54 protein-coding genes and 1 pseudogene (2 of these 55 only partly in view) are annotated in these 55,564 nt (G+C 73.4%); 32 read left to right on the top strand and 23 right to left on the bottom strand.

Going from position 1 to position 55,564, the window contains the following annotated elements; genetic code table 11:
* Positions 1–320: the 3' portion of a VOC family protein gene (locus AB0K07_RS27470; RefSeq protein WP_363759330.1), read on the top strand. 76 nt of this gene lie to the left of the window's left edge; the window shows 320 of its 396 coding nt (coding positions 77–396); its start codon lies off the left edge, out of view; the stop codon is at positions 318–320.
* 105 nt (positions 321–425) lie between these two features.
* Here AB0K07_RS27470 and AB0K07_RS27475 read toward each other — a convergent pair whose 3' ends face one another.
* Positions 426–992: a dihydrofolate reductase family protein gene (locus tag AB0K07_RS27475; protein ID WP_363759333.1), complete on the bottom strand. Its 567-nt coding sequence runs from the start codon at positions 990–992 to the stop codon at positions 426–428.
* Between the two features lie 128 nt (positions 993–1,120).
* Between AB0K07_RS27475 and AB0K07_RS27480 the strand changes: the two genes are divergently transcribed.
* Together AB0K07_RS27480 and AB0K07_RS27485 are read left to right on the top strand one after the other, a co-directional pair.
* A complete protein-coding gene (locus AB0K07_RS27480; RefSeq protein WP_363759336.1) occupies positions 1,121–1,564 on the top strand; it encodes a DUF5990 family protein in 444 nt (147 codons plus the stop codon).
* A 229-nt stretch (positions 1,565–1,793) separates the two neighbouring features.
* A complete protein-coding gene (locus tag AB0K07_RS27485; RefSeq protein WP_363759339.1) occupies positions 1,794–3,368 on the top strand; it encodes an IPT/TIG domain-containing protein in 1,575 nt (524 codons plus the stop codon).
* Between the two features lie 110 nt (positions 3,369–3,478).
* Here the strand turns inward: AB0K07_RS27485 and AB0K07_RS27490 are convergent, their stop codons facing one another.
* Positions 3,479–3,853 (bottom strand): VOC family protein, encoded by a 375-nt coding sequence (locus tag AB0K07_RS27490; RefSeq protein ID WP_363759342.1) that lies wholly within the window; start codon positions 3,851–3,853, stop codon positions 3,479–3,481.
* Positions 3,854–4,113: 260 nt separating this feature from the next.
* On the opposite strand from AB0K07_RS27490, the gene AB0K07_RS27495 reads away from it, so the two are divergent.
* Positions 4,114–4,617, top strand: a complete 504-nt coding sequence (locus AB0K07_RS27495) for a hypothetical protein (RefSeq protein WP_363759345.1) — start codon at positions 4,114–4,116, stop codon at positions 4,615–4,617.
* Between the two features lie 77 nt (positions 4,618–4,694).
* On the opposite strand, the gene AB0K07_RS27500 is transcribed toward AB0K07_RS27495, so the two are convergent.
* From AB0K07_RS27500 to AB0K07_RS27515, 4 genes are all read right to left on the bottom strand, one after another.
* Positions 4,695–5,750, bottom strand: coding sequence for a glycoside hydrolase family 43 protein (locus AB0K07_RS27500; protein ID WP_363759348.1), 1,056 nt, complete (start codon positions 5,748–5,750; stop codon positions 4,695–4,697).
* 72 nt (positions 5,751–5,822) lie between these two features.
* Positions 5,823–8,966: a GH92 family glycosyl hydrolase gene (locus AB0K07_RS27505; protein WP_363759351.1), complete on the bottom strand. Its 3,144-nt coding sequence runs from the start codon at positions 8,964–8,966 to the stop codon at positions 5,823–5,825.
* A 143-nt stretch (positions 8,967–9,109) separates the two neighbouring features.
* Positions 9,110–10,318 carry a sialidase family protein gene (locus AB0K07_RS27510; protein WP_363759354.1) on the bottom strand — a complete coding sequence of 403 codons (1,209 nt, stop codon included), beginning with the start codon at positions 10,316–10,318 and terminating at the stop codon, positions 9,110–9,112.
* Positions 10,305–10,820 carry a sigma-70 family RNA polymerase sigma factor gene (locus AB0K07_RS27515; protein ID WP_363759357.1) on the bottom strand — a complete coding sequence of 172 codons (516 nt, stop codon included), beginning with the start codon at positions 10,818–10,820 and terminating at the stop codon, positions 10,305–10,307. Before AB0K07_RS27515 ends, AB0K07_RS27510 begins: the two co-directional genes overlap by 14 nt.
* Before the next feature lie 291 nt (positions 10,821–11,111).
* Here AB0K07_RS27515 and AB0K07_RS27520 point away from each other — a divergent pair, with 291 nt between their 5' ends.
* On the top strand, positions 11,112–11,453 hold the full coding sequence (locus tag AB0K07_RS27520; RefSeq protein WP_363759360.1) for a hypothetical protein: 342 nt from the start codon (positions 11,112–11,114) through the stop codon (positions 11,451–11,453).
* Positions 11,454–11,585: 132 nt separating this feature from the next.
* Entirely contained in the window at positions 11,586–11,972 is a 387-nt protein-coding gene (locus tag AB0K07_RS27525; protein WP_363759363.1) for a DUF2267 domain-containing protein, read from the top strand.
* A gap of 35 nt (positions 11,973–12,007) precedes the next feature.
* Here the strand turns inward: AB0K07_RS27525 and AB0K07_RS27530 are convergent, their stop codons facing one another.
* Together AB0K07_RS27530 and AB0K07_RS27535 are read right to left on the bottom strand one after the other, a co-directional pair.
* Positions 12,008–13,801 (bottom strand): hypothetical protein, encoded by a 1,794-nt coding sequence (locus AB0K07_RS27530; RefSeq protein WP_363759366.1) that lies wholly within the window; start codon positions 13,799–13,801, stop codon positions 12,008–12,010.
* Positions 13,802–14,006: 205 nt separating this feature from the next.
* Positions 14,007–14,930 carry an LD-carboxypeptidase gene (locus AB0K07_RS27535; protein WP_363759532.1) on the bottom strand — a complete coding sequence of 308 codons (924 nt, stop codon included), beginning with the start codon at positions 14,928–14,930 and terminating at the stop codon, positions 14,007–14,009.
* Between the two features lie 282 nt (positions 14,931–15,212).
* On the opposite strand from AB0K07_RS27535, the gene AB0K07_RS27540 reads away from it, so the two are divergent.
* Entirely contained in the window at positions 15,213–15,785 is a 573-nt protein-coding gene (locus tag AB0K07_RS27540) for a GNAT family protein (RefSeq protein WP_363759368.1), read from the top strand.
* A 7-nt stretch (positions 15,786–15,792) separates the two neighbouring features.
* On the opposite strand, the gene AB0K07_RS27545 is transcribed toward AB0K07_RS27540, so the two are convergent.
* A complete protein-coding gene (locus tag AB0K07_RS27545; protein ID WP_363759371.1) occupies positions 15,793–17,271 on the bottom strand; it encodes a glutamate--cysteine ligase in 1,479 nt (492 codons plus the stop codon).
* 183 nt (positions 17,272–17,454) lie between these two features.
* Here AB0K07_RS27545 and AB0K07_RS27550 point away from each other — a divergent pair, with 183 nt between their 5' ends.
* Positions 17,455–17,793 (top strand): DUF3817 domain-containing protein, encoded by a 339-nt coding sequence (locus AB0K07_RS27550; protein WP_363759535.1) that lies wholly within the window; start codon positions 17,455–17,457, stop codon positions 17,791–17,793.
* A gap of 35 nt (positions 17,794–17,828) precedes the next feature.
* Here the strand turns inward: AB0K07_RS27550 and AB0K07_RS27555 are convergent, their stop codons facing one another.
* Entirely contained in the window at positions 17,829–18,689 is an 861-nt protein-coding gene (locus AB0K07_RS27555; RefSeq protein ID WP_363759374.1) for an alpha/beta hydrolase, read from the bottom strand.
* Between the two features lie 50 nt (positions 18,690–18,739).
* On the bottom strand, positions 18,740–19,288 hold the full coding sequence (locus AB0K07_RS27560) for a hypothetical protein (RefSeq protein ID WP_363759538.1): 549 nt from the start codon (positions 19,286–19,288) through the stop codon (positions 18,740–18,742).
* Positions 19,289–19,430: 142 nt separating this feature from the next.
* Between AB0K07_RS27560 and AB0K07_RS27565 the strand changes: the two genes are divergently transcribed.
* The 3 genes from AB0K07_RS27565 to AB0K07_RS27575 are packed head-to-tail and all read left to right on the top strand — an operon-like array spanning position 19,431 to position 23,437.
* A complete protein-coding gene (locus AB0K07_RS27565) occupies positions 19,431–20,555 on the top strand; it encodes a Vms1/Ankzf1 family peptidyl-tRNA hydrolase (protein WP_363759377.1) in 1,125 nt (374 codons plus the stop codon).
* Complete coding sequence (locus AB0K07_RS27570; protein ID WP_363759380.1) at positions 20,548–22,302, top strand: thiamine pyrophosphate-binding protein; 1,755 nt, start codon at positions 20,548–20,550, stop codon at positions 22,300–22,302. Before AB0K07_RS27565 ends, AB0K07_RS27570 begins: the two co-directional genes overlap by 8 nt.
* Before the next feature lie 49 nt (positions 22,303–22,351).
* Positions 22,352–23,437: an iron-containing redox enzyme family protein gene (locus AB0K07_RS27575; protein WP_363759383.1), complete on the top strand. Its 1,086-nt coding sequence runs from the start codon at positions 22,352–22,354 to the stop codon at positions 23,435–23,437.
* Between the two features lie 11 nt (positions 23,438–23,448).
* Here the strand turns inward: AB0K07_RS27575 and AB0K07_RS27580 are convergent, their stop codons facing one another.
* On the bottom strand, positions 23,449–23,679 hold the full coding sequence (locus tag AB0K07_RS27580; RefSeq protein ID WP_363759386.1) for a CDGSH iron-sulfur domain-containing protein: 231 nt from the start codon (positions 23,677–23,679) through the stop codon (positions 23,449–23,451).
* Between the two features lie 244 nt (positions 23,680–23,923).
* On the opposite strand from AB0K07_RS27580, the gene AB0K07_RS27585 reads away from it, so the two are divergent.
* A complete protein-coding gene (locus AB0K07_RS27585; RefSeq protein ID WP_363759389.1) occupies positions 23,924–25,336 on the top strand; it encodes a hypothetical protein in 1,413 nt (470 codons plus the stop codon).
* A gap of 223 nt (positions 25,337–25,559) precedes the next feature.
* On the top strand, positions 25,560–26,702 hold the full coding sequence (locus tag AB0K07_RS27590) for a SigB/SigF/SigG family RNA polymerase sigma factor (RefSeq protein ID WP_363759392.1): 1,143 nt from the start codon (positions 25,560–25,562) through the stop codon (positions 26,700–26,702).
* 67 nt (positions 26,703–26,769) lie between these two features.
* Here the strand turns inward: AB0K07_RS27590 and ctaD are convergent, their stop codons facing one another.
* From ctaD to AB0K07_RS27615, 5 genes are all read right to left on the bottom strand, one after another.
* Complete coding sequence (ctaD, locus tag AB0K07_RS27595; protein ID WP_363759395.1) at positions 26,770–28,761, bottom strand: cytochrome c oxidase subunit I; 1,992 nt, start codon at positions 28,759–28,761, stop codon at positions 26,770–26,772.
* Between the two features lie 125 nt (positions 28,762–28,886).
* Positions 28,887–29,615, bottom strand: a complete 729-nt coding sequence (locus AB0K07_RS27600) for an ATP-binding protein (protein ID WP_363759398.1) — start codon at positions 29,613–29,615, stop codon at positions 28,887–28,889.
* A gap of 109 nt (positions 29,616–29,724) precedes the next feature.
* Positions 29,725–30,183 carry a DUF4383 domain-containing protein gene (locus AB0K07_RS27605; RefSeq protein ID WP_363759401.1) on the bottom strand — a complete coding sequence of 153 codons (459 nt, stop codon included), beginning with the start codon at positions 30,181–30,183 and terminating at the stop codon, positions 29,725–29,727.
* A gap of 78 nt (positions 30,184–30,261) precedes the next feature.
* A complete protein-coding gene (locus AB0K07_RS27610; RefSeq protein WP_363759404.1) occupies positions 30,262–31,419 on the bottom strand; it encodes a glycosyltransferase in 1,158 nt (385 codons plus the stop codon).
* 49 nt (positions 31,420–31,468) lie between these two features.
* Positions 31,469–32,452: a glucosyl-3-phosphoglycerate synthase gene (locus tag AB0K07_RS27615; RefSeq protein ID WP_363759541.1), complete on the bottom strand. Its 984-nt coding sequence runs from the start codon at positions 32,450–32,452 to the stop codon at positions 31,469–31,471.
* A 230-nt stretch (positions 32,453–32,682) separates the two neighbouring features.
* On the opposite strand from AB0K07_RS27615, the gene AB0K07_RS27620 reads away from it, so the two are divergent.
* From AB0K07_RS27620 to AB0K07_RS27650, 7 genes are all read left to right on the top strand, one after another.
* Positions 32,683–33,693: a Gfo/Idh/MocA family oxidoreductase gene (locus tag AB0K07_RS27620; protein ID WP_363759407.1), complete on the top strand. Its 1,011-nt coding sequence runs from the start codon at positions 32,683–32,685 to the stop codon at positions 33,691–33,693.
* Entirely contained in the window at positions 33,686–34,774 is a 1,089-nt protein-coding gene (locus AB0K07_RS27625) for a zinc-binding alcohol dehydrogenase (protein ID WP_363759409.1), read from the top strand. The genes AB0K07_RS27620 and AB0K07_RS27625 overlap by 8 nt, the downstream gene beginning before the upstream one ends.
* Positions 34,775–34,826: 52 nt before the next feature.
* A complete protein-coding gene (locus AB0K07_RS27630) occupies positions 34,827–36,578 on the top strand; it encodes an ABC transporter ATP-binding protein (RefSeq protein WP_363759412.1) in 1,752 nt (583 codons plus the stop codon).
* Between the two features lie 86 nt (positions 36,579–36,664).
* Entirely contained in the window at positions 36,665–38,956 is a 2,292-nt protein-coding gene (gene secA2 / locus AB0K07_RS27635; RefSeq protein WP_363759415.1) for an accessory Sec system translocase SecA2, read from the top strand.
* A 190-nt stretch (positions 38,957–39,146) separates the two neighbouring features.
* Entirely contained in the window at positions 39,147–39,887 is a 741-nt protein-coding gene (locus AB0K07_RS27640) for a GAF and ANTAR domain-containing protein (RefSeq protein WP_363759418.1), read from the top strand.
* Between the two features lie 116 nt (positions 39,888–40,003).
* On the top strand, positions 40,004–40,507 hold the full coding sequence (locus tag AB0K07_RS27645; protein WP_363759421.1) for a DUF2231 domain-containing protein: 504 nt from the start codon (positions 40,004–40,006) through the stop codon (positions 40,505–40,507).
* Positions 40,508–40,773: 266 nt separating this feature from the next.
* Positions 40,774–41,532, top strand: coding sequence for a class I SAM-dependent methyltransferase (locus AB0K07_RS27650; RefSeq protein ID WP_363759424.1), 759 nt, complete (start codon positions 40,774–40,776; stop codon positions 41,530–41,532).
* Positions 41,533–41,632: 100 nt separating this feature from the next.
* Here the strand turns inward: AB0K07_RS27650 and AB0K07_RS27655 are convergent, their stop codons facing one another.
* The gene (locus AB0K07_RS27655) at positions 41,633–42,583 is read right to left on the bottom strand and encodes a DUF3500 domain-containing protein (RefSeq protein WP_363759427.1); all 951 of its coding nucleotides are present in this window, start codon (positions 42,581–42,583) and stop codon (positions 41,633–41,635) included.
* Between the two features lie 32 nt (positions 42,584–42,615).
* Positions 42,616–43,008 (bottom strand): ankyrin repeat domain-containing protein, encoded by a 393-nt coding sequence (locus tag AB0K07_RS27660; protein WP_363759430.1) that lies wholly within the window; start codon positions 43,006–43,008, stop codon positions 42,616–42,618.
* 61 nt (positions 43,009–43,069) lie between these two features.
* On the opposite strand from AB0K07_RS27660, the gene AB0K07_RS27665 reads away from it, so the two are divergent.
* From AB0K07_RS27665 to AB0K07_RS27710, 10 genes are all read left to right on the top strand, one after another.
* Positions 43,070–43,447 carry a signal peptidase I gene (locus AB0K07_RS27665; protein WP_363759433.1) on the top strand — a complete coding sequence of 126 codons (378 nt, stop codon included), beginning with the start codon at positions 43,070–43,072 and terminating at the stop codon, positions 43,445–43,447.
* 110 nt (positions 43,448–43,557) lie between these two features.
* A complete protein-coding gene (locus AB0K07_RS27670) occupies positions 43,558–44,013 on the top strand; it encodes a cysteine dioxygenase family protein (RefSeq protein ID WP_363759436.1) in 456 nt (151 codons plus the stop codon).
* 47 nt (positions 44,014–44,060) lie between these two features.
* The gene (locus AB0K07_RS27675) at positions 44,061–44,549 is read left to right on the top strand and encodes a rhodanese-like domain-containing protein (protein ID WP_363759439.1); all 489 of its coding nucleotides are present in this window, start codon (positions 44,061–44,063) and stop codon (positions 44,547–44,549) included.
* Between the two features lie 51 nt (positions 44,550–44,600).
* The gene (locus AB0K07_RS27680) at positions 44,601–45,158 is read left to right on the top strand and encodes a winged helix-turn-helix domain-containing protein (RefSeq protein ID WP_363759442.1); all 558 of its coding nucleotides are present in this window, start codon (positions 44,601–44,603) and stop codon (positions 45,156–45,158) included.
* Positions 45,159–45,419: 261 nt separating this feature from the next.
* On the top strand, positions 45,420–46,025 hold the full coding sequence (locus AB0K07_RS27685) for a winged helix-turn-helix domain-containing protein (RefSeq protein ID WP_363759445.1): 606 nt from the start codon (positions 45,420–45,422) through the stop codon (positions 46,023–46,025).
* A gap of 41 nt (positions 46,026–46,066) precedes the next feature.
* On the top strand, positions 46,067–46,723 hold the full coding sequence (locus AB0K07_RS27690; protein WP_363759448.1) for a uridine kinase: 657 nt from the start codon (positions 46,067–46,069) through the stop codon (positions 46,721–46,723).
* Positions 46,724–46,886: 163 nt separating this feature from the next.
* Positions 46,887–47,285 (top strand): TraR/DksA C4-type zinc finger protein, encoded by a 399-nt coding sequence (locus tag AB0K07_RS27695; RefSeq protein WP_203178243.1) that lies wholly within the window; start codon positions 46,887–46,889, stop codon positions 47,283–47,285.
* Between the two features lie 48 nt (positions 47,286–47,333).
* The gene (locus AB0K07_RS27700) at positions 47,334–48,206 is read left to right on the top strand and encodes a DUF72 domain-containing protein (protein ID WP_363759451.1); all 873 of its coding nucleotides are present in this window, start codon (positions 47,334–47,336) and stop codon (positions 48,204–48,206) included.
* A gap of 119 nt (positions 48,207–48,325) precedes the next feature.
* Complete coding sequence (locus AB0K07_RS27705; protein WP_363759454.1) at positions 48,326–48,511, top strand: hypothetical protein; 186 nt, start codon at positions 48,326–48,328, stop codon at positions 48,509–48,511.
* Entirely contained in the window at positions 48,504–48,932 is a 429-nt protein-coding gene (locus tag AB0K07_RS27710; RefSeq protein ID WP_363759457.1) for a DUF2267 domain-containing protein, read from the top strand. The genes AB0K07_RS27705 and AB0K07_RS27710 overlap by 8 nt, the downstream gene beginning before the upstream one ends.
* A 35-nt stretch (positions 48,933–48,967) precedes the next feature.
* Here the strand turns inward: AB0K07_RS27710 and AB0K07_RS27715 are convergent, their stop codons facing one another.
* Positions 48,968–49,756, bottom strand: a complete 789-nt coding sequence (locus AB0K07_RS27715; protein ID WP_363759460.1) for a DUF72 domain-containing protein — start codon at positions 49,754–49,756, stop codon at positions 48,968–48,970.
* Positions 49,757–49,914: 158 nt separating this feature from the next.
* Between AB0K07_RS27715 and AB0K07_RS27720 the strand changes: the two genes are divergently transcribed.
* Together AB0K07_RS27720 and AB0K07_RS27725 are read left to right on the top strand one after the other, a co-directional pair.
* Positions 49,915–50,220 carry a hypothetical protein gene (locus tag AB0K07_RS27720; protein ID WP_089021158.1) on the top strand — a complete coding sequence of 102 codons (306 nt, stop codon included), beginning with the start codon at positions 49,915–49,917 and terminating at the stop codon, positions 50,218–50,220.
* A gap of 10 nt (positions 50,221–50,230) precedes the next feature.
* Positions 50,231–51,502: pseudogene (locus AB0K07_RS27725) on the top strand (cupin domain-containing protein); the annotation flags it as partial.
* Positions 51,503–51,511: 9 nt separating this feature from the next.
* On the opposite strand, the gene AB0K07_RS27730 reads toward AB0K07_RS27725, so the two are convergent.
* The 3 genes in view from AB0K07_RS27730 to AB0K07_RS27740 are tightly spaced (each overlapping or abutting the next) and all read right to left on the bottom strand, a layout consistent with a single transcriptional unit that may run on beyond the window.
* On the bottom strand, positions 51,512–52,177 hold the full coding sequence (locus tag AB0K07_RS27730; protein ID WP_363759463.1) for a hypothetical protein: 666 nt from the start codon (positions 52,175–52,177) through the stop codon (positions 51,512–51,514).
* Positions 52,174–54,849: an FtsK/SpoIIIE domain-containing protein gene (locus AB0K07_RS27735; RefSeq protein ID WP_363759466.1), complete on the bottom strand. Its 2,676-nt coding sequence runs from the start codon at positions 54,847–54,849 to the stop codon at positions 52,174–52,176. The genes AB0K07_RS27730 and AB0K07_RS27735 overlap by 4 nt, the downstream gene beginning before the upstream one ends.
* Positions 54,842–55,564 carry the 3' portion of a hypothetical protein gene (locus AB0K07_RS27740; protein ID WP_363759469.1) on the bottom strand. Its footprint extends 288 nt past the window's final position, so 723 of the gene's 1,011 nt are visible here — the last part of the coding sequence; its start codon lies beyond the right edge, outside the window — the gene reads right to left on this strand; its stop codon occupies positions 54,842–54,844. The genes AB0K07_RS27735 and AB0K07_RS27740 overlap by 8 nt, the downstream gene beginning before the upstream one ends.

A 55,564-nucleotide genomic window follows, 5' to 3' on the forward strand; every position in this document is an offset into this window, starting at 1 on the left:
TGGGCTTCACGGTGATCGACCGGAGCGAGGGCAAGGTCGAGATCGGCTCCTGGGTGCCGACCGTCGAGGAAGTTCGGGCCCGCCAGATGCCGCCCACCCTGCTGTTCGTCCAGGTGCCCGAGGAGAAGGCCGGAAAGAACCGGCTTCACCTCGACGTCAGCCCCATCGACGGCAGCACCGACGACGAGGTGACCAGACTGCTCGGCCTCGGCGCCACCAGGACGGATGTGGGCCAGGGCGCGGGCCGGAACTGGGTGGTCATGGCAGACCCCGAGGGCAACGAGTTCTGCGTCCTGCGCACCCTGGCACCGCAGAACTAGGCCGCGAGCGGGCTGCGGGCGGGCGCCGCAGAAGCGTACGTACAGCATAAGTCGGGCATGCGTTCCGAAAGCGGCACTCCGCGGCTCGTGCCGCTGGCCGCTCGGTCAGCGGTGCCGGCGGTACCGCAGCTCGACGATCCCACCGCTGGAGGCGGGGCTGGAGACCAGGTCGAGCTGGTAGGACCTGGGGACTCCGTCGAACAGCCGGGTGCCTTCGCCGGCGACATAGGGGAACAGGCTCACCCGCAACTCGTCGATCAGGTCCAACCGCATGAGCGACCGCCAGAGGCGGACGCCGCCCCAGACCAGGATGTGACCGTCTCCGCCCAGCCGGAGCTTGTCGATCTCCTCTGCCGTGTCACCAGCGGCGATGGTGGTGTTGGCCCAGTCGACCGTCCTCAGTGTCCGGGAGAAGACGACCTTGCGCCCGGCGTTCAGGATGTCGGCGAAAGGATGGTCGGTGGCCGTCGTTGTCATGGCTTCGGCCATGCCCTCGTAGGCGGTGCGGCCCATGACGTGCGCGTACGAGCTGCGGAGAAAGTCGAGGTGCGCCGGGTCGTCGGGCTCACGATTCTCGGGCAGGTCGAAGCAGAACTTCCAGAACTCGGTGCCCTCGTCGGCCAGCAGGCCGTCGAGCGAGTAGTTGAACACCGTCGCTACCAGCTTCCGCATCATCAAACTCCTTGGTCTCGGGTGGTCCAACAGATGGACGACACGGCCGCCCCAAACTCATCGCCGGCGCGGCCTCGGGGTTGACGCCCCCGGTCCGACGGTGAGGTCAAGAAACTAGAGTGGGTGGGATGCGGATCCGGATCGACGGCAGCGACCTCCCGGGGCGGCGCGCCGGTGCGGAAGCGGACGCGCTGCGGCTCGGCAACGTGCACGTCGGGGTCCAGCGCAAGGCCGAGGTGGTCGATCAGGTGCCGGCCGACGCGGCGACGGCGACATGGCGCTTCGAGGTGTCCAGCCGGGAGATCGACGGCGTGCTGGACGTCGGCGGGCCGTGGGTACACGGACGCCCCGGAGCACGGTTCCTGTATCTGAGCTGGGGCGCGGTGACCGAGGACGGCTTCGCGATGTTCCGACGGGCGAAGTTGATGTTCACGGACATCCCGACCGAGTTGCTGCGCGCCGCACACGAGGGCAGCGGGACTCTGGTCGGCCGGGTCGGGTTGACCGACGCCACCGGCGGCCCGCTCTGCGCTCGGGTCCACCCTCCCGCCGTCGCCTGGACGGTGGAGTGATACGACCGTTGTCGATCCTACGGCGGCTGCCCAGGCGGGACGACTTGCGGCGACGTTGGTGACGAACTGTAGTCATTCATGCACTTTCGGTGGTTCCCCCCATAGCGCGCCGCTCTCTTTCTCGTTTCGCCTTTGAGTGGCGTGGATCCAGGTTCCGCGCACCGGCACCTGCTTGAGCTGAACGGGGAAAGCGATGGGATCTGTCCGGCGACGACTGTCGGTGGCATTGGTGGGGTTACTGGCGGCTGGCGCGGCCGGTCTGGGGCTGGCGCCGCCGGCGCTCGCGGCCCCGGGCGACGCCGCTGCGCGGGGCGCGGTCCTCGACCTGGTCGGAGACCCCGGCGACGAGTCGGTTCAGGCCCAGGGGACCTTCGGAAGCGTGACCGCCCCACCCGGTGGCGGTACGGACGACGAGACGTCGGTGGACATCACCCTCTCCGATCCGGAGAACGTGGTCGCCACCGGCACGGTCGCGGAGGTCACCGCCACCCGCGGGCCGACCACGTCGTCCGCCTCGTCCCAGCTCGCCAACTTCACGCTGAGTGTCCTCGGCGTCGAGGTGCTGGACGTCTCCGAGTTGGGGGTGACCGTCCAGTGCAGCGCCGGCAACACCGGCGCCGGAGCCACCGGCGAGGATATCGCGGTCTTCGGTACGCAGATCAGCGTCCGTGACACGGCCCAGGAGTTCACCGCGAACGTCACCGTCACCGGTCTGACCAACGCCACTTTGCGCGCCGTCGTCGACCGTCAGCTCACCGGAACGCCGAACAGCTCGGTCGGAATCAACGTGCGCGCGCTGCTCTCCGTCTCCGGGCTCGATGGCGCTGAACCGGTGCAGTTCTCACTCGGGCAGGTGATCCTCGCGGAGGCCTCTTGCCAGAGCCCGCCGGCGGTGCCGCCGACGGCGTCGGCGATCTCGCCGAATTCCGGCCCGCAAGCGGGTGGTCAGCCGGTGACGATCACCGGCACCGGCTTCGTGCCGAATGCCACGGGCGTGACGTTCGACGGAGTGGCGGCCACCAACGTGGTCGTGGCCGCCGACGGGACGTCGTTGACGGCCGTGACGCCGCCGGGGACGGTGGGCCCGGCGGCGGTGGTGGTCACCACAGCTGGCGGCTCGGCCCCCGCGTTGCCGTACACCTATCTGGCCGACGGCACCGGCGCCGAGGTAACTGGTCTGACGCCGGGCGAGGGGCCGGCCGCCGGCGGTACGACGGTGACGATCACGGGCTCCGGGTTCACCGGGGCGACCGGGGTGACCTTCGCCGGGGTGGCTGGCACCGGCTTCACCGTCAACCCGGCCGGCACCACGATCACGGTGGTGACCCCGCCGAACCCGGCGGGTCCGGCGACCGTCGAGTTGGTCTTCCCGGCCGGTACCGCGAACGCCGGCACGTTCACGTACGGCGCGGTCGCGGTGGCGCCGAGGATCGAGTCGCTCTTCCCGAACCGGGGCAGCACCGCGGGCGGCACCGTCGTGGCCGTCCGGGGCAGCGGGTTCGTCCCGGGCCAGACCACGGTCGGCATCTGCGGACGGACGATCGCCGCGGGTGAGGTCACCGTCGCGGCGGACGGCCGCTCGTTGACGTTCCGCACGCCGCCGTGCGCGGCGGGCAAGGCCGAGGTCCGGCTGGTCACCCCGGGTGGTACGTCGAACGAGGCCGCGTTCCACTACGAGGCAAGCCTGCCGGTCACCGGCGCCTCGCTCGGCCTGCCCGTCGCGGCCGGCCTCACCATGCTGCTCGCCGGTGCGGTGCTGCTGCTGGTGACCCGCAACCGCAGGCAGAACGTCTGGCAGGCCTGACCCGGCCGTGCCCCGGCGCCGATGCCGGGGCACGGCCCGAGCCGGTCCGGGTGGCGACGAGTCTCGACGAGGCACTCCCCGCCCGGACCGGCCCCGGCACCCAGGCCTGGCTACAGGTACGGCCGCGTGATGATCTCGATGGCGTGCCCCGCCGGGTCGAAGAAGTAGAACCCGCGCCCGCCGTGCTCGGTGTTGGTCTCGCCCTCCCGCTTCATCTGCGGGTCGGCCCAGTAGGTGATGCCGCGCTCCTCGATCCGCGCCAGGCACCGCGTGAACAGCTCGTCGTCGACGAGGAACGCGTAGTGCTGCATCTGGATGTCCACCGGCGGCTCGGCGAACTGGAGCAGCACACCTTCGTCGAGCAGGACGTTGGCGAACGGCCCCCACGACGGCGCCTCCGGCAGCTCGAACAGCTCCCGGTAGAACGCGGCCGACGCGCTCTTGTCCTTCGCGGCGATGATCGTGTGGTTGAACGTGACTGCCATGCGTACCGTCTTCCCGGTAGATCCGAAGACCCGGCCGGAAGCCCGCAGCGCCCACCAACCGCACCGATGGCAAAGCCCCGGAGGCGCCGACGCCCCGGACTCCGCGCGAGACACACGTCCGTCGTGTTGATCTCGGCGTGGCGGCTGACGTAGCCACAACCTCCGGGGGGTAGGCCCATCTGGGGCGCGACCGAACGCTAACACGTCGGGTGCTGTCGATGAGTTGATCATCGCCCGGGCATCGGCTAGCGTGCCCGTCCGTGAAGCGTTCTCGTATTGCCTCCGCCCTGTTGATCCTTGCCGCCACGACGGCTCTCGCCGCCTGTGGTGACGGAGACAAGGCGACGACGGCCGGTTCCTCGTCGCCGGCCCCCACGTCCGCCGCCCCGACCTCGGCCGCCCCCTCCACCGCCGCAACGCCGACCGCGCCCGCCGCAAGCGGCGCGAGCGACAAGACGATGTGCGAGTCGGCGCAGAAGGCCGGGGACGAGATGAAGGCTGAGCTTGTCGCCATCGCGACGGCTGGTGAACCGTCGGCGGCCGATTTCAAGAAGATCCTGACCGGGCTCGACCAGAAGGTTACCGAGGTGGCCGCCGGTGGTGACAGCAAGGTCGCCACTGCCCTGCGGCAGTTCGGCGTCCTGGCATCCAAGGCGGCAGCGGCGCCGGACCCGGCGGCCGCCGCCGACAACCCGGCCTTCGAGAAGGCCGGAGCGGACATCACCGCCGCGTGCAAGGCGGCCGGCGTCAGCGTCAACTTCTGACCGTCGTTGCTCACTTGGCGCCGGCCGGCGTGGCGTACCTCGCCACGCTGGCCGGCGCCGGTCCTTGAGGCGTGCGGTCACTCGAAGAACTTGATGCTGAATCCGGTGTCGCTCGTCGGGCCGGGCACGTTGGCGCGGCGGTAGGTGGTGTTTCCCCACCAGCAGAAGGTGCCGGTGTACCAGTAGCGGTTCGCCCAGGAGTACGGAGTGCCCTTCGGCACGGCGTGGAACATCAGCGGGAACCTCGGCCCGGCCGGCGGGCTCGTGGCGATGTCGCCGTTGAGCAGCACGAAGCTGTGGTGGCCGGGCCCGTCGACGTGCAGGGTCGGGTCCCAGCCGGCCATCATCGTGGCCCGGTTCGAGCCGAACAGGCAGCCGTTCGACTTGTACCAGTCCCACACGTACGTCGGGTCGCCGCCGGCCCGCAGTCGCAGGTCGGCGAGGCAGTACTGGTTGCTCCAGCTCCCGTTGGCGGAGTAGACGATGTGCAACTGCCCGTTGGGGTCCCTGATCGCCTCCGGTGCCTCGTTGATGTACGGGTTGCCGACGACGCGTTCCCAGCTCTCCCGAGGCTGCGAGATGATGAACCGGTTGCCCGTCGGGGTGAGCGGGTCGCTTATCCGGCTGAGATAGATGTTCTGTTCGACGTTGGTGTCGCCGGCCCACCCCGACCAGACGAACCACCGCTGCCCGTTGAAGGTGAACAGGCTGCCGTCGATGGCCCACGTGCCGCCGGGCAGCGCGAGCTGCCGCTCGGGCGTGTAACCGCTGGCCGGCGACGCCGAGCTGATCGCGTACATGCGGTGCGCGGGGCCGCGCCCGGCCGAGAAGTAGATGTAGTAACGGCCGCCGTCGGTGACGATCTCCGGGGCCCAGACCTCGCCCAGGTTGCGGGTGTCCGACCACACCCGCTGGGCCGGCGCGGCGGCCAGCCCGTCGGTCGAGGATGCCTGCCGGACGGCGATCCCGCCGTCGAGCGACTGGACGGAGATGTAGGTGCCGCCGACGCGGATCACGCTCGGGTCGGCCGCCCGCAGGGTCGTCTGCCCGGCCACCGCGGGCGCGGCGCCGACGGCGGACAGGCCGGCGGCGAGCACGGCGGTCAGGAGGACGGAGAGGAATCTGGTGTTCACGGTGGTGTGCTCCCTGTGCTCGTGGGGCGGGCGGGGTGGCCGCCGGACCGGGCCGGCGGCCACCCCGGGCGCTCAGGATCCGTACACCTCCACCTCGTAGAGGCGCGCGGCGCCGTCGGTGGTCTGGGCCGGGGTGAGCACGCTCACCCGCACATACCGGCCGCTGGCCGAGAGCGGATGTTCGCTGGCGTCGGCGGTGTTGCCCCGGACGGCCGCCACCGTCGTCCAGGTGGCGGCGTCGGGGGACACCTGGAGGTCGAAGTCCCGGGTGTTCCAGGCCGGGTTCTCGCCGCCCGCCCCGGCGTGCAGCAGGCGAATGCTCGTGATCGAGCGGGTGGCGCCCAGGTCGATCCGCAGGAACCTGCTGGCGCCGGTCGAGCACCACTTGTCGGTGGTGCCGCCCGAGGTGCTGCCGTTGACGGCCTTCTCCGGTCCCTCGGTGCTGGCGCACTGGGAGTCGGCGACGGCCGGCCGGTTCAGCGCGAGGTTGGTGGCCGCCGCACCGCCGTACACCTCGAACTCGTCGATGCGGGCCGCGCCGTTGCCGTTGTTGGTGGGGGTGGTGATCGCGAGCCGGACGTAGCGGGCGGTCACCGCCCCGATCGGGTGGTAGGTGCGGCTGGACCGGTTGCCGGTCACCGTCGCGCGGGTCGTCCAGGTGGTGCCGTCGGTGCTGGTCTGGATGGCGAAGTCGGCGGTGTTCCAGCCGGTGGTCTCGCCGCCGAGCCCGACGTGCTTGACGACGAACGACCGCAGCGTCTGGCTGGCGCCGAGGTCGACCTGGAGGGTCTTCGTGCCGGCAGCGAGGGAGCACCACTTGCTGGTGCTGCCGAGTTTGCCGTCGAACGCCTTGTCGGGGCCCTCGGCGCTGTTGCAGGCGGCGGAGCCGGTGGCCGGCCTGCCGGCGGCGAGGTTGGTGCCCAGCTCCGGGGCGGCCGGCGGCGGAGTGAACCCGTCGGTGAACGACGGCGGCACGTTGGCCGGGTTGGTGCCCCAGGCCGACGGCGCGCCGCCCATCGTGTACGAGAGGGTGCCGCCGCCGGCGATGTCGGCGTACCGCAGCCAGGGTCGCTGCGTCGATGTGCCGTTCACCGAGAGGGCCTGCACGTACTGGTTGCCCTGCCCTGCGGCCGGGGCGGTGATCTGGAGATCACCGGTGGGCCGGTCGACCAGCATCGAGGGGAAGAGCGGGCCGTGCAGGGCGAGCGTGTCCGCGCCCGGGGTCGGCGGGTACATGCCGAGCGCCGACCAGACGAACCACGCCGAGGTGGCACCGAGGTCGTCGTTGCCGGGCAGGCCGCCCGCGCCGGTGGTGAACGACTCGTTCATGATCCGGCGTACGGCGGCGCTCGTGCCGGCCGGCGCCGCCGCGAAGTGGTACGCCCACGGCACGCCGTGCTCCGGCTCGTTGCCGATGTAGAAGTACGGCTGCGACTGCCCGCCGTTGGTCTGGGTGAAGTGGTGGTCCAGCCGCTGGATCGCGGTCTGCCGCCCACCCATCAGGTTGATCAGGCTGGCGAAGTTGTACGGGACCATCCAGGTGTACTGCGAGGCGTTGCCCTCGACGAAGTTCGACTGGCTGGCCGGGTCGAGCGGCCAGGGCCAGCTGCCGTCGGCGTTGCGCGGGTGCACGTAGCTCGACTCGGTGTTGAACGTGTTGCGCCACCACTGGGCCCGCGTCATGTGCGTGTTGTAGGTGGCGGTGTCGCCCAGCGCGCGGGCGAACTGCGCGACCGCGAAGTCGCTGGCCGAGTACTCCAACGAGTCGGAGGGGTCACCGTCGATGTACTGGCGTTGCACGTAACCGCTCTGTCGGCCCCGGATCGGGCTTCCCTGGGTGGTGCCGCCGGCCGAGCTCTTCTTCATCAGCGCCAGGGCCGCGGCGGTGTCGAAGTCACGGACGCCGAACTGGTAGAGGCTGTCCACGATGATCGGCCCGGGGTCGCCGGTCATCACGAACGCCTCGTTGTGGTTGTGCGACCACTTCGGCAGCAGGCCGCCCTGCTGGCCGTCGAGCACCATCGACTTCGCGATGTCGGCGGCCTCCTGCGGCGCGAGGTAGGCGATCAGCGACGCCCACGAGCGGTAGATGTCCCAGCCGGAGTAGTTCTGGTAGACCGGGTGGCTCGCGGTGTGGATGGCGTTGTCGAAGCCGCGGTACTGCCCGTTGACGTCGGTGGAGATGTTCGGGTTGATGAAGACGCGGTACAGCGCGGTGTAGAACTTCTGCATGTCGGCGGCCGTGCCGCCGGTGGCCTGGATCCGGTTCAGCACGGCGTTCCACTGCGCGTCGGCGTTGGTGCGTACGGTGTCGAAGGCGAAGCCCGACTGCTCGGCGGCGAGGTTGGCGGCGGCGCCCGCCTGGCTGACGAAGGAGATCCCGATCTTGGCCTGGACAACGGCGTTGCCGGACGTGTCGAAGGTGAGATAGCCGCCCGAGTTGGTGCCGCTGACGCTGGTGCCGCCGGCGGTGACGGTGCCACCGAGCCAGGTGCCGGTGCCGCTCGGCGCGCGGTCGAACTCCATCCGGTAGAAGATCTGGTACGTCTTCGAGCTGCCGCAGAAGCCACCGCCGGTGACGCTGCCGGTCACGGTCGACCCGTTGATGGTGAGCGAGCCGGCCCGGTTGCCGGTGGCGCTGCGACTGGTGTTGATCAGCACCCGGGCGCTGGTGGTGGACGGGTAGGTCAGCCGCAGGGCGGCCGTGCGGGTGGTGGCCGAGGCCTCCACCCTCGTGTTGCCGTAGTTGCTGAGCACCGCCTGGTAGAAGCCGGGCCGGGCCTGCTCCTGGCTCTTGTTCTGGGTGGCGCGGTAGGACGTCCACGCGGTGCCCGGCGAGGAACCCAGGGCGCCGGTGATCGGGAGGATGCCGAGGTCCTCGTTGTTGGCGCAGCCGGCCCCGTTGAAGTGGGTGAGGCTGAACTCTTCGATCTGGGTGTCACTGAACCGGTACCCCGACGGTGAGGCGGTCGGGGTGTCGGGGCTCACCTGCACCATCCCGAACGGCTGGATCGGGCCGGGGACGGTGCTGCCGCCGGCGCCTCCGCCGACCGGGTTCGGTGCGTTGCTGTCGTCGGTGCCGATGAACGGGTTGACGTACGAGGTGAGGTTGAGCGGGGCCGCGGCGGCGGGTGCGGCGACGGCGGCGAGGACGGACGTGCCGGTGATGGCAGTCGCCAGCAGGCTGAGCAGACGGGACGGGCCTGATCGGGGCATGAGGCGGACCCTCCTTCGAGGTGGTGACACCCGGATGACATCGTTGTCATAGATGAGCGTCGAACTCCTGTGTAGGCCCCCGGTCGGCGGACTGTCAATGGGCCGGACGTGTCGCGGGGCCGCCGCAACACGCCCGCCGGTGGTCAGGGGGCGAGCGTGAAACGGGTCCAGCTCGTCGCGTCCGTGGTGAGCAGGAGGTGGTCCGGGTCGCCGGTGGACCCGCCGTCCCGGCCGAAGAGCCAGGCGTACCCGGGGGCGACACTGAGCGCGCCCACGACCGGGCCGTACTCCCGGGCGACCGTGAAGTGCCGCCCGTCGTCCCGACTGACCAGGAGCCGCGCGAGACGGTCGCCCGCCGTGCCACCGCCCGGAGTGATCGCCAGCAGGGATCCGTCCGAGCCGACCGTGAGGTCCCAGTGGGTCTGCGTCGGCAGGTCCGCGCCGGTGTCCGTCCAGGTCTGCCCGCCGTCCGTCGTCCTCCGCAGCCGCATCGCGCCACCCGTGGTCGACGGCTCGGTCAGCAGGTACCCCTCCCGGTCGTCGACCCCGACCACCGCCACCACGCTCGCGTCGGCCCCCACCTCCCAGGTGGTCCAGGTGGCGCCTCGGTCGGAGCTGCGGGCGACGGTCGCTCCCGAGGGGCTCGGCATCTGGTACGTCGCCCAGATCGTGCCGTCCGAGCTGGGGTAGAGGCTGAAGAGCGGACGCCACGACGGCGCCTCGCCGGTCAGCCGGTAGACGGTCCCGGTCGACGGCTCCACCGCCAGTGGCTCCTGGAGAGCCCCGCAGCCGAAGCCGCAGAAGACCGGCCGGGCCGTCGCTGGGAACGTGGGAACGGCCACGATCGCCTCGTTCCCGTCCCGCCAGGTCCGGCCGTAGTCGGTGGAGAGGCGGGGGAGTCCCGCGTCACTGACCAGGTAGGACCGGTCGCTGAGCACGGAGAACCTGAGGTCGTCCACCGTCGGCGTGGGATTGGCCTCGCATCTGGTGCCCTGGAACCGCGCCGCGTCCCCGTCCGACCAACTCCGGCCCCGGTCGCCGGTGACCGCGAAGCGCAGGACGCAGCCGTCCCGTCGTACGTCCACACCGGAGTCGGGACCGGTGAGCGTGAAGGCGCTGCTCTGGTCGGGGCGGGGTGACGGCTCGGGCGGCCCCACCGGGTCGACCCGCTCCGGCCCGGTCACCAGCGGTACGACGCTCACGCCGACCAACGCGGCCAGGGCGGTCGCCACCAGCGCCACCGACCGCTGCCGGCGGAACCGGGCCGTGGCGCGCAACGCGTCCAGGGGCGGCTGCCGCACGGCCTCGGAGACGGTCTCCGCGTCGAACCCGGAGAACTCACGATCGGGCATCGATCCTCCCGGCGTCCGTGGGGTCGGTGTCGTCGCTGAGCAGCGCCGCCAGGGCGTTCCGGCCCCGGGACAGCCGGGACTTCACCGTCCCCGCCGAGACGCCCAACGTGGCGGCGATCTCGTCCACCGGCAGGTCGACGAGGTAGTGCAGGGCCAGGGCCTGCCGCTGCCCCTCGGGCAGCCCGCGCAGCGCGGCGAGCAGGGCGAGGTGCTCCGGCGAGTGGTCGGCGACCGTCGGCGGCGGGCCGATCCGACGCAGCAGCCCATCGAGTACGCGCCGACGCCGGTACCGGCTGCGGGCCACGTTCACCGCCACGCGGCGCAGCCACGCCTCCGGGTTCTCCAGCTCGGCGAAACGTCGGGGCGCGGCCAGCGCCTTGGTGAACGCCTCCTGGACCGCCTCCTGCGCCTCGTTCAGGTCGCCCGTCACCGCGTACAGCTGGACCACCAGGCGCCGGAAACAGCCGGCGTAGAGCTCGGAGATCAGATCACCGTCGGGCACCGCCACCCCCCTTCTTCCACCACTTCCACCAACGGGCGGGGGAGAAGGTTCCGTGGGGCCGTCAGAATATGTCGGCAAAAGCGACGACCTCTCGCCGGCTTACGAGCGGAACGGTGGCGGGTCGTCCGGGTCCTTCGTGATGCCCAGGTCGCGGCCGGACGCGTACCGTCGCACCTTCCGCAGCCCCGGGCCCCCGGCGGACCGGTCGGCGCCCTCCGGCGGATGACACCGCGTCACGTACGGTGGCGGCGACAATCGGAGGCATCGGGCCGCTTCCGGGAAGGGACACCCGTGCCGACCTACCGCCACCCAGGCACCGTCATCACCGACCACCGCTTCCAGGTGCCGCTCGACCACGCGGACCCGACCGGAGAGCGGATCGAGGTGCTGGCGCGGCGTACGGACTGGCCGGACCTGTACGACCCGGAGCAGTTGGCGCGCAACGAGGTGCCGGTCGCCGCCGCGATCTACCACGACGACCTGTACGTCGACACCGACGACTCGTTGGCCACCGCGCGAGCGGTGCGCGGCCTGCGCCCCTGGATCACCAACGAGTACGAGCACGACGGTCTGCGGGTGAGCGAGGGCCGCGTCCTCGACCGGCTGATCCGCCTGTTTCGCGGCGAGATGTGAGGCCCTGCCGGCCCGGTGGCGGAAAGTCCGGGTCGACGGGTGACCCCGTTTGCGGTCAGGGAGCCTGGGAACTCGCCCCGTTCGTCCGCCGGCAGGCCTGACGGCCGGTCGAGGAGACGGAAGGAGCGGCTCATGGAGTACGAGCAGATGATCGCCACCGTACGGCGGCGCGCGGGCCTCGGCGAGAACGAGGCCGTTCGGTCCGTACAGGCCGTCCTGTCGGTGCTCGGCGAACGGCTCGCCGGACAGGAGGCCGACCACCTCGCGGCACAGCTACCGGATCGGCTGGACACGTCCGTCACCCGTAACCCACAGGGCCGCCGGTGGGACATCGGTGAGTTCCTGAAGCACGTCGGCGACCGGGAGCAGGTCGCGGACGCGGACCAGGTGCGTCAACACGCCCAGGCGGTGTTGCGTACCGTCGCCGAGGCACTCGATGACGACGAGCGACACGACCTGCTCGCCCAGCTTCCCGCCGGCATCATCGATCTCTTCGGTGTCCCCACCCCGCGGGGCTGAGCACCGCGCCCCGCGCGAGGGCCGAGCAGGTCAGCTCAGGTCTTGCGGACCGCGCTGGTGAAGCCGGCGACGAAGAGGGTGGCGAAGCTCCAGGCGAGCAGTTGCAGGACCCAGCCGGCGATGGTGAGGGCCTGACCGGCAGCGGTGCCGGTCGGTTGGCAACGGTCGCGGGCGCCGGTCCTGAGCAGTGGGGTGCCGAGGTCGAGGCCGACACCGATCTGGTCGATGCTGGTGCAGGCGGCGGCAGCTCCGCTGGTCACCGGCTTCTGCGCGAGGCCGCCGTGGTGGCCGCCCAGGACGCTGAGCGCGACGGCGACCGCCAGGGTGGCGAGGAGCAGGACCAGGGCGCGCCAGGGCTGGTAGCCGTGGCCGAGGGTGAGTCCGATGAGGCGACCCCAGGCGCGTTCGGCGGCGGTCAGCCCGGCGCGCTGGATCTGGTCACGACGTTGGGCGATGAGGATGGTGCGGGCGTCGCGGTCGTGGCCGGCCGCCCGGTGGGCGGCGGCGAGATGCTGGTAGGGCTGGGCGCTGTAACGGGGAGTGTGCTCGCGCAGCAGGGTCAGCCAGCGCAGCGTTGACGCCGGTCGCGGCAGCCCGCTGTAGGTGAGCCCCTCCAGCTCGATCAGCGGGCGCGCCACCCGATCGGTGTCGAGGCGGAGAGTCCCACCGACCCTGGCCCCGGCCAGCGTCAGCACCACCGCCTCGTCACCGCCGCTGGTGGCGCTGAACCCGTCATCCAGGAGCACGTCCTGATCGACCCGAAGGCCGTTCAGGTCGAGGGCGGGGCCGATCGTGTTCGCGAGTTGCGCCCCACCGCATGCCAGGAGCCCACCGATGTGGGCGCCGGCCAGGCAGACGCCGCCCCAGTCACTGGCGCTGCTGGCGGTGAAGCCACGGTCCAGGGCCACGTCCCGGTCGACGGTGAGACCGTCGCCGTCGAGGACCGGTCCGGCGGTGTTCGTCAGCCGCGCACCGCCCGCGCTCAGCGAACCGATGTGGGCGCCGATGAGCCGGATGGTGCCCTGCTCGCTGGCGCTGGTGGCGGTGAAGCCGTTCGACAACAGCACGTCCCGGTCGACTCGGAGGTTGTCGGCGTTGAGCGCCGGGCCGAGGGTGTTCTCCAGCCGTGCCCCACCGCAGTTGAGCTGGCTGCCGACGTGGGCGCCGAGCAGCCGGACCGTCCCGCGCGCGCTGGGGCTGGTGGCCGTGAAGCCGCCATTGAGGAACACGCTCTGGTCGACCTGGAGGCCGTCGGCGTCCAGCGCTGGTCCGGTGCTGTTCTCCCACCGCGCTCCCCGGCAGTCCAGTGTGCCCACGCGGGCGGCGGCGAGACGAACCGTTCCGGCGGCGGCGTCAGCGGTGACCGTGCTCCCGTCGAGCGAGAGCACCCACGCGGCACAGCGTGTGGCGTCCAGCGCCGCGTCCGCGGAGTCGGGTGCCTGCTCGATGCGGCAGCCGCTCAGGGTGACCGCCGACAGGCGGGCGTTGCGAAGGTTCACGCCGCCGGGCAGCAGGCAGTCGCGCAGCTCCAGCGCCAGGTCACCGGTGACGTTCTCCAGGTCGATCTGGCCGACGATCCGGGCACCGCGCAGCCGCAGGCCGTGCGGGTCGGGCTCGTTGACCAGCCGGCCACGAACCAGCTCGCGGACGACCGAGGCGGAGATCGCGTGGTCGTCGCCCCAGGATCGCATCGCCTCCTCGTCGACCGGCCCGTCACCGGCCAGGTCGAGCACCTCGCCGCGGGCGACCGACTCGATCAGTCGCTGCTCCACCGGACTGTGCGTCGCCCCGTTCCCATCCCGCACCCGCTGGGCGCCCACTGACGTCATGGCACCCATCATCGACGACAGGTGCGCCGAGCGGTCCGCTGCGCAACGCGGCTGGACCGAAGACGTTCGTGTCGACTGCGGCCACGGTCGCCGCGGGTGGTCGGGGTCGTGTCGACCTCGCCGCTCGGGCTCGCCGGTCTCCGGATGGCCCTGACGATTTCCCAGGCGTACGACGACGACGCCTGACCAACCGGCACGCTGGTCGTCAGCGCGGACGGACTCCGGGCTCCACCGTCAGCGTCCCCGCCACGGCGTCGATCGTGGCCCGCGAACCGAGCGGAACGGTGAGCTGGCCGTTGCCGTGGCCCAGTCGGAGCCCGCCGAGGACCGGCACGCCCAGGTCGTAGAGGCGGTCCTTCAGCATCGCCGCGGCGTCCCACTCCTCGGGCCCACCGACGCTGTTGGTGATCTGGCCGATGACCACCCCGGCGACCCGGGACAGCACGCCCACCCGGCGCAACTCGGTCAGCATCCGGTCGATGCTGTACGGCGCCTCGTCCACGTCCTCGAAGAACAGGATGGCGTCGTCGAACTTCGGGGCGTCGTCGGCGCCCAACGATGTGGAGATCAACGTGAGGCAGCCGCCGAGCAGGGGGCCCGTCGCCCGCCCCGGCACCAGCACGGGGGCGGCCGTCTCGGCGGGATCCCGGGAGATGGTGACGGGGGCCGTCGTCATCACCGCCCGGCGGAGCGACTCGGCCGACTCCGGGCCGGTCCGGCTGTCGCTCCAGTTGACCATCGGGCCGTAGAAGGTGGCCAGCCCGGTCTCGCGCCAGAGCCTGCCGTGGATGCTGGTGATGTCACTGAACCCGACGACCACCCGGGGGTCGCGACGGATGCCGGCCACGTTCATCTGATCGACGATCCGCTGCGTGCCGTAGCCGCCGCGGGCGGCGAAGACACCACGGACCCCAGGGTCGTTGAGGGCGGCGTTCAGGTCGGCGAGGCGCTGCGCGTCCGTGCCGGCCAGATAGCCGTACCGGGCGAAGACGTGCTTGCCCAGCTCGACCTCCAGACCCCAGCTGCGCAGGATCTCGATGCCGCGCGCCATGTTCGCGGGGTTGGGAGTGCCTCCGGGCGACACGACCCGGACCCGGTCCCCGGGTGCCAGCGCGGGCGCACGCAACACCCGTTTCGTGCCGCCCGGCGCGGCCTGCGCCGCCTCGGCCGGGCCGACGAGCAACGCGCCGCCGGTGGCCGCCGCCCCGGCACCCAGCACGTGCCGTCGGGACAGGGCGCGGCTCGCGGATCTCACGGTCGGGGTGCGGTCAGTTCCGGAAGTGCGCACAGGCGGTCCCCTCATCAGCATCGATGTCCGCGCCGCACCAGCGTACGACAGACATCGATGGCCTGGGGGGCCGCGAGCGGCGGGGGACAGCCGGACCGGCGCGGGATCGCTAGCGTGTCGGCAATGGAGAGTGGTGACGCGCCGGCGCCCGCGACAGACGATCTCACCGTTCGACTGCGGCCGGTCGCCGAGGCCGACGTGGAGATGTTCCGGCGGTTCTGCACCGAGCCGGGGCTGATCGGGCTGGACTGGTCCGGCTTCCGTGACCCGGGCGCGCCGGCGCGCCGGTTCGCCGTCGACGGCTGGCTGGGCGCTGACGACGGGCGGCTCATCGTCGAGGTCGAGCCCGATCAGGCCGCCGCCGGCTTCGTCAGCTACCTCTCCGGGCGGTACGCCGGCATGGCGTCGTACTGGGAGATCGGCATCGCGCTGCTGCCGGCGTCGCGCGGACGCGGCATCGGGTGGCGGGCACAGGCGCTGCTCTGCGACTACCTGTTCCAGCACACCCCGGCGCAGCGCGTCCAGGCCGGCACCCACCCGGAGAACGTCGCCGAGCAGCGGTCGCTGGAGAAGGCCGGCTTCCAGCTCGAAGGCGTCGTGCGGGCCTGCGAGTTCCGGGCCGGCCGGTGGCGCGACGGTTACCTCTACAGCCGGCTGCGCGACGACCCGTCACCCTGGGACCGGCCGGGGGAGTGACACCCGCTCAGGGGATGGGCCACTCGTGCACCGGCCGGTTGGTGTGCATCAGCGTCACGTAGTGCCGGACCACCTCGCGCAGCGCCGCCGGCCGGTCCAGGTGGTCGGCGGACTCCAGCCGGTGCAGCGTCTCCACCTGCCACGTCGCGCCGTTGCGGCCGGTCAGGCAGCGCTGCTCGATGATGCCCAGCAGCCGGTCACGCTCGCCCGGATCCAGCCCCCACCGGTCCAGGCCGTGGTGCGCCAGCGGCAGCAGCCGGCGCAGCACCAGCTCGGTGACCGGCAGGTAGCCGAGGCCCGGCCAGAAGACCTGCGCGTCGATGCCGTACCGGGCGCAGCTGGTGAAATTTTCCTCGGCGGCGCTGAACGACATCTGCGACCACAGCGGCCGGTCCGACTCGGCGAGCGCCCGGACCAGCCCGAAGTAGAAGGCGCCGTTGGCGATGGTGTCCAGCACGGTGGGCCCGGCGGGCAGCACACGGTTCTCCACCCGCAGGTGCGGCCGGCCGCGCGACACGTCGTACACCGGCCGGTTCCACCGGTAGACGGTGCCGTTGTGCAGCCGCAGCTCGGCGAGGTTGGGCACCTCGCCGGCCGCGAGGGCCTGCGCCGGGTCCTCCGGGTCGCAGACCGGCAGCAGCGCCGGGAAGTAGCGGACGTTCTCCTCGAACAGGTCGAACACGCTGGTGATCCAGCGTTCGCCGAACCAGACCCGCGGCCGGACGCCCTGCGCCTTGATCTCCTCCGACCGGGTGTCGGTGGCCTGCTGGAACAGCGGGATGCGGGTCTCGCGCCACAGCTCGCGGCCGAAGAACAGCGGCGCGTTCGCGCCGAGCGCGACCTGGATGCCGGCGATCGCCTGGGCGGCGTTCCAGTAGTCGGCGAACTGCGCCGGGCTGACCTGCAGGTGGAACTGGGTGCTGGTGCAGGCCGCCTCCGGGGTGATCGTGTCCGCGGTGACCGCCAGGCGTTCCACCCCGCTGATGGAGATCGGCAGGTCCTCGCCCCGGGCGGCGAAGATCTGCTCGTTGAGCAGCGCGTACCGGGGGTTGTGCGAGAGCGTCTCTGCGGTCAGGTGCTCGGGGCGCAGCGTCGGCAGGATGCCGATCATGACCATGTGGGCGCCGATGGCGCGGGCCTTCTCCTCGGCGGCGTTGAGGCTGGCCCGCACGTTCTCCTCGAACTCGGCGGTGCCGGTGCCGGTCAGCCGGCGCGGCGCCACGTTGATCTCGATGTTGAACTGGCCCAGCTCGGTCTGGAAACTCGGGTCGGCGATGGCTGCCAACACGTCGGAGTTGCGCATCGCCGGCATCGACTCCTGGTCGACCAGGTTCAGCTCGATCTCCAGCCCCGTCAACGGCCGGTCGATGTCGAAGCGCGACTCGCGCAGCATCTCGGCGAAGACGTCCAGGCAGCGGCGGACCTTGTCCCGGTAGCGGGCCCGGTCCTCCCGGCTGAAGGTGCGTACGCCGACATCCTCGCCCATGGTCACCACCCTGTCACCGCTGGTCCCCCTAACCTCGCACGCGCCGCGCGGGCGGGGAAGACCCGATGGTCCCTTCCTACCCACCTGCGCGCCCGGTGATCCCTGTCGCGCACCGCGCGGTCCTGTGACGGAACGCCCGGTCCGCACCGCTAGCATTGCCGGCCGAGAGGTGGTGGCGTGGGAATGCGTGAGAAGGTGACCCGGCTCTTCGTCGCGGCGGCGATCGCCGAGGCGTGCTCGTGGCTGGCCCTGCTGGTCGGCATGGTGGTCAAGTACGGTCCGCCGGAGAACGAGCTGGGCGTCAAGATCTTCGGCCCGATCCACGGCGGCCTGTTCATCGCGTACGTCCTGCTGGTGCTGGCGGTGGCCCGGCTGCACCGGTGGAGCCTGCTGGCCACGGTCGTGGCGCTGGCCTGCGCGGTGCCGCCGTTCGCCACCCTGGTCTACGAGCGCTGGGCCAGTCGCCGGGGCATGCTCGACACCGCCCGCCGACCGGTCCGCGAGGCCGCCCCGGTCGGCTGAGCGGCACGTCGCACTGATCCGCCACGGCCGAGCGCTCAGTCGGCGAGGAAGTCGGCGAGTACGGCAGCGAGCGCCTCCGGCGCCTCCTCGGCCATGTGGTGACCCGAGTCGACCGAGGTCGCCCGCACGTCGTCGGCCCACTCCCGCCAGATCGCCGCCGGGTCGCCGTGCAGCTCCACCATGTCGTCGCGTTCGGACCAGACGAACAGCACCGGGCAGCTGATCTTCCGTCCCGCCGCGCGGTCCGCGTCGTCGGCCGCCCGGTCGGGGCCGAGGCCGGCCCGGTAGTCCTCGCACATGGCGTGCACCGTGGCCGGGTCGTGGATCGCCCGGTGGTAGTCCGCGTACGCCTCCTCGCCCATCTCGGCGGATAAGCCGCCGTACCAGGCGTCCGGATCCGCGTTGATCACCCGTTCCGCCGGCTTGTCGGTCTGGCCGAGGAAGAACCAGTGCCACCAGCGGGCGGCGAACCGGGCGTCGCAGGTGGTCAGCGCCGCGCCGATCGGGATCCCGTCGAGGACGCCGAGCCGGCTGACCCGATCCGGGTGGTCCAGTGCGGTGCGCATCGCCGCGTACGCTCCGCGGTCGTGGCCGACCACCGCGGCCCGCTCGTGGCCGAGCGCGTCGAGCAGCGCGACCACGTCGCGGGCCATCGCCCGCTTGGCGTACGCGGAGTGGTCGGCGGTGTCCGCCGGCTTCGTCGAGCCGCCGTAGCCGCGCAGGTCGGGGCAGATCACCGTGTGCCGCTCGGCGAGCAGCGGCGCCACCCGGTGCCAGGTCGCGTGGGTGCGGGGGTGGCCGTGCAGCAGGATCACCGGTGAGCCGGACCCGCCGTGGCGCACCCGCAGGCGTACCGGCCCGACGTCGATCTCCTCAAGGGTGAATCCGGGAAACATGCGGGTGCCGGTGCCCACCCGGCCCGGCCCGGAAACCCGGGCACGGTCGGTCAGGTCAGCGCGGAGCAGGCCGCCACGCCGGCGAGCAGCAGCGTGCCCAGCATCGCCTGCAACAGCAACGGCGGACCGAGGTGCGACCAGAGCGTCGCGGTACGCGGGGTGAGCAGCTGCCCGGTGGTGAGGTTGACGATCCGCTCGATGCGGGGCGGCAGCTCGGGGTCGCGTTGCGGGCGCAGGGTGAGCTGCACGTGGTCGGCCGGGTGCAGGGCGCTCTGCGGCAGGTGGCCGTGCAGCTCCACCTCGCAGAGCTGGCCGGCGGTGTTGCGCAGCCGCACCGGGGTGACCAGGTACTCCGGGCCCTGCTTCAGCTCCTTCCAGCGTCGCCGTGTGCCGCCACCCCCGGCGGAGAAGAGCGAGCGCAGCAGCAGGGCGGGCAGCCGGGCGAACGCGGCCGCGGCGAGCACCGCGACCAGCACCGGTTGGCCGATGCGCACCTCGCGCGTGTAGCCGTCGAGCAGGCGGATCAACCGCCCGGTGACGATCCGCTCCGTCGGGTGCACGATCCGTCGGGTATCGAGTCCGCTGTCCATCTCCACCACCGAGAGTCCGCTTCCGTTCACGCATCGTATCGGCGTCGCCGGTTGAGTGACGTGAATGAAACCTGGTCACGGGCTCACGACCGCGAGGTGACATCCCGGGTGACCCGGGTAAGCGGGGGGCCGAGCTGGAAAGGGGTCGAGCATGCAGCTGTCCTTCCTGCGCCCGCTCTACGACCGACCCGGGCCGTGGTGCTCGGTGTACATGGACGCCTCCGCGGACACGGAGGACGCCCACGAGGCGCTGGCCCTTCGCTGGCGTGCCCTGGCGCGTCGACTCACCGACCAGGGCGCGGACGAGGCCACCGTCGCCGCGCTGGACCGGGTGGTCCGTGGCCACGACCCGATGGCCGGGGACTACGGCATCGCGCTCTTTGCCACCCGCGGCCGGGTGGTGCTCTCCGAGTATCTCTCCGCGCCACCGCTGAGCGACCTGGCCAGCTACGCGCCACTGCCGCACGTGATGCCGCTGCTCGCCCAGCGCGGCGAGCAGGTGGCCTGGGTGCGGGTCCTGGCCGACCGCACCGGCGCCGACGCGGTGGCCGTCAGCGCGGGCGGGGTGCCCCGGCGGGCGCACATCACCGGTCGGGAGGACTTCCAACTGCGCCGGGTCCAACCCGGTGGCTGGTCCCAGTCCCGCTACCAACGGGCGGCCATGGAGGCGTGGCACCACAACGCCGGCGACGTGACCGCGGCGACCGTGGAGCTGGCCGAGAAGGTCGGCGCCGACGTGGTGGTGGTCGCCGGCGATGTCCGAGCCACCGGGGTGATCGCCGCCCAGATGCCCGAGCGCTGGCAGGACGCGGTGGTCCGTACCGACGCGGGCTCGCGGGCCGGCGGCGCCGACCAGACGCTGCTGGACGACCTCACCGTGCAGACCATCGCGGAGGTCGCCGATCAGCGGATCAGCGCCGCCCTGGACCGCTTCGGCGTGCAGGAGGACGTCGGCGCCGGGCTCGAGGCCGTCGTCGGGGCACTGCAACGCAACCAGGTGGACACCATGCTGATCGTGGACGATCCGTCGGCCAACGGTGAGCTGTGGATCGGGCCGGAGCCGACCGAGATCGCCGTCGACCCGGGGCAGCTGGCGGCGATGTCGGTGGACGACCCGCAGCGGGTCCGCGCGGACGCGGCGCTGGTCCGGGCGCTGGTCGGCACCGACGCGGCACTGACCGTGCTGGGCCCGGACGAGGCGCCCGAGCTGACCGAGGGCGTCGGCGCGGTGCTGCGCTACGTCGACCCCAGCACGCCCGGGCGCGGCAATGGCTGAGCGCAGCGTGGCCGACCTGGTGGTGGAACGGCTCCTGGCCTGGCGGGTGCCGCGCGCCTTCGGTTACCCGGGCGAGGCGATCGCCCCGCTGGTCGAGGCGCTGGACCGCACCGGCGGCGACCCGGCGTTCGTCCCGGCCCGGCACGAGGAGACCGCCTCGTTCATGGCCACCGGGCACGCCAAGTTCACCGGCGGCATCGGGGTCTGCCTGGCCACCCAGGGACCCAGCGCGGTGCAGCTGCTCAACGGCCTCTACGACGCCAAGCTGGACAGCACGCCGGTGGTGGCGATCATTGGTGAGGACATCTCCGGGCCGCTCGGCGGCGCCCACCAGCAGATCGGGCTCAGCCGGCTCTTCGCCGACGTGTGCAACCAGTTCATGCAGTACGGCCGCCGGCCCGAGGACGTACCGGCGCTGCTGGACCAGGCGTTCCGCACGGCGGCGGCGACCCGCAGCCCGACCTGCGTGGTGCTGCCCCGGCAGTTGCAGGAGGCCGTGGTGCCCGACCTGCAACCGCAGTCCGTCGGGGTGATCTCGGCGACCCCGGGCGTGCCGCTGGCCCGGGTGCTGCCGCACGAGATGGACCTCGACGCCGCCGCGCAGCTGCTCGGCGGCGGCCAGCGCACGGCGATCCTGGTGGGCCAGGGTGGCCGGGGCGCGGCCGACGAGATCATCGAGTTGGCCGATCGGCTGGGCGCCGGGGTGGCCACCTCGCTGCTCGGCAAGCCGGTGCTCGACGAGCGGCTGCCGTTCCACACCGGGGTGCTCGGCGCGGTCGGCACCTCGGCCGCAGCCGAGCTGATGGGCGGCTGCGACACGCTGCTGATGGTGGGCACGAACGACCCGTGGACCGACTACTTCCCGATGCCCGGGCAGGCCCGCACCGTGCAGATCGACATCGATGGGCGGCGGATCGGCACCCGGTATTCGGCCGACGTGCCGCTCGTCGGCGACGCCGCCGAGACGCTGCGGGCGCTGCTGGCCCGGGTGCCCCACCGGCCCAGCCCGCAGTGGCGCGCCACGGTGGAGAACTCCGTGGACCGTTGGCGGGCGGCCGCCGCCGACCGCGCCGCCGCGCCGGCCGAACCGGTCAACCCGCAGCTCGTGCTCCAGGAGCTGTCCTCCCGGCTGCCGCCCGTCGGCGCGGTCGCGGTGGACGTCGGCTCGGTCCTCTACTGGTACGCCCGGCACCTCGTCCTGCCTCCCGGGGTGAACGCGCAGCTGTGCGGCACTCTCGGCTCGATGGGCTGCGCCCTGCCGTACGCGGTCGCCGCCAAGCTCGCCGCTCCCGACCGGCCGGTGGTCGCGCTGGTCGGTGACGGCGCCATGCAACTCAACGGGCTCGCCGAGCTGATCACCGTCGCGTACCACTGGCAGGAGTGGCGGGATCCGCGGCTCGTGGTGCTGGTGCTCAACAACCGCGACCAGTCCGGCATGGGCGGCGGGCGGCCGACGTCGTCGGACCCGACGCGACGCCGACCGGACGTGCCGTACGCCGGCTGGGCCCGGCTGCTCGGGCTGCACGGCGTCCGGGTCGACCGCCCGGAGCTGGTCGGTGCGGCGTGGGACGAGGCGCTGGCCGCGAACCGGCCGTGCGTGCTGGAGGCGGTGGTCGACGCTGCGGTGCCACTGGCGCCGCCGGAGCCCGCCTTCGCCGACCTGCGCGGCCTGTACGCCGATGGGGAGGCCGCCCGGCGGGTCCGCGAGCAGGTGGAACTCACGGTGAACGCGGAGGGCCTCGTTTAGGCCCAGCCCGCCGGGGCATCAGTAGCGGCCCGAGAACGCTGGAGGTCACATGCCGCAGCCCGCCGACCGCCGCTACGGTCCCGCGCCCCTACCGCAGCCGCGCGGACCGCTCTCCGCGGCGGTGGCGGGGGCGCTGCGGCGTCCGCCGCACGACCTGCCGGCCACTCTTGGCGCCGATCTCGACCCGGCGGACCCGCTCGCCGACGAGGACCTCCAGCTGACCCTGTTCCTCTGCTACGAGCTGCACTACCGGGGCTGGCGGGGAGTCGATGAGGGCTGGGAGTGGCAGCCGACGCTGCTGGCCCTGCGAGCGCGCGCCGAGCGGCCCTTCGAGGCGGCGCTGCGCCGGCTGGCCGGCTCGCCGCCGGTGCCGCCCGCCGGGGTGGCGGCGGGGCTCGCCGAGATGGTCGCGGCCGACGACGGGCCGCCGTTGGCCGCCACCCTCCAGCGGCGCGCCGAACTCGCCCAGTTCCGCGAGTTCGTCGCCCACCGCTCGGTCTACCACCTGCGCGAGGCCGATCCGCACAGCTGGGCCCTGCCCCGCCTCGGCGGCCCGGCGAAGGCCGCCCTGGTCGAGATCCAGACCGACGAGTACGGCGGCGGCCGGCTGGACCGGATGCACGCCGAGCTGTTCCGGCGCACGCTCGACCGGCTGGGCCTGGACACCGACTACGGCGCCCACCTCGACGTGGTGCCCGCCGTGACGCTCGCGACCAACAACCTGATGTCGCTGTTCGGGCTGCACCGACGCCTGCGCGGCGCGCTGCTGGGTCACCTGGCCGCCTTCGAGATGACCTCGTCGGTGCCGAACCGCCGCTACGGCAATGGGCTGCGCCGCCTCGGCCTGGACGAGGTGGCGACCCGCTTCTACGACGAGCACGTCGAGGCCGACGCGGTGCACGAGCAGATCGCCGCGCACGACCTGTGCGGCGGCCTCGTCCGTGTCGAGCCGGAGCTGGCCGGTGACGTGCTCTTCGGCGCGGCGGCCGCGCTCGCGGTGGACCGGCTCTTCGCCGGGCACCTGCTGGACAGCTGGGCCGCCGGCCGCAGCTCGTTGCGCGCGCCCACCGCGCTGACCGTGTCGCTGCCCGCGACCCCGTCCGTTGCCATGGGACCGCTGGCCGGCGTCGCCTGACCCGAGGAGGATCACCCCTCCCGGGCGGTGCCTGCGCGGAAGTTGACCATCTTGTGGGTGCCGTCGCAGAACGGCTTGAGCGCCGACCTGCCGCACCGGCACAGCGCGACGGTGCCGCGGCGGGCGTCGATGCGCTCACCGTCCGGGGTGACCAGGGCGAAGTCGCCGCGGACCAGCAGCGGTCCGTCCTGGTACGGGGTGATCGTGGCGGCGGCGGGCTCGCTCGCGTCCTCGGTGCGCATGAGCCCGGAAATGCCCGCCCTGCCCCCGGCGAAACCCCGGCCCGCCGTACCGGGTGGGCCGACCCGATCGCCCCCCGCCGGCCCGCTCCCGCCGCCCACGGCGGATCGTCGTCGAACGCCGGTCGTGACCGGGGTCCCCCGCCGACCAGCGGATTGGTGCCGCCGGGTGGGTGATGCCCCGTTTGAACCCCATCGGGACGGGAAGCCGGGCCGCGTGGTGAGCGAACGAGGCAAGGTGGGGCCGGTGCACAAGGTGCACAAGGGGCTCACGGCCGAGGGTGCCGGTCTGGCCGGCGACCGGGTCGTGGCCGTGGGCAGCGCGGCCCGGGTGCTGGTCGCCGCCACCGCCCGCGCGCTGCGCGGCCTGGACTGCGCCGACCTCGGGCACACCGGCCCGGTGTCGCGGTTCCCCGGCGCCCCCGAGCCGGTCCGCCGCGCCGCGGTCGGCCGGGCCGCCGGCCGGGTCGCGCTCACAATGGCCCAGGTCGACGAGGTGGACGGTGCCCGCGTCGCCCGCTGGTTCGTCGACCAGTACCCCCGCCAGCGCTACCCCGGCGTGCTGATCGGTTCACCGCACGGCTCCGCCGCGCACCTGGCGGTGGCACTCGGTGTGCCGTGGCTGCCGGCCGGCTTCGACATGACCGTGCACTGGACGGGCGGCGCGGTGGACCGTCCGGGGGCGGCGCTGGAGCACGGCGCCGCGCTCGCCTCCCGACTGCTCGCCGGGAACCCGGATCTGCATCTGCGCCAGGTGCACTGCCCGGCCAGCCGTGGCCCGCTGACCGGGGTGACCGTGTCGCTGGCCGCCCGCTGGCGGGCCCTGCCGGCGGCCTACACGCAGTTCCTGGCCGACCGGCTGACCCCCGCGGCACCGGTGCTGCTGGTGCGCGACGCGCGGACCTGGCCGGTGCTGGAGCACGCCCCGGGGCACAGCTTCCAGGTCGGCTGCCCGGCCAGCGGGCTGGACCCGGTGGACTTCCACCCGGACAGCCACGCGCTGCGGCAGGTGCTGCGCTCCGTCGGCGGGGACGCCGCCCGGTGGGAGCCTCCGGAGATGTCCGTCCCGTCGGGCAACGCCGAGCACGGCGTGGACTCGGGCTTCGAGCTGGCCGCACGGGACTGGGCGGCCCGCCGGGAGCACCCGCTGCACCGGGTCCTGGTGCCGCGTCCGGCCGCGCTGAGCGCCGGGGTGGCCGACCTGTACCGGTACTGGCTGCGCGGCGCCGGCAAGACCGGTAACCGGTTGGTGGTGGAGTGCGGCCGGTTGCTCGATCCGTGGCAGGTGGTGCGGGCGGGGCTGGTGCCGTACTGGTGCGAGAACGCCACCCGGCGCAGCGTCGACGAGGCCGAGTGGTGGCTGGCCGGCAGCGAGACGTTCAGCTCGGTGGACGTGCTGCCCGAGCCGCCCGGGGTGCGCTCGCCCGCCCTGGCCGGGCTGCCGCAGTGGCTGGCCGTGGCCGGGTTCGGCCGACGCCGTCGGGCGTTGGACCGGACCGCCGCCCGTGGCTACCCGGTCTCCTCGGTGCCCACCCGCCGGGCCACCGAGGTGCTCCGCGCCCAGCCGTACGACCTGCCCACACCGCCCCCGCTGGGGGCCGCCGAGGCGCTCTCCGTGCTTCAGGACAGCGGCGGCCACCAGGGGTTGCTGATCTCCTGAGACGGAGCACGCCGAAACATCCTCGCGAACCCGGGGTCCCGTGATTGAGTACCTACGGAGCGGGAACATCGCTGACTGCGACGGCCTGATTGCGCTGCGCAGAGGCGTTGTCGCCCGCTGGCATCCCAGTCACTGACCCACTTTTCCGGCCCGGTGCGTGGCTCGACCACGCGCACGACCGGTTTCCCGATCCGGGCGGGGGACCTTCCTGAGGGAGGCGCGGATGTTCGGACAGACGAGCACGACCACGACCACACCACCACCCACCGATCGAGGTCTGGAGGATCTCGACGCGGCAGCGCTGGCGTACGCGGCCCGAATCGAGGGGCTGCCGCCGGAGCGGCGGCAGGAGGCACGGGACGACCTGGTCCGCTTCGCGCTGCCGTTCGCCGGCCGCCTGGCCCGCCGGTACCGGGGGCGCGGGGAGCCGCTGGAGGATCTGGAGCAGGTGGCCCGCCTCGGGCTGGTCAACGCCGTCGACCGGTATGACCCGGAACGGGGCTCCTTCACCGCGTACGCCGCGATCACCATCGTGGGCGAGATCAAGCGGCACTTCCGGGATCGCACCTGGGGTGTGCACGTGCCCCGCCGGCTGCGCGACCTGATCCTGGAGGTCGGCCAGGCCACCGCCGCGTTGACCAGTGAGCTGTCCCGAGCGCCCACCGTCGCGGAGCTGTCCCAACGGTTGGAGACACCGGAGGAGGAGATCCTCGCCGCGCTGGAATCGGCGGCCGGATACAGCCCCGCCTCACTGAACGCCCCGGTGGGCGGCGAGAGCTCGGCGGAGTTCGGCGACCTGGTCGGCGAATCGGACAACGCGCTGGAATCGGTCGACGACCGGGTGACCGTCAGCGGCCTGCTGCACCGCCTTCCCTGGCGGGAGCGGCGGATCCTGGCCATGCGCTTCTACGGCAACCAGACCCAGGCCGAGATCGCCGCCCGGTTCGGGATCTCGCAGATGCACGTGTCCCGGCTGCTGTCGCGGGCACTGACCTGGCTGCGGCAGGCGATGCTCGCCGACGCACCGCCGCCCTGGCAGAACGGCGCCGCCGAGCCGGACCCGGGCAAGACCCGGATTTCGGTCAAGCAGAACGGCGACCGGGTGGTCGTCGAGGTCGGCGGCGAGGTCGACCGGGACGGGGCGGACCAGCTGCGCCGGGCGATGCTGGAGGCGGTGACCGGCCAGCCGAGCGAGGTGGTCGTCGACCTGGTCGGCGCGGGCGGCTTCGACGCCGGTGGGATCGCCGCGCTGATGGCCGGGCGGGACGCGGCCGCCCGGACCGGGGTGCCGCTGCGGCTGACCCGGGTCCAGCCCGCGGTACGCCGTTCGCTGACCGCCGCCGGCCTGGCACCCGCGCGGGACTGAGCGCGACCGTACGCCACGAGGGCCGATACCCCACCGGGTGTCGGCCCTCGTCGGCGCGTACGCCCAATCAGCGTTCCTCGGGGTCGCCGTCGCTGTGCGGGTGCCGCCAGCGCTGGTGCGGTTTCGGCGCGCCCTCCCGGTCCTCGGGCGCGTCGCTCTCCTCGAAGCTCGGCCGGCGGACGCCCTCGGGCTCCGGCACGTCCACCGGTCGCGCACCGGACTGCGCCGCCGGCTGGTACTCGCTCGCCTCGCGGGCGCCGTGCGCGCCCTCGGCGGCGGGCGACTCCGGCACGTGGTGCTCCATCCGCAGCTCCTCGGCGAACTGCTGCGGCGGCTTCGTCGTCCGTTGTGGCAGGTCCCGGCCCAGGTCCGCGACGAGCGGGCCGTACTTGGCGTCGAACGCCGGCCGCTCGGAACGGATCCGCGGCATCCGGTCGAAGTTGCGCAGCGGCGGCGGGCAGGTGGTGGTCCACTCCAGCGAGTTGCCGAAGCCCCACGGGTCGTCCACCGTCACCATCGCCCCGTACCGCCAGGACTTCCAGGCGTTGTAGATGAAGAACAGCGTGGACAGGCCGAGGATGAAGGCGAAGATGCTGGAGATGGTGTTCAGCGTGGTGAAACCGTCGGTCGGCCGGTAGTCGGCGTACCGGCGGGGCATCCCCTCGTTGCCCAGCCAGTGGTGCACCAGGAAGGTGCCGTGGAAGCCGATGAACATCGTCCAGAAGTGCAGCTTGCCGAGCCGCTCGTCGAGCAGCCGCCCGGTCATCTTCGGCCACCAGAAGTAGTAGCCGGCGAACAGCGCGAAGACCACCGTGCCGAAGACGACGTAGTGGAAGTGCGCCACCACGAAGTAGGTGTCGTGGGTGTGGAAGTCCGCCGGCGGGCTGGCCAGCAGCACCCCGGTGAGCCCGCCGAGCAGGAAGGTGACCAGGAAGCCGATGGAGAACAGCATCGGCGTCTCGAAGGTGAGCTGTCCCTTCCACATGGTGCCGATCCAGTTGAAGAACTTCACACCGGTGGGCACCGCGATCAGGTAGCTCACGATGCTGAAGAACGGCAGCAGCACCTGGCCGGTGGCGAACATGTGGTGCGCCCAGACCGTCATGGACAGCACGGTGATCGCGATGGTGGCGAGCACCATTCCGGTGTAGCCGAAGAGCGGTTTGCGGGCGAAGACCGGGATGATCTCGGTGATGATGCCGAAGAACGGCAGCGCGATGATGTAGACCTCGGGGTGGCCGAAGAACCAGAACAGGTGCTGCCAGAGCATTGGGCCGCCGGTCTCGGGGTCGAACACGTGCGCGTTGAGCAGCCGGTCGGCCGACAGCGCCAGCAGCGCGGCGGCCAGCAGCGGGAAGACCATGATCACCAGCACGCTGGTGAACAGCATGTTCCAGGTGAAGATCGGCATCCGGAACATGGTCATCCCGGGCGCGCGCAGGGTCAGGATCGTGGTGATCAGGTTGACCGCGCCGAGGATGGTGCCCAGCCCGGAGACGACCAGGCCGACGACCCACATGTTCGCGCCCACGCCGGGGGAGTGCTCGACGCTGCTGAGCGGGGTGTACGCCGTCCAACCGAAGTCCGCCGAGCCCTGCGGGGTGAGGAACCCGCCGATCACCATCAGCCCGCCGAACAGGTACAGCCAGTAGGCCAGCGCGTTGAGCCGGGGGAACGACACGTCCGGCGCGCCGATCTGGATCGGCACGATGAAGTTGGCGAACCCGAACGCGGCGGGCGTGGCGAACAGCAGCAGCATCACCGCGCCGTGCGAGGTGAAGAGCTGGTTGTACTGCTCGGAGGAGAGGAACTGCAGCCCGGGGCGGGCCAGCTCCGCCCTGATCAGCATCGCCTCCAGCCCGGCCACCAGGAAAAATCCGAAGGAGGTCAGCAGGTACAGCAGGCCGATCTGCTTGTGGTCGGTGGTGGCGAGGAACTTGATCAGGGAGTTGCCATGGATCGACGGCCGCAGTGGCCCGGGGAAGCCCCCGAAGCGGGCCGGCGCGAGGATCGCGGGGCCTCGGTCGCGACCGGGTTCCGTGGTTACCCGCTTGGGCATGGCTACTCACCCCGTCGTGACGACAGAAAGGACGGGTGTGCCTACCCGACCCTCTGACCATGAAACCAGGGCAGAGCGGTAAATTCAGTCAGAACGCCGGAGGTCGGCGGAACCCTCTCCAACGCTCACGTTGCCGGAATCATCGCCCAGACGGCCTTGCCCTGACCGGCCGGCACGCTGCCCCACCGCTGGGCCAGCTCCCGGACCAGCAACAGCCCGCGCCCACCCTCGGCGCGCAGGTCCCCCTCGGCCGGCCGGGCCGCCGCCCGGCTGCCATCCACCACGGCCAGGTGCAGGTACGGCCGACGCAGGGTCACCGTCACCTCCATCGGCGTGCCGGCGTGCCGGACCACGTTGCCGACGAGTTCGCTGAGCACCACCGTGGCCGGGCCGACGGCATCGGGCACGTTCCACCGCGTGCACGCGTCGACGACCAGCTCCCGGGCCCGCCTGCAGGCCTCGGCCACCGGCTCCAGTCGGGCCTGTAGCCGGGGCGCGGCGGCGGCGCCGGCCACCCGGGTCGCCTCCGCGCAGTCCCGCAGGACCGGGACGACCCGGCACGTGGTCGACTCGGCCAGCCAACGGGCGGCGGCTGCCGGCGGCGCGCACAGCACCACCGGCACGGCCGGCCACTCCGCGGCCCGGCGGGCCGTCGCGGCGAAGACGGACAGCGCCAGCCGGTCCCGTACGGTGACCCCGGCGAGGTCGACGACCAGCGCGTCGGGTTGAGCGGCCAGCGCCCGGTCCAGCGCGTGGTGTACCGACCGCATGGTGCCCAGGTCCAGCGCACCGGCGAGCCGGACGACCGCCACCGGCGCCGTCTCGCACAGCTCGCAGGTGATCCGGCTGGACATGTGGCCCTCACTTCGCCTGGTGTGTCGGGGATCTGCGAACTACCCGGGGCACACCACGGTCAAACCGGACCTACGGCCGCGCGAGGCAGGTCACGGCTGGTCCGGCCGGTCAGGGACGTGCCCGGCCGGTCAGCACGCCCAGCGCGATCATGCCGACGCCGAGGCCGAGGTGCAGCCAGTCGTCGGCGTCGTTGACCGGCAGCACGTTCGCCCCGGTGTCGTGGTCCACGGCGAGCCCGTAGAGCCAGAGCACGAGGTAGACGGCGCCGCCGCCGATGAGGAAGGCCCGGGCGCCGTTGACCGTCCGGGCCAGGACCAGGCCGGCCACCCCGAACAGCAGGTGCACCAGGTTGTGCAGCACCGACACCTGGAACGTGCCGAACAGGAACGCGCCCGAACCGTGACCGGCGAAGCGCAGGTCGGAGGTGCCGCTGGTGATCCCCGGAACGAAGCCGAGTACGCCGACCAGCAGGAACAGCACCGCCACCGTCCCGGCCGCGCGGCGTACCGGTGGCCTGCCGTCGGCCGGATTGTGCCGGGCCCGGGAGTGCGCCATCGGTCCGACCATCACCGACTCCTCGCTGCGCGGCGGGCGTAAGCGCTGCCGGCTACCCGTTGCCGCCGACGGCAAACCCGCCGGCGGCGCTCAGACCGGTTGCAGCCGGGGCGCGCCGGCCAGTTGGCGGACCCGCTGATACAACTCGACGTAGCGCTGAGCCATCACCGCCGGGGTGAACCGCTGGGCGGCCACCCGACGGCACTCGTCGGAATCCAGCAGGTCGGCGGCGAGCACCAGCTCACCCAATTCCTCCTCGTCGGCGGTGAGCAGCCCGGTGCGACCGTGCTCGATCAGCTCCGGGAGACACCCCCGGGCCGTCGCCACCACCGGCGTGCCCAGGGCGAGCGACTCGACCACCGCGGTGCCGCCCGGCTCCTCCCAACGCAGCGGGAACAGCGACGCGCGGGCGCTGGCGAGCAGGTCGTCACGCTCCTGACCGGCGACGGTGCCGACCCAGCGGACCAGGTCGCCGTCGACGTGCGGCGCCACCTCGTCGAGGAAGAACCGCACGTCCGGGTTCTGCCGGGCCTCGTCGCCGGCCGCGGCCAGCTCGGCCGGGCGGTGGTACGGGCCGACCGGCCCGGCCAGCACCAGCGGGAACCCGACCTGGTGGGCGAGCCGGGCGCCCACGTCCTGCCCCTTGCCCGGGTTGATCCGGCCCAGAATGAGCAGGTGGTCGCCCTTCTCCGGGCGGGGCCGCCGGTCGGCGTCCACCGCGAGCGGGGTGGACAGGTGCACGTGCCCCACCGAGTGGTCCCGCAGCGCCTGCGGGGCCCGGGCCAGCTGCGACGCGGACACCCCGTTGACGCGGACCCGCGCGCCGCCGTCCAGGCTGCCGTAGAGCGCGGGATGCTTGGCCAGGTCCCAGTGCAGGGTGTGCAGGGCCGGCGGGCCGGCCGGTCCCATCGCGGCGAGGGTGGCCAGCCCGACCGCCTCCACGTGGTCGTGCACCAGGTCGATGTCGTCGCGGGCGTGCAGCTCGCGGACCACCCCGGCCAGGTGCGCCTGCGCGATCCCGCAGACCTGGTTGTACGGCCGCTGTAGCGCGGCGAACTGCCCGTCGGGAAACACCGACACCTTCTCGTCGACCGGCAGCGTGCTGGTCTCCACCGAGGCGAGCACCACCCGTACGCCGAGTCGCCGCAGCTCCGGCACCAGCGTGGCGATCACGTTCTCGATGCCGCCGTAGCCCGGTGGTGGCACGGACAGCCACGGGCCGGCGTTCATCAGCACGGTGAGGCTCATCGAACCCGGCCCTTTCGTTCGACGGTGCCCGGGGCGAGCGCCCGGGCGTTCACGCGGCTGTCACCCGTCGGCGGGGCACCCGGTGGCGCAGCTCGGCCAGCGGCGGGCGCTCTTCGATGGACACGTCGCTGACCACGATCTCGCGGTCGAGGTTCGGCAGCGTGTCGGAGCCGCCACGGCGGAACTGGGTCAGCAGCGTCGCCGGTGACACGCCGGGGCTCGCCCAGCCGCGCCGCTGCAACCGGGACCAGGCGGTCAGCATGATCTGTGCCGACATCCGGCCGAGTGCCGCCGTGTCCTGGTGCCGGTGCTTGCGTTCACCGAGGTCGACCTGCGCCAACGCGTCCAGACCGACCAGGTCGAGCAGGTCGATCAGCATCGCCGTCTCCACTCCGTACCCGGAGACGAACGGCACCTGGGCCAGCACGTCGCGCCGGCCGGCGTACTCGCCGGCGAGCGGCTGCACGAAGCCGGCCAGCTCGGGCCAGAAGAGGTTGAGCAGCGGTCGCGCCATCAACTCGGTCACCCGGCCGCCGCCGTCCTGCTCGACGCTGGCGGTGCCCACCAGGGGCCGGTGGTAGAAGCCCTTCACGAAATCCACGGACGGGTCGGTCAGCAGCGGGCCGAGCAGCCCGGTCACGAAGTGCGGCCGGAACTCCCGTAGGTCGGCGTCGATGAACGCCACCACGTCCCCCTCCGCGGCGGCCAGGCCGGCCCAGAGCGCGTCGCCCTTGCCGGCGAGCCGGGGCAGCCCCCGGGTCATCTCGTCCTGGCTGACCACCTCCGCGCCGGCGGTCCGGGCCACCTGCGCGGTGCGGTCGGTCGACCGCGAATCCACCACGATCAGCTCGTCGACGAGGGCGACCCGATCCATCAGGTGTTCGCGGATGGTCGCCACGATCGCACCGACCGTGGCTTCTTCGTTGCGCGCCGGCAGCACCACGCTGACCCGGCTCGCTCCCTTGGCACGCAGCAGCCGGCGTGCCGGCCAGTCCGCCGCCGACGTTGTCCGGTACGTGGCCCACGCCTCCACCACCGGTGACACGCTCGATGTCGTATCCCGCACGGGGCACCCCTCCGAATCGTGGGCGGAAAAGACCGAGTGTTGTTGTTCCCACTCCCCGCCACGCGCTAACCGTTTCCAGGGCAACAGCTTGATCACGGAGGTGACGACAATGCGTTCCCGGGGGATGAACGTTTGATTGCGCACAGCTCGGGGGAGTCCTCCCAGCACTCATGAAACGTCCTCGAAGGGGTTGTCGGATGCGTATATGCCGGGTGGGTCTGGTCGGTGCCGGGGGAGTGGCACAGCGCCATGCCCGGGTGCTGGCCGGGTTCGATGACGTTGACCTGATCGGGGTGACCGACGTGGTGCCCGACACGGCCGCCGCGCTGGCCGCGCAGCACGGGGCGCAGGCGTACGCCGACGTCGCGGAGCTGCTGGCCGCCGGCCCGGACGCGGTGTACGTGTGCGTGCCTCCATTCGCGCACGGCCCGGCCGAGCAGGCCGTGATCGACGCCGGGCTGCCGATGTTCGTGGAGAAACCCGTCGCCGTCGACCTGGCCACCGCCGAACGGATCGCCGACGAGGTGACCCGCCGTGGTCTGCGGACCGCCGTCGGGCATCACTGGCGGTACCTGAGCGTCCTCGACGAGGCCCGCGGGCTGCTCGCCGGCCGTTCGGTGCGGATGGTCAGCGGCTCCTGGCTGGACAAGGTGCCGCCGGTGGCCTGGTGGTCGCGGCGGGACCGCTCCGGCGGCCCGGTGGTCGAGCAGGCCGCCCACGTGCTGGACCTGATCCGGGCGCTGGTCGGTGAGGTGACCGAGGTCACCGCCTACGGCAACGGCACGCCGCCGCCGGTGGACGGCGCGGACATCGATTCGGTGACCACCGCCGTGCTGCGCTTCGCCGACGGCGCGGTCGGCACCCTCAGCGCGGCCTGCGTGCTCGGCTGGAAGCACCGCGCCGGGCTGGAGATCCTCGCCGACGGGCTGGCGCTGTCGCTCACCGAGGAGGGCCTCACCATCTGCGACGCCGACGGCGAGCGGCACGTTCCGGCCGACCCGGAGGCTGCCCGGGTGGCCGTGGACCGCGCCTTCGTCGACGCGGTACGCGGCGTCGGCGACGACGTGCGCGTCCCGTACGCCGAGGCGCTGGGCACCCAGCGGCTGGCCCTCGCGGTGGCCGACTCGGCGCGTACCGGCCAGACCGTGCGGCTCGCCACGGCGAGCGGCACGGCGCTGCACAGCACGGGGGTGACCGTCGATGCGTGACAAGGTCGTGGTGGTCACCGGGCCCGGCCAGGTCGAGCTGGTGGAGCAGGACGCCGAGCCGCTGCGCCCCGGCACCTTCCGGGTCGAGACGCTGTTCAGCGGCGTCTCCGCCGGCACCGAACTGAGCTACGTCAAGGGCACGAATCCCTACCTGAACGTCACCTGGAACGCCGACCTCGGGCTGTTCCAGCCGGGCTCGGCGAGCACCCCGTACCCGGTGACCCGGCTGGGATACATGCAGGTCGGCCGGGTGGTGGAGAGCGCGACCCCGGCGGTCGCGGTGGGCACGGTCGGTGCGATGACCTACGGACACCGCACCGGCTGGCTGGCCGACCCGGTCGCCGAGCGGTTCGTGCCGTTGCCCGACGACCTGGACCCGCTGCTCGGCGTCTACGTCGCGCACATGGGCCCGATCTGCGCCAACGGTCTGCTGCACGCCGCCGCCGACCTGCACGGCACGGACGTCCGCTCGCTCGGCGACGGCGTGCGCGGGCGGCGGGTCGCGGTGGTCGGTGCCGGCGTGGTGGCGCTGCTGACCGCGCTGTTCGCCCGACGCCACGGCGCCGCGTCCGTGGTGGTCCTCGACCCCACCCCGCAGCGCCGGCAGGTCGCCGAGGCACTCGGCCTGGAGACGCTCGACCCGGAGGCGGACGACCCGGCCGCGGTGCTCAAGACGCGGTGGGCGCACACCGCCGGTGACCGGGGCGCCGACGTGGTGTTCCAGTGCCGGGGGCAGGCGTGGGCGTTGCAGCTCGCCCTGCGGCTGCTGCGACCGCAGGGCACGGTCATCGACCTCGCCTTCTACCAGGGCGGCGCGGACGCGGTCCGGCTCGGCGAGGAGTTCCACCACAACGGCCTGTCGCTGCGCTGCGCGCAGATCGGCCGGGTGCCGCGTGGGCTCGCCCCGACCTGGGACCGGGAGCGGCTCTCCGCCGAGACCGTGGACCTGCTGCGGGCGTACGGGGACGTCATCCGCAAGCACATGGTCTCGGCGGTGGTGCCGTTCGACGAGGCGCCGACCCTGCTCGCCGACCTGGCCGAGCGCCGCCGCCAGGAGCTTCAGGTGGTGCTGGCCGGCTGACCCGGTGCCGGAGCGCGTTCGCCGGGCGACGCGGGGGGCTACCGTTCGCGGCATGAGCACCCCCGAGGGCCGGTCGCTCGGCCTCGCCGCCCTGCTGCCCTACCTGCGTGAACACCGCGCCACCCTCGCCGTGGTGGGCGTCCTGTCGCTGGCCGGCGCGGCGGCGTCGCTCGCACAGCCGCTGCTCACCCGGTCGGTGCTCGACCGGGTGGGCGCCGGCAGCGCGGTGTCCGACCTGGTGGCGGTGCTGGTGGCGCTGGTGGTGCTCGGCGCGGCGATCGGCGGCCTGCGCAACTACCTCCTGCAACGCACCGCCGAGGGGCTCGTGCTGGGCACCCGGCGGAGGCTGGCCGGGCACCTGCTGCGACTGCCGATCGCCGAGTACGACCGCCGTCGCACGGGTGACCTGCTCTCCCGGGTGGGCTCGGACACCACCCTGCTGCGGGCGGTGGTCACCTCCGGGCTCTTCGAGACGGTCACCGGTGCGGTGATGGTGCTCGGCGCCGGCACCGCGATGGTGCTGCTCGACCCGCCGCTGTTCGGCGTCACCCTGCTCGGGGTGGGCCTGGGGCTGGGCTTCGCGGCGACCTTCGCCCGGCGGGTGCGGGCGTTGGCCCGGGCCGCGCAGGAGCGGATCGGCGAGATGACCTCGGCGGTGGAGCGGGCGATCTCGGCGGCCCGGACGATCCGGGCCAGCCGGGCCGAGAGCCGGGAGGCGGAGATCGTCACCGGCAGCGCCCGGGAGGCGTACGGGGCGGGGCTGCGGGTGGCGCGGGTGCAGGCGGTGGTCGGGCCGATCGGCTCGGTCACCGTGCAGGGCGCCTTCCTGCTGGTGCTCGGCATCGGCGGAGCCCGGGTGGCCGCCGGCGCGATCACCGTCGGGGACCTGGTCGCCTTCGTCATGTACCTGTTCTTCCTGGCCCTGCCGCTGGCCCAGGTGATGAACGCGTACACCCAGTTGCAGACGGGCCTGGGCGCGCTGCAACGGATCGAGGAGATCCTGGCCGTGCCGGCGGAGGGCGCGGAGGACCGGCCGGTGGCGTCCGCCGCCACGGCGGCCCCGCACCGTCCGGCCCCGATGATCGAGTTCGACCGGGTGGGGTTCGGCTACCCGGGCGGCCCGGCGGTGCTGCACGAGGTCAGCTTCGCCGTGCCGCCGGGCACCCGCACCGCCCTGGTCGGCCCCTCCGGCGCCGGAAAGTCGACCCTGCTGGCCCTCGTCGAGCGCTTCTACGAGGTGAGCGCCGGCGCCGTCCGGCTCGCCGGCACCGACGTGCGGGAGCTGCCCCGCGACGTGCTGCGGGCCCAGCTCGGCTACGTCGAGCAGGAGGCACCCGTGCTGGCCGGCACGCTGCGCGAGAACCTGTTGATCACCACCCCGGACGCCACCGACGACCGCCTGCATGAGGTTCTTGACAAGGTCAATCTGGCTCATCTGGCCCACCGCACCCCGCAGGGCCTGGACGTCCAGGTGGGGGAGGGCGGCGTGCTGCTCTCCGGGGGTGAGCGGCAGCGGCTGGCCATCGCCCGGGCGCTGCTGGCCGGCCCGCCGGTGCTGCTGCTCGACGAACCGACCAGCAACCTGGACGCGCGCAACGAGGTCGCGCTGCGCCGCGCCATCGACGCGGTCGCCGTCCGCCGGACACTGTTGATCGTGGCGCACCGGCTGGCCACGGTGGTCGACGCCGACCAGATCGTCGTCCTCGACGAGGGTCGGGTGGTGGCCGTCGGCACGCACGCCGAGCTGACCGCCACCGACCCGCTCTACCGGGAGCTGGCCACCCACCAGCTGCTGGTCGGCTGACCCGGCGGCGTCGCCGTCGACATGCCGGCGGGTGGGCGGGCGACCGGTCCGCAAAAACCCGGCCGGGTCGCGTACCGTTGCCGCTCATGGGTGTGTCGCAACGGTTCAAGAGCAAGTTCCGGCGGTTCCTCCAGCGCCCCGGCTCGACCGTGGATCTTGCTCCGCTGGAGAAGCTGCTCCCGGCGATCGAGGCGCGCGAGGATGACCTCGCCGCGCTGGACGACGCCGAGTTGACCGAGGCCGCCGGCGCGGCGACCGGCTACGAGGAGATCTGCGCGGTCGGCCGGGAGGCCGCCCGCCGTGGCCTCGACCAGCGGCCGTACGACGTGCAGCTGCTCGGCGCGATGGCGCTGCTCTCCGGCAAGGTCGCGGAGATGGCCACCGGTGAGGGCAAGACCCTGACCGCCACGATCGCCGCGTACGGGCACGTCCGGCTCGGAAACGGGCCGGTGCACGTGCTCACCATCAACGACTACCTGGCCCGCCGCGACGCCCAGTGGATGGAGCCGGTCTACACCCTGCTCGGCCTGACCGTCGGCTGGGTCAACGAGGCCTCCACCCCGCAGGAGCGACGCGACGCGTACGCCTGCGACGTCACGTACGTCTCGGTCAGCGAGGCGGGCTTCGACTACCTGCGCGACCAGCTCGTCACCGACGTGGCCGACCGGGTGCAGCCGCCGCTGACCACCGCGATCGTGGACGAGGCCGACTCGATCATGATCGACGAGGCTCGGGTGCCGATGGTCCTCGCCGGCGCGGTGCCGGGCGAGCAGGACCCGGTGCACGCTGCCGCCGCGCTGGTCCGTGGCCTGCGCAAGGGCAAGCACTACACGGTCGCCGAGGACGGGCGCAGCGTGGCCTTCACCGCCGCCGGCCTGGCCGCCGTCGAGGCCAAGCTCGGCATCGACCTGTACGACGAGGAGCACGTCGCGCAGCTCTCCGCGGTCAACGTGGCCTTGCACGCGCACGCCCTGCTGCACCGCGACGTGGACTACATCGTCCGGGACGGCTCGGTCGAGCTGATCGACGAGATGCGCGGCCGGGTGGCCCAGCGCCGCCGCTGGCCCGACGGGCTCCAGGCGGCGGTCGAGGCCAAGGAGGGCCTGGACGCCACCGCCGAGGGCGAGGTGCTGGGCACCATCGCCATGCAGGCGTACATCGCGCTCTACCCCAAGGTCTGCGGGATGACCGCCACCGCGGTGCTGGTCGGCGACCAGCTGCGGGAGTTCTTCGGCCTCGAGGTGGCGGTGATCCCGCCGAACACCCCGTGCGTGCGCGAGGACGAGCCGGACCGGATCTACGCCACCCGGGCGGAGAGGGACGAGGCGCTGATCGACGAGATCCGGCGCTGTCACGAGGCGGGGCGGCCGGTGCTGGTCGGCACGCTGGACGTCAAGGAGTCCGAGGGGCTGGCCGCCGGGCTGAACGCGGCCGGCGTGCCCTGCGTGGTGCTGAACGCCAAGAACGACGACGAGGAAGCGGCGATCATCGCCGAGGCCGGCGCGTACGGCGCGGTGACCGTCTCCACCCAGATGGCCGGCCGGGGCGTGGACATCCGTCTCGGCGGCAGCGACCAGGCCGACCGGGAGCGGGTGGCCGAGCTGGGTGGCCTCTACGTGATCGGCAGCGGCCGGCACGACAGCCGCCGGGTGGACGACCAGCTGCGCGGCCGGGCCGGCCGGCAGGGCGACCCGGGCGGCTCGGTCTTCCTCGTGAGCCTGGAGGACGACCTGGTCGTCCGGCACGCCGCCGACGCGGTCCCGGCGTCACCCCGGATGAACGCGGACGGCCTGGTCACCGACGACCAGGTGGACTACGCGGTGGAGCACGCCCAGCGGGTCGCCGAGGGCGTCAACCACGAGATCCACCGCAACACCTGGCGCTACAGCGTGGTGATCGAGCAGCAGCGCAAGGCGCTCGCCGAGCGCCGGGAGCGGCTGCTCACCAGCGACGTCGCCGCGCTGATGCTGCTGGACAAGATGCCCGAGAAGGCCGGCGAGATGGACGAGGACCTGCTCGCCCGGGCGGCCCGGTCCATCGCGCTCTACCACGTGGACCGGCTCTGGGCCGAGCACCTGGCCGAGCTGTCCGAGGTCCGCGAGGGCGTGCACCTGCGCGCGCTGGGCCGGCTCGACCCGCTGGACGAGTTCCACCGGGCGGCGGTGCCGGCGTTCAACAACCTGATCCCGGAGATCGAGGCGCGCACCCTCGCCACCTTCACCGAGACCGAATTCGACGAGGACTGGCAGCCGGAGGACGGCACCCTGGTCCGCCCGACCGCCACGTGGACCTACCTGGTGCACGACAACCCGTTCGGCTCCGAGCTCGACCGGCTGATCGCCTCGATCGGTCGGCGGCTCAGCGGCGCCGGCCGCTGACGCGCCGGCTCTGCGGCGTCCGAGGCCCCTGTCGCGCGTTCACGCGCCGCAGGGGCCTCCGATTTGGGCCGTTTCGACCCGGGTTGCCGAGGGTAGTAGGGCGGGTCGGTCAAGTCGGGGGAGAGCAGGCGATGACACAGGTGATGGTGCCGGCTGGGCGGGACCACGAGCGTACGGGGGCAAGGTAGCGGTGAACCTGGACACGCGGGAACCGGTGCTGGAGAGCCTCGGTGTGCTGGAGACTGCCGCGCTGCTGCGGGAGTTGACCGCCGGCCTCATCACGCTGACCGATTTCGATGAGGCGCTGCTGGCGCTGGTGCGGGTCACCCGGGACGCGGTGGCCGGCGTGCGCTGGTGCGGCTTCACCGCCCTGCGGGCCGGCGAGCCCGCCGGGGTAGCCGCCTCCGACGAGCGGCTGGCCGGCCTGGACGACCTGCGACACGGGCCCGACTCGCCGGCGATGAGCGCGATCCGACGCCGGGAGATGATCCTCGCCGTGGACCTGGCCGGTGAGCCACGCTGGCCGGCCTGGACGGCGCGCGCCCGTGACCTCGGAGTGCGCGGGGTGATCTCCGCGCCGGTGGACATCGACGACCAGGTGATCGGTGCGATCAACCTGTACGCCGGCGCGCCGGACGTGCTCACCCCGCAGCACCAGTTGACCGCGATGCTGCTCGCCGAGCACGCCAGCCTGCTGCTGGCCGCCGTCCGCGACCGGGGCCGTCAGCTCGCGCTCGCCGGCGAGCGGGACGCCACATTGCTGCACGAAGGGGTGGTCGGGCAGGCCATCGGCGTGATCATGACGCAGCGCGGGTGCACGCCGGCCGAGGCGCTGGAGGTGCTGCGGACCGCCGCGTCCTCGTTGGCCATCCCGCTTCGCGAGGTGGCTGAGCGTCTGGTCCGGACGGTCTCCCGGCAACGCGACGCCTGATCCGGTCGGGTGCCCGTTCTCCCGGTCGACGGCGAGTCGGGCACGGTTGTTTCGCCGCGGTGGGGCTCGGGTAGCACCCTGGTAGTGGTGAGCTGCGCCGACCCGGGGGAGGCCCGATGCAGAGCCGGCTGCGGGTGCAGGGGCACCCCATCCAACCGATGCTGGTGACGTTCCCGCTCGGGCTCTTCGTCAGTGCCACCGTCTTCGATCTCACCGACGTCATCGGTGGGCCGGCCTTCCTGGGCGAGGTCGGCTACTGGACCGGCGTCGCCGCCCTGTTCGCCGCCGCGATGACCACGATCGCCGGCATGGTCGACCTGTGGGACGTACCGGGTGACCGCACCCGCCGCACCGCCGTCGCCTTCAACCTGGTGAACGCGACGATGGCCGCCATGTTCCTGCTCACCTGCCTGGTACGCGCCCACTCCCCGCAGCGCGGCGCGTCGGCCGCGATCCTGGTCACCGAGCTGGTCGCGCTGGCCGTCGGCGGCGTCGGCGTACACCTGGGCGCCCGGTTGATGCGCCAGTTCGACGCGCGCGGCCGCACCGAGGCGGGCACGTTCGACGCGCTCGGCGGCGTGGCCGCCCCCACCGTCGAGGTCGTCCGCCCCCGCCCGTGACGCAACCCGCGCGTACCGAGCGGCAGGTCATTCCGCCGGTGGCGGCCGCTTGATCCGCTCCCTCCGCCGGCCAGGGACGAGCCGGCTCCTGCCGACGGTCGTTGTTGTTGGCGCTATACCTCAGAGGCATGAATATGACTGTCAGGTATAGCGCGCAACCGCACCCGAGCCGGCCCCGCCGCGGTGACCGACTCGGTGTCGGCGAGCGGACGGTGCGGCGGCAAAATGCGTTGCCAGCGGTGGGGCAGCCGGCGAGGCTGGCCGGCGTGGACACCGAGCGCGACGTCGAGGATCTGATCGCCGAGGCGGCCGCCGCGCCGGTGGACGGCTGGGGCTTCGACTGGCTGGCCGGGCGGGCCGCCGAGGAACGCCCAACCTGGGGGTACGCCCGCCTGGTCGCCGACCGGATGGCGCACGCCGACGCCGCGCTGGACGTGGACACCGGTGGCGGGGAGGTGCTCGCCGAGACGCCTCGGCCCCCACGGCTGCTGACGGCCACCGAGGCGTGGCCACCCAACGTCGAGGTCGCCCGGCGCACCCTGCGCCGGGTCGGCGCGACGGTGGTGGCGGTGACCCCGGCGGCGCCGCTGCCGTTCCGCGACGCCTCCTTCGACCTGGTGGTCAGCCGGCACCCCGTGCACACCGACTGGACGGAGACGGCCCGCTTGCTGCGTCCAGGCGGGACGTTCCTGTCCCAGCAGATCGGGGCGGGCACCATGCGGGAGCTGAGCGAGGCGATGCTCGGCCCGTTGCCGCCGCCGAACCAGCGGCACCCCGAGCAGGCGGTCGCCGCCGCCCGGGCCGCCGGGCTGCGCGTCGTCGACCTGCGCCAGGCCAGGCTGCGGGCGGTCTTCCACGACATCGGAGCGGTGGTCTGGTTCCTGCGCAAGGTGATCTGGACGGTGCCTGGCTTCACCGTGGACCGCTACCGCCCGCAGTTGCGAGCCCTGCACCACCGCATCACCACCGAGGGCCCCTTCGTGGCTTACGCCCAGCGCTTCCTCATCGAAGCCACCCACCCCTGACCACCTCGTTGATCATGAGGTTGGCGGGCCGATCCGGCGGCCGGCCGCCCGCCAACCTCATGATCGACGGAACGAGCCGGAACGAGCCGATCGGGGCCCGTTAGTGGGGGTGGGACTGGTGGTGGGTGGCCAGGACGTCGGCGCCGAAGTCGCTGGCGGGGCGGCGGAGCACGGTGTGCGCGTGGTTGCCGTTGTCGCTGGTGTTGTCGTACTCGATCAGGAGGTCGTCGCCCTGCACCCGGTAGTAGTGTCGCTGCCCGGGGCGGGTCGGGCCGGCCCAGGCGAAGTGCAGCTGGCCGCCGTCGAGCCGGCGTGCCTCCCGGATCGCCAGCTCCGGTGAGAGCCGGTCCAGGTACAGCGCCACCACCTGGTCGAGCAGCGCCCGCCCGGTGGGCCCGAGGCGGTTCGCCGGCACTCCGAGCGGGTCCAGCTGACCGTCGATTCGGCCACGGGTGGCGCTGATGATGTCCGCCGGAGCCTCGTCGGCGATGATCGCGGCTGCCCGCTCGGCCGGGCCGAGCGCGTCGAGCAGCGCGCGGGCCAGGTCCTCCTCGGGGCCCAGCGGTCGGGAGACGGGCCGGCCGGCGTACCGCACCGCGGCCGGGTTGGCGCCGAAGAAGATCGGGGCGGGGGAGACCTGGTCGTCCACCACGGTCATGCTCACCGACAGGTGGTGCCCCTCCAGCCGCCACCCCCAGCGGTCGTCGTGCTCCGGATCGCCGAACACCGCCACCCAGTAGTCGCCGCTGTGCCGCCCCCGCTGCCAGCCCTCGGCCCGGTCCAGCACCTCCTCCAGGGCGACGATCGCCATCGCCTGCGCGTACGCCGAGGGGCTGAGCGCGGTGGCCAGCAGCCGGTGCGCGGCCTTGCGCCCGGCGACGTCCAGCTCGGCGAGGCAGGCGCCGGGGCGGGGCCGGGGCCGGTACTCCAGCCAGCGTCGGGCCGCCTCGTCGGCGAACGGGTGCAGGGCGCGGTCGCGGGCCGCCGGGTCGAGCGCGGCCAGCAGCGCGGTGCCGGCGGCGCGCATCTGCTCGGGCAGGGGATCTTCCACCGACCCTGTATACCGGCCCGGCGGGGGCGGTGTCAGCCGGCCCGCAGCAGCTCGGTCATCTCGGGGAGGTCGAAGAACTGCGCCGTCTCCGCCGCGGACGGGTCGCCGTGTGCCGGGTCGGCGCCGGCCGCGAGCAGCGCGCGGACCGTCTCGGTGCTGCTGCGGAAGACCGCGGCGGCCAGCGCCGTCTGGCCCCGGTCGTTGGTGCGGGAGTGGTCCGCGCCGCGGGCCAGCAGGGCGGCCACCGTGTCCGGGTGGGCGTGGTACGCGGCCAGGATCAGCAGCGTGTCGCCCTTGTCGTTGGTCAGGTTCACCGGCAGACCGGCGTCGACCTGCGCGGCCAGTTCCTCGGTGGAGCCCGCACGGGCCAGGTCGAACATCCGGTGCGCGAACGCCAGCGTCTCCGCGTCTAGATCCTCGGTCACCGATCCAGGATAGGGCGTGCGCCCTGATAGGTTGCTCGGCCGGCGTGCTGGGGGAGGTCCGATGGATGAGACGGTGTACGTGGGAAACGCCGGTGTGGACGGCGCCGGGAACGCGGGTTGGCTGCTCGGGCACTTCGCGCCGCCGGAGGAGATCCGGCACAGCGCCGACGTCGAGGTGAAGTGGGGTGTGCACCCACCCGGGGAGGCCCGCTCGCGGTGGGCGACCGGCGAGCGGCGGACCACGCTGCTCGTGCTGGTCGAGGGACGGTTCCGGGTGGAGCTTCCGGATCGGACGGTGCGGTTGGCCGCGCCGGGCGACTACGTGGTGTGGGCCCGGGGGGTGGACCACTCCTGGTACGCCGAGTGCGCCTCGGTGGTGCTGACCGTGCGGTGGCCGTCGCTGCCGGGCTACCGGGTGGCCCCGCCGGTCCTGCGCTGACCTGATCAGGCTCACCCTCGGCGTCCCGACAGATGGAATTACCTACTAAACCTATAGGGTTTGCCGGCTAGAGTACGGGGGCACCCGCCGAACGACCCGCGAGGACCGCCATGACGCACCGCCGCCCGGAGCCCGACCTGCTCGCCGTCGCCGCCCAGTGGGCCGATCCGGACACCTGGCCGGTGGCGCTGCGCTTCGACCCCGCCGAGCGCTGGTACGCCCGGCTCGCCACCGACGCCGAGTACGAGGTGTGGGCGCTGAGCTGGCTGCCCGGTCAGGGCACCGACCTGCACGACCACGGCGGCTCCGCCGGGGCGTTCCGGGTCGTCGCCGGCACGCTCACCGAGGAGACGGTGGCCGGCGGCCGGTTGCGCCCCCGCCTGCTCCCCGCCGGCGCCGGTCGCCGCTTCGGCCCCCGGCACGTGCACGTGGTGACCAACCGGGGCACGACGCCCGCGGTCAGCGTGCACGTCTACCGGCCGGCGCTGCGGCGGATGACCCGTTACGACCTCCTCGACGGGCGGTTGCGGGCCGCCGAGGTCGCCGAGGCCGGCCGGTCCTGGTGACCGCCGGACAGCCCCCGACCCTCCCCATCACCCGAAAGGAACCCAGAATGCAGGTAACCGCCGAGCGCTGTCCGGCCCCCGTGCCGCCGCCGGGATCCCGGGGCATCGACGAGATCCTGGCCGCAGCGCGCGCCCGGCTCGACCGGCTCGACCCGGAGCGGGCGCACCTGGCGTACCGGGCCGGCGCGCTGCTGGTCGACATCCGTCCGGCCGCTCAGCGCGCCGCGCACGGCACCGTGCCGGGCTCGCTCGCGGTCGAGCGCAACGTGCTGGAGTGGCGCTTCGACCCGCGCTGCCCCGCCCGCCTGCCTCAGGCGGTCGACTACGACGTGCCGGTGGTGATCCTCTGTCAGGAGGGTTACACGTCGTCGCTCGCCGCCGCCGCACTGCGGGACATCGGCCTGCACCGGGCCACCGACGTGGTCGGCGGCTTCGCCGCCTGGCGCATCGCCGGCCTGCCCGCCCTCGGCCCGACCCCGCTGCACCGCGCGTCCCCCCTCGCGTCCCCGGTCACCGCCGGTCCGGCGCGCCGCTGACCGCCACGCCACACCGCGCGTGGCGGGCGTACCGCCATCCCAGGAGGCACCATGTCCGTCGTCGCCATCCCCACGCGGCCCCACCCGGCCGCTCGCCCCGCCCGCCAGCGGACCGGCCCGACCCTGACCATCACCCTCGACCTCGCCCCGGGCCCGCTGAGCCCCCGGCTGGCCCGGCTCGTGCAGTTGCTCGGTGAGCTGGCCGAGACGGGGGAGGGTCGGCTGCGTACCGTCGACGTACCGCCGGCCCCGGCCGTCGACGTCGTGACGCCGGTGCCGGGTCCGTCCGCCGACGCGGAGCCGTCCGCGGATGAGGTGCGCATCCTGGCCGGCTCCCGGATGGTCCGCAGGGGTGACCGGGTCGTCCCGCTGACCCGCATCGAGTACGAGCTGCTGCTGTTCCTGGCCGAGCGGCCGCGCCGGGTCTTCACCCGCCTCCAGTTGCTGTCCAACGTGTGGGGTTACGAGCACGCCGTTGCCCGGACGGTGGACGTGCACGTCCGCCGGCTGCGCGCCAAGTTGGACGGCACGCCGATCGTCACCACCGTCTACGGCGTGGGTTACCGGCTGGCCGACGAGGCACGGGTCACCGTGGACCGCAGCCGCTGAAAATCCCTCGACTTTCAACCACGACAGGCGGCGGGAGGGGCCGCGGTCAACCGGGCGGGGACCCCCGTATCGGGTCATCCTGGCGGCTCTGCTGTAATCAACACGCGTCGTACGCAGAGCGAGCACACGGCTCCGATGTGTTCGTCAATTGTCACATTCATGCAACGCAGCCGCCTCTTGACCCTCGCCCGGGCGCCGGGAAGCATCGATGAAGCGGCGTCCCGGGCCGTGGGGAGATACCCGGACCAGCCAAGGAGGACCATGTCGGTCAGCCCCGCCTCGTCGCGCGCCGGATGGCATACGTCCCAACCCGCGGTGCCCGGTCGACCGCCGGGTGGCCAACGCCGCCCGGCCAACACAGCCGCGCCCGTGCTCACCGTGACGCTGTCCATCCCACTGGCCTGCGAGGAGACGCTGACCCCGCCGGCACGCCGGCTGCTCGAGGCGGCCCGCGAGCTGCTGGAACGGGGCGAGGCTGTGATCACCAGCTCCGTCCCGGCCGAACGCCGCCCCGACCCGGTGCCGGCCAACCGGTCGCCGGCCCGACCGCTGAGCCCGACCATCCCCGCCCTGCACATCCTCGCCTCGTCCCGCTCGGTGCTGCGCGACGACGAGCCGCTGCCGCTGACCCGGCTGGAGTTCGACCTGCTGCTGCACCTGGTCGCGCATCCCCGGCGGGTCTTCACCCGGCTGCAACTGCTCAACGCCGTCTGGGGCTACGAGCACGCCGGCGTCCGTACCGTCGACGTGCACGTGCGCCGGCTGCGCGGCAAGGTCGGCGTCGATGTCCCCCTGGTCACCACGGTCTACGGCGTGGGCTACCGGCTGGCCGACGACGCCCGGGTCACGATCGACCGCACCGGCTGACCGGCGCGAGCCACCCGACCGGCGCGGGGCAGGATGGTCCGGTGCGTATCCGCCCCATCTCGCCCGACCTGCTCGTCACCGAGCTGACCGGCCGGCTGGCCGCCGCCGCGACCGACGCCGCGACCACCGGGCGCGCGCGGCTGCGCGTGGCGGTGGACGGCGCCCCCGCCGCCGGCCCGGACGAGCTGGCTGCCGCGCTGGTCGAGCCGTTGCGCGCGCGGGGCCGCCCGGTGCTGCACGTCCGCGCCACCGACTTCCTCCGCCCCGCGTCACTGCGCTTCGAGCTGGGCCGGACCAACCCGGACGCCTACTACGAAGGCTGGGTGGACGAGGCGGGGCTGCGCCGGGAGGTGCTCGACCCGGCCGGCCCCGGCGGCTCCGGGCGACTGCTTCCCTCGCTCTGGGACGCCGTCGCCGACCGGGCCAGCCGCGCCCGCTACGTCGACCTGCCACCCGGCGGTGTGGTCCTGGTCAGCGGCGCGCTGCTGCTCGGCGGTGGCCTGCCCTTCGACGTCACCGTCCACCTGGAGGTGTCCGCGGCGGCGCTGCGCCGGCGTACCGAGGCGGCCCAGGAGTGGACCCTGCCGGCCTTCGACCGGTACGCCGAGGAGGTCGTCCCGGCCAGCTTCGCCGACGTGGTGGTGCGGGCCGACGACCCCCGCCACCCGGCCCTCGTGGAGCCCGGCGCGGACGCCTGACAACCGCCGCGAATTCGCCGGTTTGGTCGACTGCCCGGGCGGGTACTCGCCCGGCTCACAGAGCGCGGGTGACCGCCCGCGCACCAGACGCGACCGTGACCGGGGCCAGGTGCCGCCGGCTTCCCGGTTCACCCTTGACCAGGCCCAGGAAAGGCAGGCAGCGATGCTCGTCCACGACACGGTCGGTACGGGCCGTTCCCAGACGGAGATCGATCAGATCCGGCTCTCCCTCCAGGCGCGCTACGACGAGCTGACCGCGGAGTACGAGCAGGCCGTCCTGCAGAGCCAGGTGCTGCGGCTGGTGGAGGTCGGCGACACCGCGGGTGACGACCAGGCCGACAGCGGCACCAAGACGGCCGAGCGCGACACCGCGCAGTCCCTGTTGCGCACCATCCTCGACCGCCGCGCCCAGTACGAGCACGCCCTCGGCCGGCTCGCGGAGGGGACCTACGGCTGGTGCGAGGGCTGCTCGGCCGCCATCCCCGTGGAGCGACTGGAGATCTTCCCGTCCGCCACCACCTGCGTGACCTGCAAGCAGACCCGCGAGCGGCGGGCCGCCTGAGCGACGCCAGCGGTTGCCGGTCGGTCCGCGACACGATGGACTCCACCCATGGGTGACATCCTCGTGGGCACCGCGTCCTGGACCGACCGCACGCTGCTGGACTCCGGCTGGTATCCGCAGACCGCGGACACGCCGGAGAAGCGGCTGGCGTACTACGCCCGGCAGTTTCCGCTGGTCGAGGTGGACGCCACCTACTACTCCCCGCCCGCCGAGGCGACCGCACGGCTCTGGGCCGAGCGCACCCCGGCCGGCTTCACCTTCAACATCAAGGCGTTCAGCCTGCTGACCGGTCATCCCACCCGGGTCAGCGCGCTCTACAAGGACCTGCGCCCGGAGACCGACAAGAAGAACGTCTACCCCGACGACCTGCCCGCGCAGGCGTACGAGGAGGTGTGGACGCGCTTCCTGTCCGCGCTGGACCCGCTGATCGAGGCGGGCAAGCTGGGAGCGCTGCTGTTCCAGTTCCCGCCCTGGTTCACCATCAAGCGGGACAACAAGCAGTACCTGCTGGAGGTGGCGAAGCGCTGCGCGCCGCTGCGGCCGGCGTACGAGTTCCGCCACGCCTCCTGGTTCGACGGCGCCAACGCCGACGAGACGCTCGCCTTCCTGCGACAGCACCGGCTGCCGTACGTCTGCGTGGACATGCCGCAGGGCCACCGCTCGTCGCTGCCCCCGGTGCTGGCCGCGACCGCGGACCTCGCCGTCGTGCGCTTCCACGGCCACAGCGACAAGTGGACCAGCAAGGACATCCACGAGAAGTTCGGCTACCACTACTCCAAGCGGGAGCTGGCCGACTGGGCGCCCAAGCTGCGCGAGCTGGCAGACGAGACCGGGCAGACGCACGTTCTCATGAACAACTGCTACCGCGACTACGCGCAGACGAACGCGAAGACCCTGGCCGGCCTGCTCGCCGCGGACTGACCGCGTCGCCCGGCTCACCCGTTTGGGGTGGGGCCGGGTCACCCATCCGACGGGCAGGCTGGCAGGTGCGTGCGGTCGTGACGGCGGCCGGCGCCGGAAACGACACGGAGGTGACGGGGATGACGGTTCGACTGGTGGCGGATAGACGGCGTGGCGCCGTCCTGCACGTGGTCGGTACGGCCGACAACGCCCGGCGCGCCCCGCAGGGCAGCCCCATCCGGGCCCGACGCGGCCCGGTAGGCCCGCCACGGCGCAACGACGACGAACGGTGGGACACCGCGGAACGGGGGTCGACCGATGGCTGACACGATGATCTCTGCGTTCGAGTCCTCGCTGGACAAGACGAACCTGATCCTCAAGGACATCGAGAACGCGTACGGCTGGCCGAAGGACCGACGCAACCAGTCGTACGCGGCGTTGCGCACGGTGCTGCACCTGCTGCGCGACCGACTGCCGGTGAACGAGAGCGTGGAGTTCGCCCAGCAGTTGCCGATCATGGTCCGGGGGATCTACTTCGACGGCTGGAACCCCTCGGACGTCCCGATCAAGCTCAACCGGGACGACTTCCTCTACGAGGTGCGCCAGGGCTTCCCGTACGACGTGGAGGGCGGCCCGGAGCGGGTGACGCAGGTGGTGCTGGACACCCTGCGCCGACACGTCACCCAGGGCGAGTGGCAGGACGTGAAGGACACCATGCCCCGGGACCTGGCCCGGATGCTGCCCTGATCCAGGTGAGCCCGTCCGACCGTGGTCGGGCGGGCTCAGCCGTCGGGGGCGTCCACCGCGTCCGGCAGCGCCGCGGACGGCACCCGGGACACCGGGTGACCGGCCCGTCGGGCCAGGGCGGCGAAGGCGACCGCGTCCACGATGGCGGCGCCGCCAGGGTCGTTGTTGAAGTAGACGTACGCCGGCTCGTCGGCGCCGAAGGCGTCGGCCAGCCGGCGCACCCAGGAGGCGAGCGCCGTGCGACCGTACCGGGGCCAGGGCCGAGCCCGTCCCTCGTGCAGCCGCAGGTAGCCGAAGTCGGTGGTGCGCCAGCGCGGCGCGACCGGGCGACCCAGCCGGTCCGCCCACACCAGCGCCGCCCGCCGGCGTTCCAGCACCCCGCGGGTCGCGTCGGTCCACCACGAGGGGTGCCGGGGCTCCACCGCCACCCGCACCTCGGCCGGGAACAGCCGCAGCGTCGCGTCGAGCGCCTCGACGTTCGCCGGCAGGTTCGGCGGCAGTTGCAGCAGCACCGGGCCGAGACGGTCACCGAGCGCGGTCGCACGGCCGAGGAACCGGGCCACCGGCTCGGCCGGGTCACGCAGTCGCTTGATGTGCGTCAGGTAGCGGCTCATCTTCACCGCCACACAGAAATCCGCCGGGGTCCGGGCCCGCCAGGCGGCGAAGGTGTCCCGCTCCGGCAGCCGGTAGAAGGCGTTGTTGACCTCGACGGTGGCGAACCCGGCCGCGAAGTGCTCGAGCCAGAGCCGCTGCGGCAGGCCCTGCGGATAGAAGCGGCCGCGCCAGTCCCGGTACTGCCAGCCGGAGGTGCCCACCAGGATCACCCCTCCATCCTGGCACCCACCGCCGCCGCCGGTGAACCGCCCGTGTCGCCCCGGTTCGGCGTCTACGGTGTGGGTTAGAGAAGATCGCGCGTGGGGTACCACCCGCAGCACGACGAACCCCGGCGTACAGCGGGGGCGGCACACCCGAGGGAGTACCGATGGCACTCAACGATGACGACATGCAGACCACGGGCGGCGGCGGCCTGGAAGGCCCGGCCGACGGCGGTGCCACCCCGGGTCGCCAGGACGGTGGCGCGGACGGTGGCGCCGAGGGCCCGGCCGACGGCGGTGCGACGCCCGGCCGGCAGGACGGTGGCGCCGACGGTGGCGCCGAGGGCCCGGCCGACGGCGGTGCGACGCCCGGCCAGCAGGACGGTGGCGCCGACGGTGGCGCCGAGGGCCCCGCTGACGGCGGTGCGACCCCTGGTCAGCAGGACGGCGGCGCCGACGGCAGTGCCCGGTGACGGCAGCGTCATGACGCATCTCGACCCGCCGGGCGGCCACGGTCGCCCGGCGGTTCCGTCCGCGAGTGCCGCCGCCGCGCTGGCCCGCTGCGTCTCGGTCGAACCGGCCAAGTTCGCCGCCGCGCACTGGGGACACACCCCGCTGCTGTCCCGCGCCGCCGAGCTGCCCGACCCGGCCGGCTTCACCGACCTGTTCAGCCCCGCCGACGCCGACGAACTGCTCAGCCGCCGCGGTCTGCGTACCCCGTTCCTGCGCATCGCCAAGGACGGGCAGCTCGTCCCGGCGGCACGCTGGACCGGCGGCGGCGGCGCCGGCGCGGAGATCGGCGACCAGGTACTCGACGAGCGGGTCCTGGAGCAGTACGCCGCCGGCGCCACCCTGGTGCTACAGGGCCTGCACCGGATCTGGCCGCCGCTGATCGACTTCGCCCGTGACCTGGGCCTCGCGCTGAGCCAACCGTTGCAGATCAACGCCTACCTCACCCCGGCGGGCAGCCAGGGCTTCGCCACCCACTACGACACCCATGACGTGTTCGTGCTCCAGGTCGACGGTCGCAAGCACTGGCGGATCCACCCGCCGGTGCTGCCCGACCCGCTGGAGAAGCAGCCCTGGGGTGGCCGCGCCGACGAGGTCGGCGCCACCGCGCAGGGCCCGGCAGCGCTGGACGTGGTGCTCGCCCCCGGCGACGCCCTCTACCTGCCGCGTGGCTGGCTGCACAGCGCGCAGGCGCAGGAGGCCAGTTCCCTGCACCTGACCGTGGGCATCCGCGCGTTGACCCGCTACGCCCTGGTCGAGGAGCTGCTCGCCCTCGCCGCCGAGGACCAGCGGCTGCGGGCCAGCCTGCCGTTCGGCACCGACGTCGCCGACCCGGACGCCATCGAGCCGGAGCTGACCGAGACGGTGGAGGCGCTGCGGGACTGGCTGCTGCGCGCCGACCCGGACGCCGTCGCGGCGCGGCTGCGGCAGCGGGCCTGGCCGGCCGCCCGCCCGGCGCCGATCCGGCCGCTCGCCCAGGCCGGCGCGCTGGCCGCGCTGGACGCCGACACCCAGCTCACGCTGCGCCCGGGCCTGCGCTGGCAGCTCGGGCCGCACGGCCCGGACACGGTGGCGCTGCGGCTGTTCGACCGCACGATCACCCTGCCCGCCGCGTGCGAGCCGGCCGTCCGCGCCCTGCTCAGCGGCGCGGTCACCCGGGTCGGCGACCTGCCCGGGCTGCCCGACGACGCCGACCGGGTCACCCTGGCCCGTCGGCTGCTGCGCGAGGCCGTCCTGGTCCCGGCCTGCGCGGGGTCAGCGGCCGAGCACCAGCAGCAGCGCGGTGGTGAGCAGGCCGGCGCCGAGCACCACGGTGATCGGTCGGGGGCCGAGCACCGCGTGCCGGCGGTCCGCCAGCACCCGCGCCGGCACCAGGCCGACCAGCGGCCCGAGTAGGGTCACCACCAGCGCCAGCACCGGCATCCCGACCGCGAGGTCGCCGCCGTACCCCACGCCGAGCGCCCGCGCGCCGGCCCCCAGCGCGTACGCGACCACCGCACCGGCGACCCCGCAGAGCGCCAGCAGCGGGTTGACCGAACCCGGCAGCTCACCCGGCTGCCCGGCCCGGTCGAGCATGTCCCGGGCCCGACTGAGCAGCAGCATCGGGTCCGCCACACCACCGTTGGCCGGGGCGGGCGGCCCACCGAGGCGGCGGGCGCCGGCGCCGAGGCGCTTCCGCAGCTCCTGCCACAGGTGCGCCACCTCGGCGTCCACCCGCTCCTGCTGCTCCCGCGCCGCGACCAGCTCCTCCTCGGCGCGCTGCACCTGCTCGGCGGCGTCGGCCACGGCCCGGTCGGCTGCCGCGCACTGCCGGTCGTACCAGGTGTGCGCCTCGGCGCGCTGGTCGCGTACCCGGGCGGTCAGCTCCGCCAGCCGCCGCAGCTGGGCCGCGTACGTCTCACTGGCCACGGGTTGGTTCATCGTGACGGTCCATAGGGGATGATGACCTGCCCGGTGCGGTGTACCGCCCGGTCGAAGAAGAGCCCCCGCCACGGGCGGGGATACCAGTCCGGGCCGCCGGTGCCCGGATACAGCGACGCGCCCAGCTCGCCGCCGTGCGCGTCGAGCGCCACCCAGGCGCCGATCTGGTCGGTGCGGGCGGCCGGCCCGCCCAGGTCGGCGCGCATCCGGGCCACGCCTCGCCACCAGGCCAGCACGTGGGTCCGCCGTTCGGGCCCGTCGTGGAGGACCCGGCGCAACTGCTCCAGGCCGGTGCGTCGGCCCGCCCGCGCGGCCAGCGCCCCGGCGGCCGCGTCGACCGCGAACAGCAGCAGGTAGTGCGGGCTGCCCGGGCCGGTCAGCCCGTCGGCCGTCTCGGCCATCAGCTCACCGACGGTCTCCTCGTCGTACCAGGCGGCGTCGTCGGCCAGGTCGTCGTAGAGCGCGCGGGCCATCGGGTCGGCGTCGGGGTCCAGGCAGGCGATGGAGAACCGGGCCGTGCCCGGCGGGTGCTGGCGGGCCAGCGACCGAGCGGCCGCGTCCAGCACCGCGCACGCCTCGTCGACGCGGGTGCCCAGCACCGCGAGGTTGCGCCCCGGAGCGCGCGGCAGGCGCAGCGCCGCCGAGCGGGCCTGCACGTCGATGATCTCGCCGAGCAGGGCCACGGGACCGCGCGGTGCGGTGCCGTCCGCCGGCGCGGTGAGCGCCCGGAAATCCGGAGCCTCGGCGAGCCGGGGGATCGCGTCGCCGTCGAAGAGCCGGGCCGGCGCCGCGTCGGGCGGACGCATCCGCCACAGCCGGTTCTGCAGGCCGCTCCACGTCTCCCAGTCGCTGGCGGACGGGATCCGGGCGATCTCGTTGCCCTCCACCATGCCCGACTCGGCGTTGACCACCGCGTGCCAGCGGGGCAGTGACTGCGCCGCGTCGTTGCGCTCGGCCAGGATCCGCAACGCCTTGGGCAGCGCGATGCGCAGGGTGAACTGGGCGACCAGCGCCGGGCGCCCCCACAGCGCCTCGATGCCGCGTACGTCCTGCGAGGCGAGCACCAGGTGGATGCCCTGCGACCGGCCCCGCCGGGCCAGGTCCTCCAGCAGGTCCGCGGCCTCCCGGGCGACGACGTCCCGGCCGGCCAGCAGCATCTGGAACTCGTCGACCACGGCCACGATCCGCGGCCAGTGTCCGGTCGGATCGACCGCCCGCAGCTCGGCCAGCTTGGTCACCTCGTGCTTCTTGGCCGCGTCGGCCCGCCGGCGCAGCTCCTCGGCGAGGAACCGCAGCAGCGCCAGCCCGAACTCGCGGTCGGTGTTCACGTTGATCCCGACCAGGCGCATGTGCGGCAGCCAGCTCGGGTCGCGCCGGCCCTTCGCGAACCGTGCGAAGGACACGCCCTCCTTGAAGTCCAGGAGGTAGAACTCGAGCTCGGCGGGGGAGTAGCGGGCTGCCAGCGCGCCGATCCAGGCGAAGATCAGGTTGGTCTTGCCGGTGCCGGACGGCCCACCGATCAGCGCGTGCGGCGGGTAGTCGCCCAGCGTCAACCGCACCGGTCGGCCCTGCGGCCCCTCGCCGATCGGGGCGGTCAGACCGCTGGCCGAGTCCTCCCGCCACATCAGCTCCGGCGGCGGCAGCAGGTCGGCGAACGGGGCGGGCGGCGGGCCGGCGCTGACCTGCGCGGCGATCTCCCGGCAGGTCTCGGTGACCAGCGACGCCGGTGGCGGCGGGTCCAGTCGGACCGGCAGGCCGGACGAACCACCGATCCGGGCGCCGGACGCCTCGGCCACGACCCGGGTCACCGTCGGATCGTCCGGCAGCGGCACTCCACGGACCAGCAGGTGCACGCCGCAGGCCGCGCCGGCCCGCACCACCCGGTCGAGCTGCCCGCGCTCGTGTCGGTTCACCTCGTCGCCGCCGAGCAGCACCGCCACCCGCCACGGCTCGGGGCGGCGGCCGGTCGCCGCGGCCAGCTCCCGCAGCGAGCCGTACTCGCCGGCCAGCACGGTCTCGTTGATCCGGCGGATCTGCTCGACGAGGTCGTCCAGCAGCGGGCCCAGCCCGCCGGGGCCGACGAAGGTGAGCAGCCCCGCGGTGCCCAGCGGGGCGAACCCGGCCAGGCCGCCGCCGAGGTGCTCCGGGTCGTACCCGATCAGCCGTACCGCGCCCGGTTCGGCGCGGCCGACGGCCCGCAGCAGCAGCGCGGCCACCACCGCGTCGCAGCCGGCGCGGTCGTCCCCGGAGAGGTGCACGTGCCCGGCGTCGAGCAGCGGCACCAGCGCGGGCACCGGGTCGACGTCGTCGAGCCGGACCGTGCCGACACGCAGCGCACCGGGCGGCTCGACCCGGCGCGTGGGCGTGGGCGTCCACTTCGGCCAGTCGGCGCCGGCGCAGCCGGGTGCCTCCAGGCGGGCGGCGTCGGCGGCGTGCCGGGCCAGCTCGGCGATCCGGGCGGCGTGCCGGGCGTTGATCTCGGCCAGCCGGTGGTCCCGCTGGGCGCCCACCCGCTCCGGTACGGCGGCGGCCGCCCGGCGGACCCGGGCCAGCCGCTCCCGCGCGGCGGTCAGGTCGGCCTGCGCCGCGGACAGCCGGGTACGGGTGGCCCCCAGCGCCTCGGCGAGGGTGTCCCGGACCCGGGTGGCCAACTGGCCGCGCCGGTCAGCCATCGGAACTTTGGCGTCGCTGCGGCGCCGGCGCGTCGCGCCACAGGCTGCTTGCGCGCGACGGCGGCCCGGCGGCGTGCTGCCGGCCGGCGTCGCGGGGCTGCGGGCCCGCACCGCCGGGGCGCGGTCCGGCGCCACCCGGCTGCCCGGCGGTGGGCTGCGACCCGGCGGCGGTGGGCAGGTCCCGGCCGAGCCGGGCGAGCAGCAGCCCCGTCGCCACGCCGGCGGTCACCGCCGAGTCCGCGGCGTGTGGCGGTTCGCCGGAACCGCGCGGCGGCGGCATCCGGCACACCCGGGTCAGCAGCGTCTCCAGCACCGGCGGCGGCAGCCCGGGCAGCAGGTCGCGGACCCGCCCGTCCAGCTCCCCGCGCAGCCGGCCGAGGTCGGCGGCGCGCGGCGGATGCCCCAGCAGCTCACCAGCCAGCTCGCGCAGCAGCGGTGGGGCCAGCGCCGCCATTCCCAGGCCCACGTCGGCCGGCGCGCGACGCAGCTCGGTGCGCAGCCGGTCCCGGTCGCCGGCGCGCACCCCGCGCACGACCCGGCGCAGCAGCTCCTGGGAGTCGTCCAGCCGCTCGTCGGGCTCGTCGGCGGCGCCCTCGCGTCCGCCGGTCAGCTCCGCCACCCGCACCGACCACCAGCGGCGCAGCCGGACCTGCTCGGCCGGCTCCGGCGCCACGGCGGCGGGCCCGCCGGCCGGCGGCGCGTCGTGCCGGGGTTC

The sequence above is a fragment of the Micromonospora sp. NPDC049301 genome (assembly GCF_040678715.1).
Classification (GTDB): domain Bacteria; phylum Actinomycetota; class Actinomycetes; order Mycobacteriales; family Micromonosporaceae; genus Micromonospora.

Excerpts from the sequence above, each read along its gene's own strand:
- AB0K07_RS27475 (WP_363759333.1), bottom strand. The coding sequence starts at position 992 with ATGCGGAAGCTGGTAGCGACGGTGTTCAACTACTCGCTCGACGGCCTG.
- AB0K07_RS27480 (WP_363759336.1), top strand. The coding sequence starts at position 1,121 with ATGCGGATCCGGATCGACGGCAGCGACCTCCCGGGGCGGCGCGCCGGT.
- AB0K07_RS27490 (WP_363759342.1), bottom strand. The coding sequence starts at position 3,853 with ATGGCAGTCACGTTCAACCACACGATCATCGCCGCGAAGGACAAGAGC.
- AB0K07_RS27505 (WP_363759351.1), bottom strand. The coding sequence starts at position 8,966 with ATGCCCCGATCAGGCCCGTCCCGTCTGCTCAGCCTGCTGGCGACTGCC.
- AB0K07_RS27510 (WP_363759354.1), bottom strand. The coding sequence starts at position 10,318 with ATGCCCGATCGTGAGTTCTCCGGGTTCGACGCGGAGACCGTCTCCGAG.
- AB0K07_RS27525 (WP_363759363.1), top strand. The coding sequence starts at position 11,586 with ATGGAGTACGAGCAGATGATCGCCACCGTACGGCGGCGCGCGGGCCTC.
- AB0K07_RS27530 (WP_363759366.1), bottom strand. The coding sequence starts at position 13,801 with ATGACGTCAGTGGGCGCCCAGCGGGTGCGGGATGGGAACGGGGCGACG.
- AB0K07_RS27540 (WP_363759368.1), top strand. The coding sequence starts at position 15,213 with ATGGAGAGTGGTGACGCGCCGGCGCCCGCGACAGACGATCTCACCGTT.
- AB0K07_RS27545 (WP_363759371.1), bottom strand. The coding sequence starts at position 17,271 with ATGGGCGAGGATGTCGGCGTACGCACCTTCAGCCGGGAGGACCGGGCC.
- AB0K07_RS27550 (WP_363759535.1), top strand. The coding sequence starts at position 17,455 with ATGCGTGAGAAGGTGACCCGGCTCTTCGTCGCGGCGGCGATCGCCGAG.
- AB0K07_RS27555 (WP_363759374.1), bottom strand. The coding sequence starts at position 18,689 with ATGTTTCCCGGATTCACCCTTGAGGAGATCGACGTCGGGCCGGTACGC.
- AB0K07_RS27565 (WP_363759377.1), top strand. The coding sequence starts at position 19,431 with ATGCAGCTGTCCTTCCTGCGCCCGCTCTACGACCGACCCGGGCCGTGG.
- AB0K07_RS27570 (WP_363759380.1), top strand. The coding sequence starts at position 20,548 with ATGGCTGAGCGCAGCGTGGCCGACCTGGTGGTGGAACGGCTCCTGGCC.
- AB0K07_RS27575 (WP_363759383.1), top strand. The coding sequence starts at position 22,352 with ATGCCGCAGCCCGCCGACCGCCGCTACGGTCCCGCGCCCCTACCGCAG.
- AB0K07_RS27580 (WP_363759386.1), bottom strand. The coding sequence starts at position 23,679 with ATGCGCACCGAGGACGCGAGCGAGCCCGCCGCCGCCACGATCACCCCG.
- AB0K07_RS27590 (WP_363759392.1), top strand. The coding sequence starts at position 25,560 with ATGTTCGGACAGACGAGCACGACCACGACCACACCACCACCCACCGAT.
- ctaD (WP_363759395.1), bottom strand. The coding sequence starts at position 28,761 with ATGCCCAAGCGGGTAACCACGGAACCCGGTCGCGACCGAGGCCCCGCG.
- AB0K07_RS27600 (WP_363759398.1), bottom strand. The coding sequence starts at position 29,615 with ATGTCCAGCCGGATCACCTGCGAGCTGTGCGAGACGGCGCCGGTGGCG.
- AB0K07_RS27605 (WP_363759401.1), bottom strand. The coding sequence starts at position 30,183 with ATGGTCGGACCGATGGCGCACTCCCGGGCCCGGCACAATCCGGCCGAC.
- AB0K07_RS27610 (WP_363759404.1), bottom strand. The coding sequence starts at position 31,419 with ATGAGCCTCACCGTGCTGATGAACGCCGGCCCGTGGCTGTCCGTGCCA.
- AB0K07_RS27620 (WP_363759407.1), top strand. The coding sequence starts at position 32,683 with ATGCGTATATGCCGGGTGGGTCTGGTCGGTGCCGGGGGAGTGGCACAG.
- AB0K07_RS27625 (WP_363759409.1), top strand. The coding sequence starts at position 33,686 with ATGCGTGACAAGGTCGTGGTGGTCACCGGGCCCGGCCAGGTCGAGCTG.
- AB0K07_RS27630 (WP_363759412.1), top strand. The coding sequence starts at position 34,827 with ATGAGCACCCCCGAGGGCCGGTCGCTCGGCCTCGCCGCCCTGCTGCCC.
- secA2 (WP_363759415.1), top strand. The coding sequence starts at position 36,665 with ATGGGTGTGTCGCAACGGTTCAAGAGCAAGTTCCGGCGGTTCCTCCAG.
- AB0K07_RS27645 (WP_363759421.1), top strand. The coding sequence starts at position 40,004 with ATGCAGAGCCGGCTGCGGGTGCAGGGGCACCCCATCCAACCGATGCTG.
- AB0K07_RS27665 (WP_363759433.1), top strand. The coding sequence starts at position 43,070 with ATGGATGAGACGGTGTACGTGGGAAACGCCGGTGTGGACGGCGCCGGG.
- AB0K07_RS27670 (WP_363759436.1), top strand. The coding sequence starts at position 43,558 with ATGACGCACCGCCGCCCGGAGCCCGACCTGCTCGCCGTCGCCGCCCAG.
- AB0K07_RS27675 (WP_363759439.1), top strand. The coding sequence starts at position 44,061 with ATGCAGGTAACCGCCGAGCGCTGTCCGGCCCCCGTGCCGCCGCCGGGA.
- AB0K07_RS27680 (WP_363759442.1), top strand. The coding sequence starts at position 44,601 with ATGTCCGTCGTCGCCATCCCCACGCGGCCCCACCCGGCCGCTCGCCCC.
- AB0K07_RS27685 (WP_363759445.1), top strand. The coding sequence starts at position 45,420 with ATGTCGGTCAGCCCCGCCTCGTCGCGCGCCGGATGGCATACGTCCCAA.
- AB0K07_RS27695 (WP_203178243.1), top strand. The coding sequence starts at position 46,887 with ATGCTCGTCCACGACACGGTCGGTACGGGCCGTTCCCAGACGGAGATC.
- AB0K07_RS27700 (WP_363759451.1), top strand. The coding sequence starts at position 47,334 with ATGGGTGACATCCTCGTGGGCACCGCGTCCTGGACCGACCGCACGCTG.
- AB0K07_RS27705 (WP_363759454.1), top strand. The coding sequence starts at position 48,326 with ATGACGGTTCGACTGGTGGCGGATAGACGGCGTGGCGCCGTCCTGCAC.
- AB0K07_RS27710 (WP_363759457.1), top strand. The coding sequence starts at position 48,504 with ATGGCTGACACGATGATCTCTGCGTTCGAGTCCTCGCTGGACAAGACG.
- AB0K07_RS27720 (WP_089021158.1), top strand. The coding sequence starts at position 49,915 with ATGGCACTCAACGATGACGACATGCAGACCACGGGCGGCGGCGGCCTG.
- AB0K07_RS27730 (WP_363759463.1), bottom strand. The coding sequence starts at position 52,177 with ATGAACCAACCCGTGGCCAGTGAGACGTACGCGGCCCAGCTGCGGCGG.
- AB0K07_RS27735 (WP_363759466.1), bottom strand. The coding sequence starts at position 54,849 with ATGGCTGACCGGCGCGGCCAGTTGGCCACCCGGGTCCGGGACACCCTC.